The sequence below is a fragment of the Marinobacter sp. MBR-99 genome (assembly GCF_040547575.1).
In the GTDB taxonomy this organism is placed as follows: Bacteria; Pseudomonadota; Gammaproteobacteria; order Pseudomonadales; family Oleiphilaceae; genus Marinobacter.
This window is the reverse complement of record NZ_JBEPPY010000010.1, coordinates 114,508-170,901: the sequence shown is the minus strand read 5'-3', so window position 1 is coordinate 170,901 and position 56,394 is coordinate 114,508. Positions and strand designations below refer to the sequence as shown.

Annotated in this window: 53 protein-coding genes (2 of these 53 cut by a window edge); 37 read left to right on the top strand and 16 right to left on the bottom strand. The window is 56.0% G+C overall.

Annotation, left to right across the window (positions count from 1 at the left end; translation table 11 throughout):
- The 8 genes from rplO to rplQ form a co-directional block, all read left to right on the top strand.
- On the top strand, nucleotides 1-382 hold the 3' portion of the coding sequence (rplO, locus tag ABIE59_RS10870) for a 50S ribosomal protein L15 (protein WP_022989795.1). Its footprint begins 53 nt before the window's first position; 382 of the gene's 435 nt are visible here — the last part of the coding sequence; its start codon lies beyond the left edge, outside the window; the stop codon is at nucleotides 380-382.
- Nucleotides 383-399: 17 nt separating this feature from the next.
- Nucleotides 400-1,722 (top strand): preprotein translocase subunit SecY, encoded by a 1,323-nt coding sequence (gene secY / locus ABIE59_RS10865; RefSeq protein WP_058090006.1) that lies wholly within the window; start codon nucleotides 400-402, stop codon nucleotides 1,720-1,722.
- A gap of 33 nt (nucleotides 1,723-1,755) precedes the next feature.
- Nucleotides 1,756-1,869 (top strand): 50S ribosomal protein L36, encoded by a 114-nt coding sequence (gene rpmJ, locus ABIE59_RS10860; RefSeq protein ID WP_004580765.1) that lies wholly within the window; start codon nucleotides 1,756-1,758, stop codon nucleotides 1,867-1,869.
- A 141-nt stretch (nucleotides 1,870-2,010) separates the two neighbouring features.
- A complete protein-coding gene (gene rpsM / locus ABIE59_RS10855) occupies nucleotides 2,011-2,367 on the top strand; it encodes a 30S ribosomal protein S13 (RefSeq protein WP_029655315.1) in 357 nt (118 codons plus the stop codon).
- 13 nt (nucleotides 2,368-2,380) lie between these two features.
- Nucleotides 2,381-2,770, top strand: a complete 390-nt coding sequence (gene rpsK / locus ABIE59_RS10850) for a 30S ribosomal protein S11 (protein WP_007153992.1) — start codon at nucleotides 2,381-2,383, stop codon at nucleotides 2,768-2,770.
- 18 nt (nucleotides 2,771-2,788) lie between these two features.
- Nucleotides 2,789-3,409: a 30S ribosomal protein S4 gene (gene rpsD / locus ABIE59_RS10845; protein WP_058090007.1), complete on the top strand. Its 621-nt coding sequence runs from the start codon at nucleotides 2,789-2,791 to the stop codon at nucleotides 3,407-3,409.
- A 35-nt stretch (nucleotides 3,410-3,444) separates the two neighbouring features.
- Entirely contained in the window at nucleotides 3,445-4,449 is a 1,005-nt protein-coding gene (locus ABIE59_RS10840; RefSeq protein ID WP_008174911.1) for a DNA-directed RNA polymerase subunit alpha, read from the top strand.
- Nucleotides 4,450-4,482: 33 nt separating this feature from the next.
- Nucleotides 4,483-4,881, top strand: a complete 399-nt coding sequence (rplQ, locus tag ABIE59_RS10835; protein ID WP_058090008.1) for a 50S ribosomal protein L17 — start codon at nucleotides 4,483-4,485, stop codon at nucleotides 4,879-4,881.
- 65 nt (nucleotides 4,882-4,946) lie between these two features.
- On the opposite strand, the gene uvrA is transcribed toward rplQ, so the two are convergent.
- Nucleotides 4,947-7,766, bottom strand: a complete 2,820-nt coding sequence (uvrA, locus tag ABIE59_RS10830; RefSeq protein WP_354446806.1) for an excinuclease ABC subunit UvrA — start codon at nucleotides 7,764-7,766, stop codon at nucleotides 4,947-4,949.
- A 179-nt stretch (nucleotides 7,767-7,945) separates the two neighbouring features.
- On the opposite strand from uvrA, the gene ABIE59_RS10825 reads away from it, so the two are divergent.
- The 18 genes from ABIE59_RS10825 to ABIE59_RS10740 all read left to right on the top strand — a co-directional run bounded on the left by ABIE59_RS10825 (nucleotide 7,946) and on the right by ABIE59_RS10740 (nucleotide 26,556).
- Complete coding sequence (locus tag ABIE59_RS10825; RefSeq protein WP_354446804.1) at nucleotides 7,946-9,316, top strand: MFS transporter; 1,371 nt, start codon at nucleotides 7,946-7,948, stop codon at nucleotides 9,314-9,316.
- 56 nt (nucleotides 9,317-9,372) lie between these two features.
- Nucleotides 9,373-9,912, top strand: coding sequence for a single-stranded DNA-binding protein (gene ssb, locus ABIE59_RS10820; protein ID WP_354446802.1), 540 nt, complete (start codon nucleotides 9,373-9,375; stop codon nucleotides 9,910-9,912).
- Nucleotides 9,913-10,124: 212 nt separating this feature from the next.
- Nucleotides 10,125-11,048 (top strand): biogenesis protein MshI, encoded by a 924-nt coding sequence (locus ABIE59_RS10815; RefSeq protein ID WP_354446800.1) that lies wholly within the window; start codon nucleotides 10,125-10,127, stop codon nucleotides 11,046-11,048.
- On the top strand, nucleotides 11,045-11,665 hold the full coding sequence (locus ABIE59_RS10810; RefSeq protein WP_354446798.1) for a PilN domain-containing protein: 621 nt from the start codon (nucleotides 11,045-11,047) through the stop codon (nucleotides 11,663-11,665). The genes ABIE59_RS10815 and ABIE59_RS10810 overlap by 4 nt, the downstream gene beginning before the upstream one ends.
- Nucleotides 11,662-12,339 carry a type II secretion system protein GspM gene (locus ABIE59_RS10805; protein WP_354446796.1) on the top strand — a complete coding sequence of 226 codons (678 nt, stop codon included), beginning with the start codon at nucleotides 11,662-11,664 and terminating at the stop codon, nucleotides 12,337-12,339. Before ABIE59_RS10810 ends, ABIE59_RS10805 begins: the two co-directional genes overlap by 4 nt.
- A gap of 1 nt (nucleotide 12,340) precedes the next feature.
- A complete protein-coding gene (locus ABIE59_RS10800; RefSeq protein WP_354446794.1) occupies nucleotides 12,341-12,670 on the top strand; it encodes a hypothetical protein in 330 nt (109 codons plus the stop codon).
- Nucleotides 12,667-14,373 (top strand): pilus (MSHA type) biogenesis protein MshL, encoded by a 1,707-nt coding sequence (gene mshL / locus ABIE59_RS10795; protein WP_354446792.1) that lies wholly within the window; start codon nucleotides 12,667-12,669, stop codon nucleotides 14,371-14,373. Before ABIE59_RS10800 ends, mshL begins: the two co-directional genes overlap by 4 nt.
- Complete coding sequence (locus ABIE59_RS10790; RefSeq protein ID WP_354446790.1) at nucleotides 14,373-15,212, top strand: ExeA family protein; 840 nt, start codon at nucleotides 14,373-14,375, stop codon at nucleotides 15,210-15,212. Before mshL ends, ABIE59_RS10790 begins: the two co-directional genes overlap by 1 nt.
- Entirely contained in the window at nucleotides 15,209-16,303 is a 1,095-nt protein-coding gene (locus ABIE59_RS10785; RefSeq protein WP_354446788.1) for a tetratricopeptide repeat protein, read from the top strand. Before ABIE59_RS10790 ends, ABIE59_RS10785 begins: the two co-directional genes overlap by 4 nt.
- The gene (locus tag ABIE59_RS10780; protein WP_354446786.1) at nucleotides 16,300-18,066 is read left to right on the top strand and encodes a GspE/PulE family protein; all 1,767 of its coding nucleotides are present in this window, start codon (nucleotides 16,300-16,302) and stop codon (nucleotides 18,064-18,066) included. Before ABIE59_RS10785 ends, ABIE59_RS10780 begins: the two co-directional genes overlap by 4 nt.
- A complete protein-coding gene (locus ABIE59_RS10775; RefSeq protein ID WP_058090017.1) occupies nucleotides 18,066-19,295 on the top strand; it encodes a type II secretion system F family protein in 1,230 nt (409 codons plus the stop codon). The genes ABIE59_RS10780 and ABIE59_RS10775 overlap by 1 nt, the downstream gene beginning before the upstream one ends.
- Nucleotides 19,295-19,876 (top strand): hypothetical protein, encoded by a 582-nt coding sequence (locus tag ABIE59_RS10770; protein WP_354446783.1) that lies wholly within the window; start codon nucleotides 19,295-19,297, stop codon nucleotides 19,874-19,876. Before ABIE59_RS10775 ends, ABIE59_RS10770 begins: the two co-directional genes overlap by 1 nt.
- 38 nt (nucleotides 19,877-19,914) lie before the next feature.
- Entirely contained in the window at nucleotides 19,915-20,436 is a 522-nt protein-coding gene (locus tag ABIE59_RS10765; protein ID WP_354446781.1) for a prepilin-type N-terminal cleavage/methylation domain-containing protein, read from the top strand.
- Between the two features lie 38 nt (nucleotides 20,437-20,474).
- Nucleotides 20,475-20,954, top strand: coding sequence for a prepilin-type N-terminal cleavage/methylation domain-containing protein (locus ABIE59_RS10760; RefSeq protein ID WP_354446779.1), 480 nt, complete (start codon nucleotides 20,475-20,477; stop codon nucleotides 20,952-20,954).
- Nucleotides 20,955-21,053: 99 nt separating this feature from the next.
- The gene (locus ABIE59_RS10755) at nucleotides 21,054-21,536 is read left to right on the top strand and encodes a type IV pilin protein (RefSeq protein ID WP_502915349.1); all 483 of its coding nucleotides are present in this window, start codon (nucleotides 21,054-21,056) and stop codon (nucleotides 21,534-21,536) included.
- Nucleotides 21,533-22,051 (top strand): type IV pilus modification PilV family protein, encoded by a 519-nt coding sequence (locus tag ABIE59_RS10750; RefSeq protein WP_354446775.1) that lies wholly within the window; start codon nucleotides 21,533-21,535, stop codon nucleotides 22,049-22,051. The genes ABIE59_RS10755 and ABIE59_RS10750 overlap by 4 nt, the downstream gene beginning before the upstream one ends.
- Complete coding sequence (locus ABIE59_RS10745) at nucleotides 22,051-22,836, top strand: PulJ/GspJ family protein (protein ID WP_354446773.1); 786 nt, start codon at nucleotides 22,051-22,053, stop codon at nucleotides 22,834-22,836. Before ABIE59_RS10750 ends, ABIE59_RS10745 begins: the two co-directional genes overlap by 1 nt.
- Before the next feature lie 396 nt (nucleotides 22,837-23,232).
- The gene (locus ABIE59_RS10740; RefSeq protein WP_354446771.1) at nucleotides 23,233-26,556 is read left to right on the top strand and encodes a DUF6701 domain-containing protein; all 3,324 of its coding nucleotides are present in this window, start codon (nucleotides 23,233-23,235) and stop codon (nucleotides 26,554-26,556) included.
- 23 nt (nucleotides 26,557-26,579) lie between these two features.
- Here the strand turns inward: ABIE59_RS10740 and ntrC are convergent, their stop codons facing one another.
- The 4 genes from ntrC to glnA all read right to left on the bottom strand — a co-directional run bounded on the left by ntrC (nucleotide 26,580) and on the right by glnA (nucleotide 31,477).
- Nucleotides 26,580-28,013 carry a nitrogen regulation protein NR(I) gene (gene ntrC / locus ABIE59_RS10735; protein WP_354446769.1) on the bottom strand — a complete coding sequence of 478 codons (1,434 nt, stop codon included), beginning with the start codon at nucleotides 28,011-28,013 and terminating at the stop codon, nucleotides 26,580-26,582.
- Complete coding sequence (glnL, locus tag ABIE59_RS10730) at nucleotides 28,010-29,110, bottom strand: nitrogen regulation protein NR(II) (protein WP_354446767.1); 1,101 nt, start codon at nucleotides 29,108-29,110, stop codon at nucleotides 28,010-28,012. The genes ntrC and glnL overlap by 4 nt, the downstream gene beginning before the upstream one ends.
- Before the next feature lie 240 nt (nucleotides 29,111-29,350).
- Nucleotides 29,351-29,875 (bottom strand): DUF4124 domain-containing protein, encoded by a 525-nt coding sequence (locus ABIE59_RS10725; RefSeq protein ID WP_354446766.1) that lies wholly within the window; start codon nucleotides 29,873-29,875, stop codon nucleotides 29,351-29,353.
- Between the two features lie 198 nt (nucleotides 29,876-30,073).
- Nucleotides 30,074-31,477, bottom strand: a complete 1,404-nt coding sequence (gene glnA / locus ABIE59_RS10720) for a glutamate--ammonia ligase (RefSeq protein WP_354446764.1) — start codon at nucleotides 31,475-31,477, stop codon at nucleotides 30,074-30,076.
- 391 nt (nucleotides 31,478-31,868) lie between these two features.
- On the opposite strand from glnA, the gene typA reads away from it, so the two are divergent.
- The 5 genes from typA to ABIE59_RS10695 all read left to right on the top strand — a co-directional run bounded on the left by typA (nucleotide 31,869) and on the right by ABIE59_RS10695 (nucleotide 37,752).
- Nucleotides 31,869-33,680, top strand: coding sequence for a translational GTPase TypA (gene typA, locus ABIE59_RS10715; RefSeq protein WP_354446762.1), 1,812 nt, complete (start codon nucleotides 31,869-31,871; stop codon nucleotides 33,678-33,680).
- 87 nt (nucleotides 33,681-33,767) lie between these two features.
- Nucleotides 33,768-34,730, top strand: coding sequence for a prolyl aminopeptidase (gene pip / locus ABIE59_RS10710; RefSeq protein ID WP_354446760.1), 963 nt, complete (start codon nucleotides 33,768-33,770; stop codon nucleotides 34,728-34,730).
- Nucleotides 34,731-34,838: 108 nt separating this feature from the next.
- Nucleotides 34,839-35,294, top strand: coding sequence for a D-aminoacyl-tRNA deacylase (gene dtd / locus ABIE59_RS10705; protein ID WP_354446758.1), 456 nt, complete (start codon nucleotides 34,839-34,841; stop codon nucleotides 35,292-35,294).
- 489 nt (nucleotides 35,295-35,783) lie between these two features.
- Nucleotides 35,784-36,803: a porin gene (locus ABIE59_RS10700; protein ID WP_354446756.1), complete on the top strand. Its 1,020-nt coding sequence runs from the start codon at nucleotides 35,784-35,786 to the stop codon at nucleotides 36,801-36,803.
- 91 nt (nucleotides 36,804-36,894) lie between these two features.
- On the top strand, nucleotides 36,895-37,752 hold the full coding sequence (locus ABIE59_RS10695; protein WP_354446754.1) for a CYTH domain-containing protein: 858 nt from the start codon (nucleotides 36,895-36,897) through the stop codon (nucleotides 37,750-37,752).
- Between the two features lie 76 nt (nucleotides 37,753-37,828).
- On the opposite strand, the gene ABIE59_RS10690 is transcribed toward ABIE59_RS10695, so the two are convergent.
- Together ABIE59_RS10690 and mgtE are read right to left on the bottom strand one after the other, a co-directional pair.
- A complete protein-coding gene (locus ABIE59_RS10690) occupies nucleotides 37,829-38,557 on the bottom strand; it encodes a TorF family putative porin (protein ID WP_354446752.1) in 729 nt (242 codons plus the stop codon).
- A gap of 195 nt (nucleotides 38,558-38,752) precedes the next feature.
- Nucleotides 38,753-40,108, bottom strand: a complete 1,356-nt coding sequence (gene mgtE, locus ABIE59_RS10685; RefSeq protein ID WP_354446750.1) for a magnesium transporter — start codon at nucleotides 40,106-40,108, stop codon at nucleotides 38,753-38,755.
- Nucleotides 40,109-40,356: 248 nt separating this feature from the next.
- Here mgtE and glnE point away from each other — a divergent pair, with 248 nt between their 5' ends.
- The 4 genes from glnE (at nucleotide 40,357) to ABIE59_RS10665 (ending at nucleotide 46,352) form a co-directional block, all read left to right on the top strand.
- On the top strand, nucleotides 40,357-43,263 hold the full coding sequence (glnE, locus tag ABIE59_RS10680; protein ID WP_354446748.1) for a bifunctional [glutamate--ammonia ligase]-adenylyl-L-tyrosine phosphorylase/[glutamate--ammonia-ligase] adenylyltransferase: 2,907 nt from the start codon (nucleotides 40,357-40,359) through the stop codon (nucleotides 43,261-43,263).
- A gap of 77 nt (nucleotides 43,264-43,340) precedes the next feature.
- Nucleotides 43,341-44,264, top strand: coding sequence for a branched-chain amino acid transaminase (locus ABIE59_RS10675; protein WP_354446746.1), 924 nt, complete (start codon nucleotides 43,341-43,343; stop codon nucleotides 44,262-44,264).
- Nucleotides 44,265-44,367: 103 nt separating this feature from the next.
- The gene (locus tag ABIE59_RS10670; RefSeq protein ID WP_354446744.1) at nucleotides 44,368-45,093 is read left to right on the top strand and encodes a 3-deoxy-D-manno-octulosonic acid kinase; all 726 of its coding nucleotides are present in this window, start codon (nucleotides 44,368-44,370) and stop codon (nucleotides 45,091-45,093) included.
- A gap of 26 nt (nucleotides 45,094-45,119) precedes the next feature.
- Complete coding sequence (locus ABIE59_RS10665) at nucleotides 45,120-46,352, top strand: O-antigen ligase family protein (RefSeq protein ID WP_354446742.1); 1,233 nt, start codon at nucleotides 45,120-45,122, stop codon at nucleotides 46,350-46,352.
- Nucleotides 46,353-46,394: 42 nt separating this feature from the next.
- Here ABIE59_RS10665 and ABIE59_RS10660 read toward each other — a convergent pair whose 3' ends face one another.
- The 9 genes from ABIE59_RS10660 to ABIE59_RS10620 are packed head-to-tail and all read right to left on the bottom strand — an operon-like array spanning nucleotide 46,395 to nucleotide 54,851.
- Nucleotides 46,395-47,411: a WavE lipopolysaccharide synthesis family protein gene (locus ABIE59_RS10660; protein WP_354446740.1), complete on the bottom strand. Its 1,017-nt coding sequence runs from the start codon at nucleotides 47,409-47,411 to the stop codon at nucleotides 46,395-46,397.
- On the bottom strand, nucleotides 47,401-48,537 hold the full coding sequence (locus tag ABIE59_RS10655) for a glycosyltransferase (RefSeq protein ID WP_354446738.1): 1,137 nt from the start codon (nucleotides 48,535-48,537) through the stop codon (nucleotides 47,401-47,403). Before ABIE59_RS10655 ends, ABIE59_RS10660 begins: the two co-directional genes overlap by 11 nt.
- 18 nt (nucleotides 48,538-48,555) lie before the next feature.
- Nucleotides 48,556-49,275: a glycosyltransferase family 2 protein gene (locus tag ABIE59_RS10650; protein ID WP_354446736.1), complete on the bottom strand. Its 720-nt coding sequence runs from the start codon at nucleotides 49,273-49,275 to the stop codon at nucleotides 48,556-48,558.
- Entirely contained in the window at nucleotides 49,272-50,879 is a 1,608-nt protein-coding gene (locus ABIE59_RS10645) for a capsular biosynthesis protein (RefSeq protein ID WP_354446734.1), read from the bottom strand. Before ABIE59_RS10645 ends, ABIE59_RS10650 begins: the two co-directional genes overlap by 4 nt.
- Nucleotides 50,879-51,253 (bottom strand): HAD family hydrolase, encoded by a 375-nt coding sequence (locus ABIE59_RS10640; protein ID WP_354446732.1) that lies wholly within the window; start codon nucleotides 51,251-51,253, stop codon nucleotides 50,879-50,881. The genes ABIE59_RS10645 and ABIE59_RS10640 overlap by 1 nt, the downstream gene beginning before the upstream one ends.
- Nucleotides 51,254-51,255: 2 nt before the next feature.
- Entirely contained in the window at nucleotides 51,256-51,780 is a 525-nt protein-coding gene (gmhB, locus tag ABIE59_RS10635) for a D-glycero-beta-D-manno-heptose 1,7-bisphosphate 7-phosphatase (RefSeq protein WP_354446730.1), read from the bottom strand.
- The gene (locus tag ABIE59_RS10630) at nucleotides 51,777-52,820 is read right to left on the bottom strand and encodes a glycosyltransferase family 9 protein (RefSeq protein WP_354446728.1); all 1,044 of its coding nucleotides are present in this window, start codon (nucleotides 52,818-52,820) and stop codon (nucleotides 51,777-51,779) included. The genes gmhB and ABIE59_RS10630 overlap by 4 nt, the downstream gene beginning before the upstream one ends.
- A gap of 1 nt (nucleotide 52,821) precedes the next feature.
- Nucleotides 52,822-54,270, bottom strand: a complete 1,449-nt coding sequence (hldE, locus tag ABIE59_RS10625; protein WP_502915350.1) for a bifunctional D-glycero-beta-D-manno-heptose-7-phosphate kinase/D-glycero-beta-D-manno-heptose 1-phosphate adenylyltransferase HldE — start codon at nucleotides 54,268-54,270, stop codon at nucleotides 52,822-52,824.
- Nucleotides 54,267-54,851, bottom strand: coding sequence for a D-sedoheptulose-7-phosphate isomerase (locus ABIE59_RS10620; RefSeq protein ID WP_354446724.1), 585 nt, complete (start codon nucleotides 54,849-54,851; stop codon nucleotides 54,267-54,269). The genes hldE and ABIE59_RS10620 overlap by 4 nt, the downstream gene beginning before the upstream one ends.
- Before the next feature lie 264 nt (nucleotides 54,852-55,115).
- On the opposite strand from ABIE59_RS10620, the gene rfaD reads away from it, so the two are divergent.
- Together rfaD and waaF are read left to right on the top strand one after the other, a co-directional pair.
- A complete protein-coding gene (gene rfaD, locus ABIE59_RS10615) occupies nucleotides 55,116-56,057 on the top strand; it encodes an ADP-glyceromanno-heptose 6-epimerase (protein ID WP_354446722.1) in 942 nt (313 codons plus the stop codon).
- Nucleotides 56,054-56,394 carry the 5' portion of a lipopolysaccharide heptosyltransferase II gene (waaF, locus tag ABIE59_RS10610; protein ID WP_354446720.1) on the top strand. The gene runs 667 nt beyond the window's last position, so 341 of the gene's 1,008 nt are visible here — the first part of the coding sequence; it begins with the start codon at nucleotides 56,054-56,056; its stop codon lies off the right edge, out of view. The genes rfaD and waaF overlap by 4 nt, the downstream gene beginning before the upstream one ends.

Genomic DNA, 56,394 nt, shown 5'->3' with positions numbered 1-56,394 from the left:
TGTTGGTCGTGGTATCGGTAGCGGTCTGGGTAAAACTGGTGGTCGCGGTCATAAAGGTCTGAAATCCCGTTCCGGTGGCTCTGTAGCGCCTGGTTTCGAGGGTGGTCAGCAGCCTTTGGCCCGTCGTCTGCCCAAGTTTGGTTTCACTTCCCGCCAGCAGCGCTATGTTGCCGAAATTCGCCTGAACGAACTGGCGAAGGTTGAAGGCGACGTGGTCGATCTGGCTGCACTGAAGAAGGCTGACATCATTCGCGAAGAAATTCGCGAAGCCAAGGTTATGCTGTCCGGTGAGCTGGATCGCGCGGTAACCGTTAAAGGGCTACGTGTCACCAAAGGCGCACGCGAGGCAATCATTGCCGCGGGTGGGAAAGTCGAAGACTAAGACGAGTCGAGGACTAAATGGCCAAGACAGCATCATTGCCTGCGGGCGCCGGAAAAGGATTTGCAGAGCTGCGTTCGCGGCTCTGGTTCGTGTTTCTGGCATTGTTGGTGTACCGGATCGGTGCCCACATCCCGGTACCAGGCATCAACCCGGACCGGTTGGCGGCACTGTTTGACCAGAATCAGGGAACTATCCTGAGTCTGTTCAACATGTTTTCCGGTGGTGCGCTTGAGCGCATGAGTATCTTCGCACTCGGTATTATGCCGTATATTTCGGCTTCTATTATCATGCAGCTCATGACTGCGGTCAGTCCGCAGCTTGAGCAGCTGAAGAAGGAAGGCGAGGCGGGTCGTCGCAAGATCAGCCAGTATACGCGGTATGGTACGGTTGTCCTGGCCCTGGTTCAGGGCTTTGGTATTTCTGTAGGGTTGGCCTCACAGGGCGTCACCTTCAACGACAGCTTCAGCTTCCACTTTGTGGCGGTGGTGTCTTTCGTGTGTGGTGCCGTCTTCATGATGTGGCTCGGCGAGCAGATCACCGAGCGTGGCGTTGGCAACGGTATATCACTGCTGATTTTCGCAGGGATTGTCGCCGGCTTGCCGGGCGCCATTGGTCAGACTCTGGAGCAGGCCCGTAACGGTGAAATGAGCCTGCTGGTAGTGCTCGGTATTGGTGTGTTGGCGATCGCGGTGGTTGGCTTCGTGGTGTTCATGGAGCGGGGCCAGCGGCGGTTGACCATCAATTACGCAAAACGGCAGCAGGGCCGCCGGGTATTCGCCCAGCAGTCCAGTCATTTGCCGCTGAAGGTCAATATGGCCGGTGTTATTCCGCCGATCTTTGCCTCGTCGATCCTGTTGTTCCCGGCCTCGTTGGGCCAGTGGTTCGGTCAGGGCGAGGGCATGGAATGGTTGAGTGACATCTCTCAGGCATTGGCTCCGAGCCAGCCGTTGTATATCATCCTGTTCGCAGCAGCAGTGGTCTTCTTCTGCTTCTTCTATACAGCGCTGATGTACAACCCGAAGGAAGTTGCGGATAACCTCAAGCGTTCCGGCGCGTTCATCCCGGGCATTCGCCCAGGAGAGCAGACTGCCAAGTACATCGATGGTGTACTGACCCGTCTGACGTTGTTCGGGGCTATGTATATTGCAGCAGTGTCCTTGTTCCCTCAGTTCCTGATGGTGGCAGGTAATGTACCTTTCTATCTTGGTGGTACCTCACTGCTGATTGTTGTAGTCGTGGTGATGGATTTCATGGCTCAGGTTCAGTCGCACCTGATGTCCCATCAGTATGAATCGCTGATGAAGAAGTCCAATCTCAAGGGCTATGGTCGGAACGGCTGACACAGCCGTTCCCCTTGAAAACTGGAGTCGACAATGAAAGTACGCGCTTCGGTAAAGAAAATTTGCCGTAACTGCAAAGTAATTCGTCGCAATGGCTCAGTTCGAGTCATCTGCACGGAGCCTCGTCACAAGCAGCGCCAGGGCTGATTTCCAAGAAATCGCTCTGACATTGTAAAAGGGGTTCGGAATAGTAGCGCTTGACTCGCGAGCGGGTCAGGCGCTATTATTTCGCGCCCTTTTTGTGGCGGAAAATTCACACAGCAAAGCTTTGAACGCGGAGTAATTTGGATGGCACGTATAGCCGGTGTCAATATACCCGATCACAAACATGCTGTTATCTCGCTCACCTACATCTTTGGTGTTGGCAAGACAACAGCCCAGAAGCTTTGCGATGCAACCGGCGTTAAGCCGGACGTCAAGGTCAAAGACCTGAGCGACGAGCAGCTTGAAGCACTTCGTACCGAAGTGGGCAAGTTCACCGTCGAAGGCGATCTGCGTCGTGAAGTACAGATGAACATCAAGCGTTTGAAGGATCTCGGTTGCTTCCGTGGTCTGCGTCATCGTCATGGACTTCCGGTCCGTGGCCAGCGCACCAAGACCAACGCCCGCACCCGTAAAGGTCCTCGCAAACCTATTCGTAAGTAACAGGTAGGCAAACATGGCAAAGCCAGGTACACGTACCCGTAAAAAGGTGAAAAAGACGGTTGTTGATGGCGTCGCGCACATTCACGCGTCCTTCAACAACACCATCGTGACCATTTCGGACCGTCAGGGCAACGTCCTGTCCTGGGCCACCTCAGGTGGTTCCGGTTTCCGCGGCTCACGTAAGAGTACACCTTTTGCTGCGCAGGTAGCAGCTGAAAGAGCCGGTAATGCGGCTGCTGAATACGGCCTTAAAAACCTGGACGTAGAGGTTAAGGGTCCTGGGCCCGGACGTGAATCTGCAGTTCGCGCGCTGAACGCGTGTGGCTACAAGATCACCAACATCACTGATGTGACGCCGATTCCCCATAACGGCTGTCGTCCGCCCAAGAAGCGCCGCGTCTAACACAGGAGACAGTGAAATATGGCTCGTTATATAGGCCCGAAGTGCAAGCTGTCTCGTCGTGAAGGGACAGATCTTTTTCTGAAGAGCGGCGTACGCGCGCTCGATTCGAAGTGCAACATCGAGACTCCGCCGGGTATGCACGGCGCGCGTCGCGGTCGTCTGTCCGAGTACGGCGTACAGCTTCGTGAAAAACAGAAAGTCCGTCGTATCTACGGCGTACTCGAGAAGCAATTCCGCAACTACTACAAAGAGGCCGCTCGCCTGAAGGGTGCAACCGGTGAAAACCTGCTGCAACTTCTGGAAGGTCGTCTGGATAACGTTGTGTATCGCATGGGCTTTGGTTCTACCCGTGCAGAAGCCCGTCAGCTCGTCTCTCACAAGGCGATCCTGGTGAACGATAAGCCGGTCAACGTGCCGTCCTATCAAGTCAAGCCGGGCGACGTTGTGAGTGTGCGTGAGAAAGCCAAAAACCAGCTGCGCGTTAAAGGTGCATTGGATCTGGCTGGTAGCCGCGCACCGGTAAGCTGGGTAGAGGTTGACGCCAACAAGATGTCCGGCGTTTACAAGTCAGTACCTGAGCGTACTGAACTGCCGGCCGACATCAACGAGAACCTCATCGTCGAGCTTTACTCTAAGTAAAGCCCAGTTAGCAACGATAGCAGATAGGGGCGTCTATGCAGCGTTCAGTACATGAGTTATTGACACCTCGTACCATTGACGTGAAAGAATCCAGCGCCACGCGCGCCAAGGTGACACTGGAGCCGCTTGAGCGCGGTTTCGGCCATACCCTGGGTAGCGCACTGCGTCGCATTCTCTTGTCTTCGATGCCGGGCTGCGCCGTGACTGAAGCACAGATCGACGGTGTCCTGCACGAGTACAGCGCCATTGAGGGTGTCCAGGAGGACGTCATCGAGATTCTTCTGAATCTCAAGGGCGTCGCCGTAAAGATGAACGGCCGTGACGATGCTGAGCTGACGCTCAGCAAGAAGGGCCCGGGTGTAGTGACCGCCGGCGATATCAAGCTGGACCACGATGTGGAAATCGCTAACCCCGAGCACGTGATCTGTCACCTGAGCGAGAACGGCGAAGTCAACATGCGTTTGCGTGTTGCCCGCGGTCGCGGCTATGAGCCGGCTGATCAGCGTGGTCTGGACGAGGATGAAACTCGTGCCATCGGACGTTTGCAGCTTGATGCTACGTTCAGCCCGGTTCGCCGAGTGGCGTATGCCGTCGAAAGCGCACGGGTTGAGCAGCGTACAGATCTGGACAAGCTTGTTATTGATCTGGAGACAAATGGCACCATCGATCCGGAAGAAGCGATTCGCCGGGCGGCCACGATTCTCCAGCAGCAGCTGGCTGTGTTTGTAGATTTCGATCATGAGAAAGAGCCAGAGCGTGTAGAAGAAGAGGAAGAAATCGATCCGATTCTGCTGCGCCCGGTTGATGATCTGGAATTGACTGTGCGTTCAGCTAACTGCTTGAAGGCAGAAAACATTTACTATATCGGCGATCTTATCCAGCGCACCGAAGTGGAGCTGCTGAAGACGCCTAACCTTGGCAAAAAGTCGCTGACCGAGATCAAGGACGTTCTTGCGTCCCGTGGTTTGTCTCTGGGCATGCGTCTTGATAACTGGCCGCCGGCAAGCCTTCGTGGTGATGACCGGGTTCTGGGCGGTTGATCGCCGATTAGTTTAAGGTAAGGAATCAGAGCAATGCGTCATCGTAAGAGTGGTCGTAAGTTCAGCAGGACCAGTGCGCATCGCAAGGCCATGTTCCGTAACATGACTGCGTCACTGGTTGAACATGAGCTGATCAAGACAACGCTGCCGAAAGCCAAAGAGCTTCGTCGTGTAGCCGAGCCGTTGATCACGCTCGCAAAGAATGATTCGGTTGCAAATCGTCGTCTGGCGTTCTCACGCCTGCGTAGCGATGCTGCGGTAGCCAAGCTGTTCAATGAGCTGGGTCCCCGTTACAGCGAGCGTCCGGGTGGTTACCTTCGTATTCTGAAGTGCGGTTTCCGTGCTGGCGACAATGCCCCTATGGCATTTGTAGAGCTGGTCGGCCGTCCTCTGGACATCGAAGCTGAAGAAGTGGACGAAGGCGAAGAATAAAATCTACGCTTTAGTTCAAAAAAAACCGGGTTCCGAAAGGTTCCCGGTTTTTTTGTGGCGAAAACCTACTGGAGCATAGGCTTCAGATAACGCCCTGTATGGGATGCCGGATTGTCCGCTACTTCCTCCGGCGTTCCCTCGGCAATAATCTGCCCTCCGCCAGAGCCACCCTCTGGTCCCAGGTCGACAATCCAGTCGGCCGTTTTGATCACGTCCAGGTTGTGTTCGATGACCACGATGGTGTTGCCGTGATCCCTCAGGCGTTCAAGGACGTTCAGCAACTGCTGTATATCGTAGAAGTGCAAACCGGTGGTGGGCTCGTCGAGGATGTACAGGGTTTTGCCGGTGTCGCGCTTGGACAGTTCCTTGGCCAGTTTTACCCGCTGGGCTTCACCACCCGATAGGGTGACCGCACTCTGTCCAAGACGGATGTAGGACAGGCCCACGTCCATGAGGGTTTGCAGTTTTCTGGCGATAAAGGGGACGGCATCGAAGAATTCCCGCCCTTCCTCTACGGTCATCTCCAGCACTTCGTTGATGTTCTTGCCCTTGTAGCGGACTTCCAGGGTCTCACGGTTGTAGCGTTTGCCTTTGCAGATGTCGCAGGGCACGTAGACATCGGGCAGGAAGTGCATTTCCACCTTGATTACGCCGTCGCCCTGGCAGGCTTCGCAGCGACCGCCCTTGACGTTGAAGGAAAATCGGCCGGGCTTGTAGCCGCGGGACCTGGCTTCCTGGGTGCCCGCGAAGAGTTCACGGATGGGGGTGAACAGGCCGGTGTAGGTGGCCGGGTTTGAGCGCGGCGTGCGCCCGATGGGGCTCTGGTCTATGTCGATAACTTTGTCCAGGTGGTCCAGGCCTTTGATGGTTTTATAGGGGGCGTGATTCAGGCTGGTGGCCTTGTTCAGTTTGGCGGCTGCTACCGGGTACAGGGTGCTGTTGATCAGGGTGGACTTGCCGGAACCGGATACTCCGGTCACACAGGTCATAATCCCCAATGGTAGCGAGAGGGTGACATCCTGCAGGTTGTTGCCAGTGGCGCCTGAGAGCACCAGATGTTGGCCGTTACCCTTGTTGCGGGTGGGTGGCACGGCAATTTCTTTCTCGCCGCTGAGGTATTGGCCGGTCATCGAGGCCGGGTTGGCAATGATTTCTTCCGGGGTGCCACGGGCGACGATTTCGCCGCCATGTACGCCGGCACCAGGGCCAATATCGATAACATAATCTGCGGCACGGATGGCGTCTTCGTCGTGCTCCACCACAATCACGGTATTACCGAGGTCCCGCAGATGGGTCAGGGTTGCCAGCAGTCGATCGTTATCGCGCTGGTGCAGGCCGATGGAGGGCTCGTCGAGGATGTACATGACGCCTACCAGGCCGGCACCGATCTGGCTGGCCAGGCGAATGCGCTGCGCCTCGCCGCCGGAGAGGGTATCGGCACTGCGTTCCAGGGTCAGATACTCGAGGCCGACATTGACCAGAAACTGTAAGCGTTCCCGGACTTCTTTCAGGATTTTTTCGGCAATTTCACCTTTTCGGCCTGGCAGGGCCAGCTCGCTGAAGTAGCGGTGGGCGTCGCCGACGGGCAGGTGAGTGATTTCCGGTAGCGTTCTTTCTTCGATGAAGACGTTGCGGGCGCCGCGGCGAAGCCGGCTGCCGCCGCAGTCTTTGCAGGGTTGGGTGCTCAGATTGCGGGCCAGTTCCTCGCGCATGCTTTGGGAGTCTGTCTCCCTGTAGCGGCGCTCCAGGTTCGGGAGAATGCCTTCAAAAGGGTGCGCCTTCTCCATGATCTGGCCGCGGGAATTGACGTATCGGAAGCTGATATCTTCGTTGCCAGAACCATAGAGCAGGGCCCGCTGAAAAGTTTCCGGTAAGTCTTCCCATGGAGTCTCGAGGTCTATGCCGTAATGTTCAGCCACGCTGGTAAGCATCTGGAAATAATAGACCGCGCGCCGGTCCCAGCCTTTGATCGCTCCGGAGGCCAGGGTCGCTTCCGGGTTCTGGATCACTTTCTCGGCATCGAAGAACTGACGAACACCCAGGCCATCACAGGTTGGGCAGGCGCCGGCGGGATTGTTGAAGGAGAACAGTTTGGGCTCAAGCTCACTGAGTGAGTAGCCGCACTGGGTACAGGCATAGCGGGCCGAGAAGGTTTGTTCTTCGCCGTCGCCGGACATCGGGGCGACCAGAGCGATGCCGTCGGCCAGTTCCAGGGCGGTTTCAAAGCTCTCTGCCAACCGCTGTTCAAGGCCCTCTTTGACCTTGAAGCGGTCTACCACGACATCAATCTGGTGTTTCCGTTTCTTGTCCAATGCGGGAACATCATCAATGTCATAAACCGTGCCGTCGATCCGAAGGCGGATAAAGCCCTGGCTGCGCATGGTGTCGATTACCTGGAGGTGTTCGCCTTTGCGGTCACGGATCACCGGTGCCAGGATCATCAGCTTGCTGCCTTCGGGCATGGCCAGAACCTGGTCCACCATCTGGCTTACGGTTTGCGCCTCCAGTGGCTGGCCGTGGTCAGGGCAGCGGGGCTCGCCGGACCGGGCGAAAAGCAGGCGCAGGTAATCGTAGATCTCAGTGATGGTGCCAACAGTTGAGCGCGGATTATGGGATGTGGACTTCTGTTCAATGGAAATGGCGGGTGACAGGCCTTCGATGTGGTCAACATCGGGTTTTTCCATCATCGACAGGAATTGCCGCGCGTAGGTAGACAAAGACTCTACATACCGGCGCTGTCCTTCGGCGTAGAGGGTGTCGAAGGCCAGTGAGGATTTTCCTGAACCTGACAGCCCGGTGATGACAATGAGTTTGTCTCTTGGCATATCCAGGTCGATGTTCTTCAGGTTGTGCGTGCGTGCGCCTTTGATCTGGATATGGTCCATAACACCTCGCTTGAGTAAAACCACCATTATATCGTTTTCGGTAGCCCCCGGCGAAACTGGTGTTGTGCCGTCAGGGGGATGCTGCCCTGGGTAGTCCCTCACCCGGGGCGCATCTGGTACAATGCGCCGCTTGCAGTCAACGGCTGCCTTCCCAATTTTTCAATCCGGCACGGGTAAGCATGAACGCGCTTGAAAAACGCTCTGTTACGGCTTTGGCCTCGGTGTACGCAATGCGTATGCTTGGCCTGTTCATGGTCATGCCGGTGTTCGTGTTGCTCGGTAGTGATCTGCAGGGCGCAACGCCAGCACTCATTGGTTTGGCGATTGGGGCCTATGGTCTCAGTCAGGCCCTGTTGCAGATTCCGTTCGGCTTGCTGTCTGACCGGGTTGGCCGCAAGCGGATGATCTATATCGGGCTGGTGCTGTTCGCCGCTGGAAGCCTGCTGGCAGCCTCCACGGATTCCATATACGTTGTGATTGCCGGACGGATTCTTCAGGGGGCAGGCGCGATTGCCAGCGTGTTGATGGCCTTGCTGAGTGACCTGACCCGGGAAGAGGAGCGCACCAAGGCAATGGCCCTGGTAGGTATTTCCATTGGTCTTTCGTTTTCGGTGTCACTGGTGGTTGGGCCTCTGTTGGGGGCGGTCTGGGGATTGTCCGGCATTTTCTATGTAACGGCAGCTATGGCGTTGGTTGCTCTGGTTGTCGTGGCTAAAGTGGTGCCTACGCCTCATGCCCATAAAGTCAGCGCGGATACCCATCCCGCGAGGGAAATGGTCGGTCGGGTGCTGCGAGATGGTCGCCTGTTGCGCCTGGACTTCGGTATCTTCGTCCTCCATTTTGCCCTGACAGCGCTGTTTCTGGTGTTTCCCACCATGCTTCAGGATCAGTTGGGGCTGGCCAGCGCTTCCCATTGGTGGTTCTACCTGACGGTGATGGTGACATCCTTCTTCGCCATGGTGCCGTTTATCATCATTGGCGAGAAAAAGCGCGTGATGAAACCGGTGCTTTGCGGTGCCATCGCCCTGCTTTCGCTGGCAACGGCCGCACTGACCGGTGTGGAGCAGAGTCTCTGGCTGGCCTGGGGCGTATTGTTCTTCTTCTTCATGGCGTTTAACCTCCTGGAAGCGAGCTTGCCCTCGTTGATCAGCAAAGAAGCTCCGGCCGCCAGCAAGGGGACCGCGATGGGGGTTTACTCGACGTCGCAGTTTTTTGGTGCGTTTCTCGGCGGTGCCTTGGGCGGTTACTTGCTACAATCGGCCGGCCTGGAAGGCGTTCTCTGGTTAATGGCCGGTGGTTTGGCTACCTGGTTTCTGGTAGCGCTGACGATGCCAGCGCCGAATTACACCACGAGCTTTGTGGTTGAGCTGGAGCGGGTGGTGCCTGCCGGTTTTGATGAGATTGATGAGATATTGCGCCGCCTGCCCGGTGTACAGGACGTGGTGATTGTGGAAGACGCGGCAACCGCTTACCTCAAGGTGGACCGCCAGCAATTTCACGAAGATCAGCTTGCGCACTTTGAATTTGTGCGGCAGGGTAAGGGTTCTTAAACAAGGGGCGCGTGCAGGGAAGGCATGTGTTCAGGAAAAACGATCAGGAGCAGAAGATGGCACGAGGCATTAACAAGGTAATTCTCATTGGTAATCTGGGGCAGGATCCGGATACCCGCTACACCCCGAACGGCAACGCGGTTGTGAACCTTAACCTGGCTACCGATGAAAGCTACAAGGATCGACAGACCGGACAGCTGGTGCCAAGAACCGAGTGGCACCGCGTTGTTCTGTTTGGCAAGGTTGCGGAAGTGGCCGGCCAGTATCTGCGTAAAGGTTCCAAGGTGTATATCGAAGGCCGCCTGCAAACCCGCAAATGGCAGAATAAAGAAGGGCAGGACGTATACACTACCGAGATTGTGGTGGATATCAACGGCCAGATGCAGATGCTGGACAGCCGCGGGGGCGAAGGCGGCATGAACCAGGGCGCCCCTCAGGGTCGGCCACAGCAGCAACCGCAGGGTCAGTATAATGCACCGCCCCAGCAACAGGGTGGCCAGGCGCAGCAGCCGTCGGGGGGGTATAACCCTCAGGGGCAGCAGGCCGGTGGCATGCCTGAGCCGATTGATGATTTTGATGACGACATTCCGTTCTGAATGTGACCCAGGTCATCGCCAACGAAAAAGCCCGTGCTCAGCGCGGGCTTTTTTGTTAACGAGTTGCAAAATTTCCGTGAAATCAGCCGATGAAACGTAGAGTTACGTTCACTTTCTCAACTATCATGTAAGCCTGTGTAAAAAGTGCCGATAATTTAAACACCTTGTGCGGCCCGGCCGGCAGCAGAGCTGCGGTCACGACCTGGGAATCCATGATCCTGAACCTTGTAACGATTTTGCAAAAACTGATCCGCCGCAAGCCTTTGGGCCAGCCGGTGTGTCTTGAGGTGCGCCCAGACGGTATTGCTTGGGCCAGAGCTTCTGCTTCGTCCGGTCAGTCGGTGGGCTTTGTTGAGTGCGTGCCTGCCAAACGGCAGGAAACGCTCAACAAGCTGGTGGATGAGCAGGGCTGGACAGGTGTGGCTGCGGTGCTAGTTCTGCCCATTGATCAATATCAGGTGTTTCAGGTTGAGCGTCCGGAGGGTGTCGAGGACAGTGAGTTGGCCGACGCGCTCAAGTGGAAGCTCAAAGACTTCCTGGATTTCAGCCCGGGCGACGCCGTGTCGGATGTATTTGCTTTTCCGGAAGACGCGTCCCGCGGGCGTGGCCCGCTGGTAAACGTTGTTGCAGCCCGCAAGTCGCTGGTTCGTGAACTGATTGGTCTGGTTGCCGGTGCAGGCCTTGAACTGGATCGAATCGATATAGCCGAACTGGCGCTTCGAAACCTGGCGGCTCGCCTGGATCAGTCGAATCGGGGTGTGGCTCTGGTTCACCTCCGTGATCGCTATGGCCAGATGGTTATCTGCCAGGGCAACACCCTGTATCTCTCCCGGCGTCTTGAGTTGTCTTATGATGATCTGCGAGATGCCTCCAGTCAGGAGAATGCCGTGCAGTCTCTGGCACTGGAGATTCAGCGTTCCATGGACTATTTCGAAAGCCAGCTCGGCCAGGTGCCACCTTCAACCATCCAACTGGTCGCCCGGGATTCGGTACTGCCGCTGAATTCCATGCTGTCGTCCTACATGGCGGCGGGTATCGAGGTGCCCGAGTGGAGCCAGTTTGGTTTGTCTGACGCGCTTGATAGTCGATGCCTGCCCGCCTGGAGTGCGGCGCTTGGCCAGTGGAGTCGGGCATGATCAATCAACAGGTGAACCTGTATACCCCGGAACTTCGCCCCACCAGGCAGCGGCTGCACGCCGGTACTGCGGGTACGATGGTGGGGATCGTGCTGGTCATGCTTGTGGCCGCAATGGCTTTCGGCCGCTGGCACAATCAGGCCCTGGAGCAGCAGGTAGAGCGACTTGAACAACAGAATCGGAACCTGGAGTCGGCGGTTGCCAGCATGGCTGGTCAGGTTCAGGCCCGGCAGCCAGACGCTGACCTGGAAGCGTCGCTGGCGCGGATCACAGAGACCATTGCCCGCCGGCAGCGCCTGCTTGAGCGGGTGGAGGGGCTGGCAACCCACAACCATGGTGGTTTTTCCGGGAGGCTTTCGGCGCTGGCCCGCCAGGTGCCAGAGGATCTGTGGCTGACAGCTGTGCGCTTGCAGTCGCTTCCTTCCACCATGCGTCTTGAAGGCAGAACCCGGTCGGCCGAGCTGGTTCCCGGCTACCTTGCGCGTCTGGGCGAAGAGCCGGCGTTTACAGGTGAAACTTTTGGTGATTTTTGGTTGCAGCGGCCCGATGCCGAAGCCGATCGCCAATGGGTAGAGTTTCGTGTTGCAACAGAGCCGGGCGGGGAGTCGATGAGATGAGCAGGTTCACAGATTCATTGGCCACGACGGCCCAATGGTATAACGATCGCCCGGTTCGCGAGCGGGTTTTGATCGTTGTGACCGCCTGTGTGCTGGTTTTCGTGGCCGGCTGGGAACTGTTGGTGACCCCGGTGGAAACCCGGCAGCAGCAACTCAATAACCGTGTGCAGGCGCTAACGGCCACACAGAACAGTCTGCTCAGCCAGCAGGAAACCCTCAGTAATCAGTTGGCCAGCGACCCGTCTGAAGAATTGCGTCAGCGCCTGGCGACACGGCAAAACCGTCTGGAGCGGCTGGACCAGCAGATCACCGAAACCACCGGGCAGTTGATCGCACCCCGGGACATGGTCACGCTGTTGCGGGATATGCTCTCGGCTCAGCAGGGCTTGCAGTTGGAGTCCATGATATTGCGCAAGCCAACACCGGTTTATGATGGTGCCCAGCCAGAGGCCGGGGATCGACAGGCCGCAGAACCGTTGCTTTTTGCTCATGATGTGGAGCTGACCGTCCGTGGAGGTTATCTCGAGGTGCTGTCGTATCTGCAGCGGCTGGAAGCCATGGACGAGCGCCTGGGATGGATGCAGTTGGACTATCAGGCCGGTGCCTGGCCCAAGGGTGAAGCTACCATCCGGGTGCGTACCTTGAGCCTCGATGCCGCCTGGCTGGGAGTTTGAGATGGCACATCCTTTGTTCAGAGGTTTGACGATTATGCTGGTGTCGCTGGCCTCGCTCCAGGCCTATGCCTTGCAAGATCCGACCCGGCCTCCCGGTGCTGACTCGCAGTCGGTGGTGGCATCGCCGGAGCGGGAGATCCGGCTGGGCTCGATCCTGTTGGGCAAGGAACGGCGTATTGCCGTTATTGAGGGGGTGGCCCTGAAAGAGGGCGACAGCCACGACAACATCCGTGTGCGCCGTATCTTTAAGGATCGGGTGGAAGTAACAGATCGCGGCCAAGCCAGAACCCTGTATCCGGAACCGCTCCCCCAGGTGCGGAGAACGCCATGACAGACAGTCGGACCATGATGACAACATTCAGACCTCTCGCAGCCGCCATGATTTCATTGGCACTGGTTGCCTGTGCCAACAACCCGTTGATGCGCACTTCAGCGGCGACTTCAACAGACGTAGCCGACCAGATTGATCAAGCGCTGGCCGAGGCGCAGCGGCAGACCCCTGCCCCCGGCGGTGCATCCGGTGGGCCGGGCCAGGCATCGGCGGCGGATATCAGCAGTCAGCTGTTGCCGCCACTGTCCAGCGCCCGGGAGCAGGATGAACGCTTTGATGTGAACGCCCGGGGCATCCCCGCTGCCAGCTTCTTCGAAGCGCTGGTGGAGGGCACCCGATACAACGCTGTGGTCCATCCAGGCGTTACGGCTCTGGTTGATCTGCGCCTGAGCGATGTCACCGTGCCGGAGGTGATGGACATTGCCGCGGACTTGTACGGCCTGGATATCCAGCGCAATGGCCGGCTGTTCCGGGTGGCGGAAGACCAGGTACAGACGCGGTTGTTTCCGATCGATTATCTTCACTTCAAGCGCCGTGGTGGCTCTGAAACCCGTGTCAGTTCGGGCCAGGTCAGCAGCGCCCGGGCCAACGGCAATAGCAGCGCCAACGCCAATTCCAGCACCGGTAACGAAACACGAAACCTGGTAGGTACCACCATTTCGACCGATACCGAGTCTGACTTCTGGCGGGATATTCGCCAGACGGTGGCTATGATCGTGGGTAACGATGGTCAGGTGGTGGTGAACCCCGGTGCCGGCCTGGTGATGGTTCGGGCGGGCGCTGACGATTTGCGAATGGTGGAGGATTACCTTCACCGGACGGAGCTGATCATGCAACGCCAGGTTGTTCTCGAAGCGAAAATCCTGGAAGTTACCCTGAACGAGGGTTACCAGCAGGGCATTAACTGGGCCGACGTACAGAGCTCTGCCGGCCGTGCTGACTATTTCACCGCGCAGTCTTTGGGGGGGCAGCCGATCCGCACCCCGGATATTGGCGGGTTGTTCTCCGCCACAGTGAGCGCCGGCGATTTTACAGGCCTGATCCAACTGTTGGGCCAGCAGGGTAACGTTCAGATTCTGTCCAGCCCGAGAATCTCTACCATCAATAACCAGAAAGCCGTTATCAAAGTAGGTACTGACGAGTTCTTCGTGACCGATATTGATTTCAACGACAACAACTCGGCCGTGACCGCCACCGACAGAACCTCGACCTCGGTGGAGCTGACACCGTTCTTCTCCGGTATTTCTCTGGACGTTACTCCACAGATTTCCGACAGCGGCGCGATAACACTGCACGTACACCCGTCAGTCAGCGAAGTGAATGACCAGGAAAAGGTCATCACCATCGGCGAGCGGGATGTCACCTTGCCTCTGGCGCGCAGCACCGTGCGTGAGACAGACAGTGTTATTCGCGCAGAAAGCGGGCAGATCGTGGTGATCGGTGGTTTGATTCAGGACACCAGTGAAGACACCACCTCTGCCGTACCCTTCTTCAGCGACATTCCGCTGGTGGGTGAATTGTTCAAGCAGCGTCGCTTTGAATCCCGCAAGAGCGAGCTGGTCATCCTGATACGGCCAGTGGTGGCGAACGCCGGCCAGATGCAGGCGGATGTTCAGGCCAGCCGGGAGCGGATGAGCGTGCTGAGGGATCTGCTGAACTCGGCTGAGTCGGTCAAGCCCCAGGCGGAGACGGCCCCTCGCTGATGTACGAAAGCCACTTTGGACTGCAGGAAGCACCGTTCGCACTGACGCCAAACACCCGGTATTTCCTCCGGGCGCCCAGCCATGCCGACGCTCTGGAACTGCTATTGGTGGCGCTTCAGCAGCGGGAAGGCTTTATCAAGGTGACCGGTGAAGTGGGCACCGGCAAGACGCTGCTCTGCCGCTTGCTGCTCAACGAACTGGACAAGACCGCCTGCACCGCCTACATCCCCAATCCAAACTTGCCGCCCGAGACGCTCTATGAGGCAGTTGCAGAGGAGTTGGGTGTCGACGTAGCGGGTTGCAACAACGGCCACCAGATTCTCAAGGCACTGAACCAGCGATTGATTGCTCTGGCCATGGAACAAAGCCCGGCGGTACTGGTGATTGATGAAGCCCAGGCCATGCCGGAAGAAACCATTGAAGCGCTGCGGCTGCTGACCAACCTGGAAACCGAAAGCACCCGGCTGTTGCAGATTGTGCTGTTTGGCCAGCCGGAACTGGATACCTTGCTGGCGAAGGACAGCCTTCGCCAGTTGCGCCAGAGAATTACCTTCCAGACCCGGCTGCAGCCACTGGGCCAGGATTCCGTAGCCCAGTATCTTCGGCATCGTCTCGCCCAGGCCGGCTACAACGGAGCGGACATTTTTGCTCCGGCAGCATTAAAAGTCATCTGGCGCTCATCCGGCGGTATTCCCCGGCTGGTCAATGTCCTGGCCCATAAGTCCATGCTGGCGGCCTGGGGGCGGGGCGAGCGGCAAGTAGCCAGAAAGCACGCTCTGCAAGCGGTGAAAGACACAGAAAGTGCGCGCCCGGTTGGCTGGTTCCGGAGGTGGGTGTGAGTTTGCTGAACGATGCCCTGCGGGCTGCCGAGGAACGCCAGAATCAGAACCGTGTGGCCGGCGCCTATACTGGCCAGCCGATGGCTCAGAGTGCAGGGCGGTCCCGGGCGCCGGTGATCATTCTATTGATTCTGGCACTGGCGCTGATCAGTGGCGCGATCGCCTGGTGGTTGCTGTCGGGTGATTCGGAAGAGCCGGCTGTTGTCGCCACCGTCGAGCCGACGCCTGAACGGAAGGAAATGACTGAGACAACCGCTCAGCCGCAGGCAATTGTTGAACCTGTGCTTGCTGAGCCTGCAGCCAGAACCGAACCATCGACGCCTGCTGCTCCGCCTGTCGAGGTGGCGCTGGTAACCGAGACTGCGCCGGAGCCATTGAGGCCGACCGATAGGGAACCCGCAGCGGCCGAGAGTGAGCCCGACGTTATCCAGGCGGCGCAAACTCAGCCACAACCCTCTGCGCCTGAGGCGCACACCGAGAGCCGGGCCCCGGAAACATCGGTAAAACAGCAACGGGAAACACCGGAAGCGGTGGACCTGCGTACCAGTCGTGAATTGGCAAGTATGTTGGCATCGGGCCGTAATGGTGAGGCTGAACGGATCCTGGCGGAACTGACCGACCGTCAGCCAGCCCCACAAAGCCGGGAAACTTTTGCCCGGGAAATGCTGGTACTGGATATGCCCGGGCGAGCCCTGGAGTGGTTGCCGGATTCCGTGACCAAAGAGTATACCGGCTTGAGATTGCTGAAAGCCCGGGCCCAATTAGCGCAGGGTGACCTAACCCTGGCGCTGGCCACCCTGCAGGCCCGCGTGCCACCGGTGGCCGAGCAAGTTGAATATCGTATTACCCTGGCAACCCTCTTACAGCAGGCCGGAGAGGCAGACGAATCCGCTGGCCACTGGTCGGAGTTGATTGCCCACGATGACAGCCAGGGCGCCTGGTGGCTGGGCCTGGCCATTGCGCTGGAAACTGGCGGGCGCAACCGAAGTGCGCTTCAGGCCTATACCCAGGCTGCGGCCATGCCCGGATTATCCGCCTCGCTGGCGGACTACGCACGGCAACGCATCTCAGTCTTGCAGGCGGAATCATGAGTACGGAACCGAAAAAGAAAATCCGCATAGGCGACCTGCTGGTTCAGAATGACGTCATCACTGAACAACAGCTGATGACCGCCCTGCGTGAGCAGAAAAGTACCGGGCGAAAGCTGGGGCGTACCCTGATTGATCTGGGGTACGTGGACGAGGATAACCTGCTCAACATTCTGTCTCGCCAGTTAGACGTGCCCTTTGTTCAGCTGCGCCACTACCAGTTCAACAACGAACTGGTGAAAAAGCTGCCGGAAGCCATGGCCCGCCGATTCCGGGCCATTGTGCTGGCGGAGCAGGGCGGTGAGTTGCTGGTGGGCATGGCCGACCCGCTGGATATCTTCGCCTACGACGAACTGGTACGGGTGCTCAAGCAGCCCATCAAACAGGCGGTGGTCCGGGAAAGCGAACTGCTGAATACGCTCGACCTGGTCTACCGCCGCACTGATGAAATCGCCTCCCTGGCAGAAGAACTGGAAGACGAGCTGGGTGATGACGCATTCGACCTGGCAGACTTGTCAGCGGAGTCCGAGAGCGCCGACGCACCGGTGGTCAAACTGCTGCAGACCCTGTTCGAAGATGCTGTGCAGGCCAGAAGCTCGGATATCCATATCGAGCCCGACGAGACCGTCGTGCGCATTCGCCAGCGGATTGATGGCGTACTGCAAGAGCAGGTGATGAAAGAAAAGCGCGTGAATGCTGCGCTTGTTCTGCGCCTGAAGCTGATGGCCGGGCTCAATATCTCAGAGAAACGCCTGCCCCAGGATGGCCGCTTCAACGTGCGTGTGAAAGGCCGCAGCATTGATGTGCGGGTATCTACCATGCCGGTTCAGTACGGCGAATCGGTGGTAATGCGTTTGCTGGATCAGAGCCAGGGCACCCTCGACCTGGAAAGCACCGGCATGCCGCCGCACCTGCTGGAGCGATTCCGCAAGCTGATCAAAAAACCCCACGGCATGATTCTGGTCACCGGCCCCACCGGCAGTGGTAAAACCACTACCCTGTACGGTGCCCTGACAGAGTTGAACAAGGCGGAAGTGAAGATCATCACCGCCGAAGACCCGGTGGAATACCGATTGCCGCGCATCACGCAGGTGCAGGTAAACCCGAAAATCGGGCTGGAGTTCGCCACGGTGTTGCGCTCTGCCCTGCGACAAGACCCGGACATCATCCTCGTAGGCGAAATGCGGGACCATGAAACCGTGGAAATCGGCCTGCGTGCCGCCATGACCGGCCACCTGGTGTTGTCTACCCTGCACACCAACGATTCCATCAGCAGTGCCATGCGTTTGATCGATATGGGCGCCGAGCCGTTTCTGGTGGCCAGCTCCCTGCTGGGCGTGGTGGCCCAGCGGCTGGTGCGCCGGGTGTGTGACAACTGTAAGGAAACCTACCAGCCCACCGAGCAGGAACTGGTGTGGCTGCAGTCTTTCGACCTGGAGCCACTGGATATCGAGGCCGGCTTTGTGCACGGCCGCGGCTGCTACCAATGCAGCAACACCGGTTACAAGGGCCGGGTGGGCGTTTACGAAATGCTGGAAATGAACGAAGACATGCTGGATGCCCTGCGCAGAAAAGATGTGTCTGATTTTACCCGGGCTGCCCGCAGGAGCCCGTTGTTCCGACCGCTTGGCCAGTGCGCCATGGATTATGCCCTGCAGGGCGTGACCTCTTTACAAGAGGTTGCACGGGTGGCGGCAACCACCGAAGGAGTATTGCTGGAAGGTGACGACCTGTCTGCCGACAGCGCCATAGGGGTAGACGACTGATGCAGTTCAGCTACCGGGGTAAAGACAACCGTGGGGTTGTCCAGCAGGGTTCACTGACCGCCGCCAATGTGGATGCGGCAGCCAGCGAGCTGATGCGCCGTGGTATTACCCCTTTGGCCATTCAGGAACAGGTGCAAACCCAATCCGGCATGGACCGGGTAAATAACCTGGCCATCTTCCGGAAAAAAGTAACGCTGGATGAACTGATCGTATTCTGCCGGCAAATGCATGCGCTTACCAAAGCGGGCATCCCGCTGATCCGCACCATGCGTGGGTTGGCGGAAACCTCCCGTTCACCGGTTCTGGCCGAGGTGCTGGAAGACATCACCAATCGCCTGGAAGGTGGTAACACCATGGCTACGGCTATGCAGGCGCACCCGAAAGTATTCTCCGACCTGTTCATTGCCATGATTCATGTGGGCGAAAATACGGGCATGCTGGATGACGCGTTCAAGCGACTGTCGGAAATCCTGGAACTGGAACGGGACACCAAACGCCGGGTAAAACAGGCATTGCGATACCCCACCTTTGTGGTGGTGGCCCTGCTTGCTGCCCTGATGGTGGTGAACTTCCTCGTCATTCCCCGGTTTGCCTCGGTGTTCAGCCGCATGGGGGCCGACTTGCCCTTCCTGACCCAGGTCTTGGTGGGTACGTCTAACTTCCTGCTCAATTACTGGTATGTGATGTTGTTTGGTTTCGCCGCTGCCGGAGTGCTCGTGCGCCAGTGGAAGCAGACAGAACAGGGGCGGGAAATCTGGGACCGCTACAAACTGAAGCTCCCGATTATCGGCCCGCTTCTGGAACTGATTACCCTCAGCCGGTTTGCCCGTAACTTTGCCACCATGCTGAAAGCCGGTATGCCGGTGACTCACGCTTTGACCGTGGTCGCCGATGCCACAGACAACGCCTGGATAGCGCACCACATCAAGGATATGCGCCTCGGGATAGAGCGCGGCGAAAGCCTGCTGCGAACCGCCCGCGCCAGCGAAATGTTCACCCCGCTGATCCTGCAGATGATTGCCGTGGGGGAAGAAACCGGCTCGGTGGATGACATGCTCAACAACGTGGCGGATTTCTACGACGAGGACGTGGACTACGGCCTGAAACGGCTGGCGGAATCCATCGAACCCATCCTGATTGTGGCCATGGGCATCCTGGTACTGATATTGGCGCTGGGGGTGTTCCTGCCCATCTGGGATCTGGGAGCTGCCGCCATGGGGCGCGGCTAGTGCGCGAGCCCGCATGGTCTTCCGGCAATGGGCTGGCTAACGCCCGGCGCCTGCGGTTGTTTGTGGCCCTGCTGGTGTTGTTCACTCTCTGGTGGGTATTGCTGGGCAAACTGGAAGGCGAGCTGCAGCGGGCGGAACAACAGAGCGTGAACATGGTGTTGAGTCAGTTGCGCTCGGCACTGGTGGTGAAAGGGGCCGAAACCATGCTGAGCCGGCAGGGCAGTCTGGAAGAGCTGGAAGGGCGTAACCCCTTCGGCTGGCTGGACCACCAATGGCCCATGTACGCGGGCATATGTAGCGATGGGGGGGCGAAGCAAGGTGACTGGTGCTTTCGCCTCGGGCAACAAAAAGAAACAGGCGAAGTTGGCAAAGGTTGGTTAATTTATAACCCAAAGCAGCCGATAACCATTGAGGGGCAGCTTGCAGAACCTGGCCAACCCCTCGCCTGGACAGTGACAACCGAATTTGCAAACTGCAGCCGGAATAACCTGCGGGAGCAAGCACAGCGGCCCACCGGCCTGAAGCTGGCACCGGTGCCGTTGACAGAAACCACAGTGAGCGGGCAGGACGCCAGCCGCTGACGGGATAACACGACAGATCACAGGCAAGGGGCTGAGGAATGATGAAGTACAACAGCAAGCAAAAACAAAAGGGTTTTACCCTGATCGAGCTGGTGGTGGTGATTGCCATCCTGGCTATACTGGCTGCGTTTGCGCTGCCCAGGTTTGCGCAGCTTTCGGAGCAGGCGCATCAGGCGAGTATTAAGGGTACCGCCGGGGCGTTGAGTGCGGGTGTGGCTTTGGCTAAGGCTCAGTGGGTGGCGAATGGCCAGACTGGAGCGGTGAGTGCTGTTGATGGTTTTGGTGATGGCAATGTGGCCGTTAATGGAAATGGTTGGGCCACCTCAACTGACGGAACGACCACAGCGCCGGACCAGGCGCGCTGCGTACAGATCTGGCGGGGCCTGATGCAGTCCAACGCTCCGACCATCGACCAGCGCTCAGCCGCTAACGCCAACGCGGAGTATTGGGCCTCTGTGACCAACACCACCGCATGCGAATACGAGTACCAGCTTGATGGCCAGAACAGCACCATCACCTACGACACCGCTGACGGCTCCGTAGTGACCGTCATCAACTGATATCGAAAAACGATTTTGAGTAGACCCCAGAAGAGGTAATGACAATGATGAATGCAATTCAGACAAGAAAGCAGAAAGGTTTCACCCTGATCGAACTGGTTATGGTGATTGTAATTTTGGGTATTCTGGCGGCGTTTGCTCTGCCGCGGTTTGCGGATTTGGGTGGGGATGCCCGGGTCAGCACTGTACAGGGGGCAGCAGGCGCAATTCGTTCAGCTAACTCTATCGTCCGTTCTGCCTGTCTTGCTCGCCAAGCGTGTGATCCAGCTGCAGCCACGGGTACTGTCCAGCTTGATGGTGCTAGTGTTGATACCGTGTTCGGATACCCCGCAGCGACCCAGACCGGTATTCTAGACGCTGCCCAGATCAACGCCGATGACTATACGGTGGTCGCGGGGAATCCAATTATCGTTCGCGCAAATGGTGCGGCGACTCCCGCTAACTGTCAGGTTTCCTTTACCGCGGCAGCAGATGCTGACACTGCGCCGGTCATCACGGTAGACGTAACTGACTGTTAATCGGGCGGGGGATGGTTATTGAGGGCAAGCCGTTGCCCTCAGCTTTCATATCAAAAAGTGGTTAACTAACCCGACTTCAATCGGAGTTATGGAGGGGGCATGAGGACCGTGAGTGCTACTTGGGCCTCGGGATTTACCCTGGTTGAATTACTGATGGTCATTATCCTTATCGGCGTACTTTCCGCCCTGGGAGTCGGCCTGTTTACCAGAAACACCGCTTTCTCTCCCTTGTTGGCCACCCAACAACTAGCCTCCGCCACGTTGCTTGCCCAACAAGCAGCGCTGGCGGGCAATCCCTCCAATTCCGTAACCATCCGCCAAACCTCGAATGCTTTTGAGTTCGAGGCGGCGGATTCGCTGTTTTCCATCCGCCGTGAGGGCGCCAGTGTGGCGTATCAGGTAGCCGGTCAATCCGGGCTCACTCCGATTCCTGGCGGCGGGTTTACCATCAACTTTGACCGAATGGGGCGCCTGGCGGCACCGTTTAGCGGGCAAAGTCTCCAATTCCAGATCTCAGGCGACAGTGACTTTACCCTGTGCCTGAGCTCCCTTGGCGCCGTGTATCAGGGGCCTTGTTCATGAGGTTTTTCCGGCGACCCGGTGTTCGCCAGCAGGGCGCGACCCTGGTGGAGCTGGTAATGACCATTGTCATTATCAGCATTGCCATCGCCGGCGTCGTTGGTGCCTTTGCCTTGATCACGGGCCGAAGTGCTGATCCCTTGAATCAGACCCGTGCGGTAGCATTGTCGCAACTCTACATGGACGAAATCCTCGCTAAATCCTTTGCCCACGGTTCTCCCGTGGGCGGCGGAGCAGTGGATGCCGGCGACGCGGATTGCAACAACCTTGGGCCTGATGGCGAAACACGGCGCACGTTCAATGATGTGGACGATTATCACACTCTGAATAACGCGCCGCCCGAGAACAGCGAGGAGGAATCGTTATCGGGCTACAACAATTTTCAGGTGTCTATTTCGGTGGCCTGTGCCGGCACAGAAGTGGGCCTGAGCAATCATGAAGCCAAACGCATCGATATCATCGTTACCGACCCGTCCGGCAATGCCTACCTGTTCAGTGCCTACCGGGGGAATTTCTGATGCGCCGGCAACAGGGGTTCACCCTGGTTGAGCTGGTGATGGTCATCGTGCTGTTGGGCATTGTGGCCACCATCTCGGTACAGTTTGTCGCCCTGTCCACACGTGGAGCCCTTGATGTCAGTGAACGGCAACAGCGTGCGCTGCAAGGCGTGGTGATCAGTGAGCAAATCACCCGGGAGGTGCGCGAAGCGTTTCCCCTGTCCGTTCGCGAGAACGGCGAATGTCTGGAATGGCTGCCGGTGATCGCCGGCACCGGCTATGAATCCCTGACAACAGGCCCAGGCTTTGATGACGTGAGCATAGTACCCTTCGGCCGAGCTGTCCCCTCCGGCGCCCGGCTGGTGGTGTATGGCTACGGCTCGGCCCAGTTCGATCTCTACGGCACCTCCGATCCAGGGCCGGTTTCACCAGCTATTAATGCAGTGGCGGCTAGCGATACAACGGTCGAACTTTCTGCCAGCCATCGCTTTCGCGAACGCTCCCCGCAGAAACGCCTGTATGCCATTGCCTCGCCCGTCAGCATCTGCCAAATGGGGCCATGGCTTTACCGATTCAGTGGCTACACGCCAAGCGGTGCCCAGCCTTCGGCAGCCGCTCTGAGCGGAGGCAGTGGAACCCGGGAAGTGATGAGCGCGAATCTGGTCAACGGTTCATTCAATCTGCGAGTAACGCCACCATCACTGCGCCGGGCCGCCGTGGTGAACTTTGAATTTGAGCTGGTTAATCAGGGCGGCGGCGAAACCACCCGTGTGAGCCAGGAGGTGCAAATCCGCAATGTGCCCTAAACCCATACCTCGAAAACAAACCGGCGCGGGCCTGCCCATCGCCATTTTTATCATTACCGTTTTGGCCCTGCTGGTCATCGGCATGGCGCAGCTGCAGGAAAGTTCCGGCAAATCGGTCAGCTTGCAGATCCAGTCACAGCGAGCGTTTTTTGCGGCGGAGAGTGGGGCGCAGGTGGCTTTGTCGGAGCTGCTCTCTCAAGGTGACAGTTCACTTTTATCATGCGGAGCGGCGCCCGTCGGAACAGTAGATTATGAGGCCGGAGGTCTCTCATCCTGTTTCAGCGAAATTTCATGTTCCGAGATTGGAGGTGTTTCAGGCTCTCTTCTGATAACAAGCTCAGGCACTTGTGGAACGGGGACTGATGGGGCAGAGCGTGCCGTAGAGGTGAGGCTCAGATGACTTTTCTATCTCGCTTGCTGAGATCTCCAGTCAACTTGATTTTTGTTCTCCTGATCGCGCCGGGCCTGATATTGGCGCAAGAATCCGTTATTTATACCGAACCTGGTGCAGGTCAATTTGAAGTGCCATCGGGAGTCAGCAGAATCACGGTTGAAGTATGGGGTGCCGGTGGCAGTGGAGGTGGACCAGCCCGGGGCGGTGGTGGCGGCGGCGCTTACAACAAGGGAACTATCATAGTTGGCCCGGGTGACAGCGTGCCGTATTTTGTTGGTCGTGGTGCAGCTCCAGCGAGTGAATCTCCCGGAGAGGCTAGCTGGTTCTTGTCGCCCGGTGAGTTATCGGCCGGGGGCGGCTCTAGTGGTAGAAATGGGGGAACCCGCGCAGGTGCTGCTGGTAGTACCTTTGGTTTGTACACTGGTGGGGATGGCGCTGAGGGTACGACGGGTTTTTTTGGTATTGGTGCCCGCGGAGGCGGTGGCGGGTCATCTGCTGGCAGTCTGTCAAACGGACTCTCGGCTACAGCTGGTGCTGGAGCTATTGCACCGTTTGAGGGGGGGAGTGGTGGTTCGGAAGGAGGAACAGCGCTTCTGATCTTTGGCGGTGATGGTGAACCGGGAGAGTCTCCTGGAGGCGGCGGAGGGGCTGCTGGCGCTGGTCTGTTTGGTTCAGCTCCGGGCCGGGGCGGCCATGGACAAATTCGTGTTTCCTGGCAGCCTGTGGCGCTGTGCTCCGCTATTTATTCATCTGATACCGGGATCAACGCGAATCTTGATGTGGGGAATCGCTTGGACTTGGATCTTTTTGGCCCAAGAAATCGGACACCGTGGCCCGGAAATTTCGTCATAACTGCTGGTAACCACGTTTACCCACCTCGTGAGTTCGCGCAAAACCAAAATAACATTAACTTCTCAGTAGATGGTTCGGCCCGGGTAATTGTGGATGGAGACTTGATTATCAGCGGGAATAATTTCTCGATGAATGCTGGTGGAGACCCGAGTGACCTATTGCTGATTGTCGATGGAAATCTTGAGTTCAAGAATAATGCAAACCTCAACGCAATTGTGTATGTAACTGGTGATGTAGAGTTTAACCAGAACCCGGTTTTAGTTGGCGCCATAGCGTCAGAGGGAAGCATTTCGGGGCTCGTGAGTTCGGACGTCACTTTCGAAAGGCAGATGATCGCTCGAACGGACTTTGGAGGCGCCTGCATCAACGAAGATCCTGAAGTGTCCCTTGATCATTTCAGGATTTTCCACCCATCAACTGCCTTAACCTGCACCCCGGCTCAAGCGTTGAGGGTTCGTGCCTGCAGTAATCCGGGTTGTACTGAATTATTCAGTGAGCCGGTGACTGTTTCACTTTCTCCCGTTGGCGGTTGGTTGTCTGGAAGCAATGTAAGCTTTCTGGGTGAAACGGACGACCTTGCCTTTCGCTCTACAGAACCAGGCGCAGTTTCATTGGGGATTACGGCGTCGACGGTAAACCCAGCCGGCACGCCCCCAGTGAGATGTTTTGCGGATCGGTCTGCGATCGAAAGCAGTTGTGAGATTCTATTTTCGGATTCGGGCTTTATCGTTAACGTTCCGAACCATATATCTGCGGAAGAGGTTCAGGCTTCGATCTTTGCCGTAAAGGCGGGCGAAACCGATCCTGGGCAGTGCGTTCCTGCATTCACTGGGGAAAGGAGTGTTAGGTTCACTTCCACTTATCAGAATCCGCTCACAGGGGACATGTGGCCTGAAAGTTCAGGTGTGGAATTGTCTGGCAACACTCTGGAACTTGATTTTGATGAATCCGGAGCTTCAATCTTCCCGCTTCGTTATCGAGACGTTGGGGCGATGCGTTTGCAGGCAAGTTATAGCGGGGTGGGTGAAGAGGAGGGGCTTGTGATGGAGGGCGCTGGCAGTTTCATTGCCCGGCCTGACCGATTTGATGTAGCGGTACCCGGTAATCCCGAGAGCCCTGATGTAACAGACACCAATGTGTTTAGAGTCGCCGGCGATCCATTCCAAATCGAGGTTCAAGCATTGAACGCATTGGGAGAGCGCACACCCAATTTTGGCCGGGAAGTGCCCATCGAAGCGGTTGCTCTTTCCGTGGCACAAGCCGCTGGTTTTTCCCTCCCAAATCTTGCGGATTTGGAGGGTGAGCTGGGCGAGTTCGGTCAGTCTTGTTCGGATCCCCAGGGTGGAAAAGGTTGCGGGGAATTTTCCTGGCCGGAAGTCGGTACTTTTGCACTGGAGCCCTCTTTGAGCAGTGGTGCCTATTTGGGCACGGAGGATGTGCCTGGTGTTCCTGTTCCCTATGTAGGTCGTTTTATCCCCGCGTGGTTTGACATTGCCATAGATCCAGGGCGCTTTAGTAGCCAGCCTCTGGTTTCAGACAGAACCTCTTGCACAGCTGACCGGGGTTGGGTGTACACAGGCGAGCCTTTTGGATGGGACATGGCACCGGAGATCATTGTCAGTCCCAAAAACCGGACCGGGGGTGCGGTCCAGAACTACGCTGGCACGGTCTTCCAGCGCCTGGGCTCGAATGACTTTGTTTTTGCAGAGTTCCCTGCTGAGGATGACAGCGCGGTGGGCGTTGATGAGGCACCGCTGGAGGCCGAAGCTGTTTTTGCATTACCGACCCTGGCACCGGGCACCGATGGTGATCTGATTTACGGTTTCGCTCTTGATGATGAGTTTCGTTATCCCAAAACCAGGAATGCAAGAGTGGGTGCATACAACCCACAGCTTGTCTTTAGCCTTGAAAGCCTGATTGACGCTGATGGAGTGACAATACTCAACCCCGTCGAGGACTTACCGCGGGCGTTTACGCCCGAGGCGGACTTTGAAATCCGTTACGGGCGGGTGGTGTTGGATAACGCCTATGGGCCGGAGAACCTGGAGCTCCTGATACCCCTGCGTGCGGAAGTCTTTGATAACGGTGGCTTCAGGCTGCACGAGCAAGAAACCTGCTGGTTCTACGATTTACCGGAAAATGTCACGGTTGATTTCAGTGAATCCGCATTGGCTAGCGGCCAAACTGGCGTGGTTGGCGTGGCTGAAGCACAACTCAACCTTGAAAATGGCCAACCTCTGGTCACAAGCACGGAAGATTACAGGCTGAAGTTGTCCGCGCCGAGCCCGTCAGGCTCGGAGTCCCCTCAGGCAAGGGGGATTCTCGTAGAGCTGGATGTCGGCAACGACTGGTTGAAAGACTTCTGGGATGCAGATAACCCCGACAGCCTGGTGAACCCCTACGCCTGGGCCACCTTCGGCGTCTACCGAGGCAACGACCGTATCATCTACTGGCGGGAAGTGCCCGCCAACTGATAGCCAGCGGGCGGAGAGGAATGTTAATCCTCCTCCCCTTCCGGATGGTCCAGCCCGAGCTCATTAATCTTCCGGGTCAGCGTATTCCTGCCCCAGCCCAGCAGCACGGATGCATCCCGGCGGCGACCGCCGGTGTGCTTGAGGGCCACTTCGATCATGATTTTCTCGAATTCCGGTACGGCGGTGTCCAGGATGGATTTCTTTCCGCGCTTCAGCTCCTGCTCCGCCCAGTTTTTCAGGCCTTCCTGCCAGGTCTGGCCGATGGCGCTGTGCTCGCTTTCCGCCTGGTGTAATAGCTCAGGCGGCAAATCATCCACATGAATCTCTCGCCCACTGGCCATCACTGTCAGCCAGCGGCAGGTGTTCTCCAGCTGGCGGACGTTACCGGGCCAGGGCAGGGTGGTCAGGTACTCTTCGGCATCCGGGCGCAACAGCTTCGGCTCTACCGCCAGTTCCTTGGCGGCCCGCTTCAGGAAGTGCTGCATCAGGCGCGGAATGTCTTCCCGTCGCTCGGCCAGTTTCGGCAGGTGAACACGGATAACGTTCAGGCGGTGGAAAAGATCTTCACGGAAGCTACCAGCCTGCACCAGTTTTTCCAGGTCTTGATGAGTGGCGGCGATGATACGCACATCCACTTTAATCGGCGTGGTGCCGCCTACCCTGTAGAATTCACCATCGGCCAATACCCGCAACAGACGGGTCTGTGTGTCGGCGGGCATGTCGCCGATCTCGTCCAGAAACAGAGTGCCGCCGTTCGCCTGTTCGAACCGCCCCTGGCGGGCTGCGCCGGCACCGGTGAAGGCGCCCTTTTCATGGCCGAACAGTTCAGACTCGATCAAGTCCTTGGGGATGGCGGCCATGTTCAGGGCAATGAACGGGTTGCGGGCCCGGGGGCTGTGGTTGTGCAGGGCCTGGGCCACCAGCTCCTTACCGGTGCCGCTTTCACCGTTGATCAACACCGTAATGTTGGAGTGAGACAAGCGGCCGATGGCCCGGAAAACTTCCTGCATGGCCGGGGCTTCGCCGATGATCTCGGTGTTGCGCTGGGCACTGTCGGCCTGGGGTTCGCTGGCGGCGCGCTTTTCATGGCTGTGGGCCACCGCACGTTTCACAAGGGCTACTGCGTCATCGACATCAAAGGGCTTGGGCAGGTATTCAAAAGCGCCGGTCTGATAACTGGTAACCGCGCTTTCGAGATCTGAATGGGCGGTCATGATGATGACAGGTACATCGGGATGCTTGTCGACAATCTGCGAGAGCAGGGTGATGCCGTCTACACCGGGCATGCGGATATCGCTGACGATGGCATCGGGCTGCTCGTGCTCCAGCCGCATCATAATGCTTTCGCCGCTGTCGAATACCCTTGGATGCATACTGGCCTGGTTCAGGGCGCGCTCCAGCACCCAACGAATGCTCTTGTCGTCGTCGATGATCCAGACGTTTGCCGGTTGGCTCATAGGTTGTCCTCCAGAGGCAGGAAGATGATGAAGTCGGTTCTTCCAGGCTCGCTCTCACATTCCACCAGCCCTCGGTGCTGGCCAATGATGCTTTGGGTAATAGAAAGGCCGAGGCCGGTTCCCGAGGCCCGGCCACTGATCATGGGATAAAAGATGTTCTGCAACAGGTCCGCCGGGATACCCGGGCCGTTATCGATGATGTCTGCCCTGCAGACCAGGCGGTGATGGCGGTGGCCGATGGTGAACTGGCGAAGTGCCCGCGTGCGGAAAGTAATCGTTGGCGGTGCGTCTGCGGTGTGGGAACCCTCATTTTCGAAAGCAGCCTCCATCGCATTGCGGGCGATGTTCAGGAACGCCTGGATCAGTTGCTCCTTGTCGCCGGGGAACTCCGGAATGCTGGGGTCGTAGTCCCGCTTCAGCCGGACCCGGCCCTTGCTCTCGGCTTCAACCAGGGTGCGAACCCGCTCCAGAACTTCATGGATGTTGGTGGGCGCAATCTTGAGGGCCTTGTTGGGGCCGAGCATGCGATCGACCAGGCTACGCAGGCGGTCTGCCTCATCAATGATGACCCGGGTGTATTCGCGCTGGTCTTCGTCGTTCAGTTCCCGGTCAAGCAACTGCGCGGCGCCCCGGATGCCACCCAACGGGTTCTTGATTTCGTGGGCCATGCCACGAACCAGAATCCGGGTGGTCTCCTGTTGGGAGATGATGTCTTCCTCGCGACTGATGCGCATCAGCCGGTCACGTGGCTGAATTTCAATCAATAACTCCATGGGATCAAGGCTGATGGGAGTCACTGAATAGTCCACGGTTAGCCTTGACCCACTGAGCAGGGCAAATTCGGCCTCTCGCCGGGTGTACGATTGGCCATTGCCCGCGGCCGCATGCAGGGTTTTCAGGGCGTCTTCGGAATCGAGCAGTACGTCTTTAAGAGGCAGGCCCTGGCTGCGGGTCATGCTGGTTTCAAACAGGCTTTCAGCGGCTGGGTTCAGGTAACGGATAGCCAAGTCGTTTCCCAGCACCAGAACAGCTGTGGTAAGGCTGTCCAGGATGCTCTTATAACCGCTTCCCAGCGAATTGGATGGTTGGAACGACATGCGTGATTTCCGTTTTAATGCCATGGTTGTTATTCCGGTTTTGCAAAAAGCGAACCAGCTTTGCCAGCTGCCGTAAGACGATGGTCTAAGTGCGGGCACAGCGGGGCCCTGAGGGCATCCGGGTGCTGTAGGTTGGTGCAGATGGGGAGCCTGGAGCTACAGGCAGCCGGGTTTTTGCCCCTTCGCTGCCCAGAGTATGGCTTTATAGTGGTGCGGTTGCACTAAAGTGGTGCAAAAAAATCAGTTGAGGCGAGAGGGGCGGTGAATGGTAAAGGTGATGGGCTGGCCACTTTTCACCTGTATGCCGTCGTTATCCACGATGTGGACACCCGCCTGATGGGTGCCCCGGTCAATATTGCGGACGGTGATGGAGCGTGATGTGCTCTGGCCAACCGGTTGGCCGTCCAGAGTTACTTCGTAGCGATGACCGCGCCGCAGGCTGGGGCTGCTGCGCACTTCAAACGTCACGTCGCCATTACCGCTGTGGAAGGCCTGGTCGTTCTCTGGGTAGACCAGAGAAAGGGTTTCGTAGACAGCCCCTTCGCGTTCGACTTCCTCGCGCAGTTGTTCGGTTTGCATCACCGCTTCGGGCTTTGGCAGGGTGATGGTGGTTACTGGTTTAACCTCAATCTCTTCGCCACCCTGCATGGGCTCGTCCGAGAAGGTTACATTGCCCTGAGCATCCACATGGCGGTAAACCTCGGCATGGGCGGATGCGGTGGCCAGCAGTAACAGGCCGGTTACGAGCGTGAGCGGTGCTTTCATGACAATAACCTGCGGTAGTGAACTGCCTCGATTATCGGCGGCGGGTGCGGGCATTTCAACGCCGGAGGGCAATCCCTTGGTTACATATCGTTAAGGGCGCGGGGTGTTTAATCGGTTTTGCGAGAAGCGGCACAAAAAAGCCCCGCACGGGGCGGGGCTTTAAGGCTCGAATGCTTTGCACCTTATTGGTGCATTGCATTAGCAGGAGTAGTAAAGCTGGAACTCAACCGGGTGAGTGGTCATGTTCAGCTTCTCGACTTCACCGCGCTTCAGGTCGATGTAGCCTGCGATCATGTCCTCAGTAAACACGCCGCCACGGGTCAGGAACTCGTGATCTGCTTCCAGGCAATCCAGCGCTTCAGACAGAGTTTCCGCAACCTTCGGAATGTTCAGTGCCTCTTCCTTCGGCAGATCGTAAAGATCCTTGTCCATGGCATCGCCAGGGTGGATCTTGTTCTGTATGCCGTCAAGTCCGGCCATCATCAGAGCAGCGAATGCCAGGTAAGGGTTGGCAGACGGATCAGGGAAGCGGACCTCGATACGACGCGCTTTCGGGCTGTTTACATACGGGATCCGGATTGAGGCTGAGCGGTTGCGGGCAGAGTAAGCCAGCATAACCGGCGCTTCGAAGCCAGGAACCAGACGCTTGTAAGAGTTGGTAGAGCTGTTGGTGAAAGCGTTAATGGCCTTGGCGTGCTTGATCACACCGCCAATGTAGTACAGGGCCGCTTCGCTCAGACCAGCGTAGCTGTCACCGGCAAACAGGTTCTTGCCGTCTTTGCTCAGGGACATGTGTACGTGCATGCCAGAACCGTTGTCACCGACAACCGGCTTGGGCATGAAGGTGGCGGTCTTGCCGTAGGCGTGGGCTACGTTGTGTACACAGTACTTCAGAATCTGTACTTCGTCTGCCTTGCGGGTCAGGGTGTTGGCGCCAACACCGATTTCGCACTGGCCGGCGGTGCCCACTTCGTGGTGGTGTACTTCAATTTCCAGGCCCATGGATTCCATGGCGGCACACATGGCGCCACGCAGATCGTGCAGGCTGTCTACCGGCGGAACCGGGAAGTAGCCGCCTTTCACGCCAGGGCGGTGGCCGATGTTGTTGCGATCAAAGTCTTCGCCGGAAACCCAGGCGGCTTCTTCAGAGTGGATGTGGTACATCGCACCCTGCATGTCCACATTCCATTTAACAGAATCGAATACGAAGAACTCGGGCTCAGGGCCGAACAGGGCGCCATCGGCGATGCCGGTAGACTTCAGGTACTCTTCGGCGCGACGGGCAACAGAGCGTGGGTCACGCTCATAACCCTGCATGGTAGAGGGCTCTACAATGTTGCAGGTGATGTTCACGGTAGTTTCTTCGGTGAACGGGTCCAGCACGGCAGTTTCGTCATCTGGCATCAGGATCATGTCGGATTCGTTGATGCCTTTCCAGCCAGCAATGGAGGAGCCGTCAAACATCTTGCCGTCAGCAAAGAAGTCTTCATCCACCTCGGTGGCAGGCAGGGTCACGTGCTGCTCTTTACCACGGCTGTCGGTGAAGCGCAGGTCAATCCATTTCACTTCGTGTTCTTTGATCAAATCAATCGTCTTGGACATTGTGCATGCTCCGTAGTGATGTCGTATTCGTAGTGCCGGATCGTTCAGCGGGCTGAAGCCCGATCTTTTTCGGGTCAGGGCAGCTTAACAGAAGCTGTTGAACCTTACCTTTAAATTACGGCTGCTCAGGGATAAGCAAGGGCCTTGCCAGTTTTCCGGTTTTGCGCCAGAACGGCGCAGTCACAAGGCTTCGGGGCGATTCTGGCGCACCGGGGTACCGCTGGCAGGTGTTGGTTGCACTGATTGGGTGCACTTTATTGGTGCATTGGATCTTGTTATGCCTGATAGTGGTGCATTCGCTGATTGGTTACATATTAGGCACTATTCTTCATATTATCGACATGGACTTTTCTATATACTGCTCGCCGCTAAATTCTGCAGGATACCCGTTGTGATTGATAAGCTTAGAAACGTTGCCATTATTGCCCACGTTGACCACGGTAAAACCACCCTGGTTGACCAATTGTTGCGCCAGTCCGGAACCCTGGACCGTAAAGAGCTCGAAAACGAGCGCGTTATGGACTCCAACGACCAGGAAAAAGAGCGTGGCATCACCATTCTGGCGAAGAATACCGCGCTGAAATGGAAAGACTACGACATCAACATCGTGGACACCCCGGGGCACGCGGATTTTGGTGGCGAAGTTGAGCGAGTCATGAGCATGGTAGACAGTGTGCTGTTGGTGGTGGATTCCATCGATGGCCCAATGCCGCAGACCCGCTTTGTAACCCAGAAGGCGTTCGCTGCTGGCCTGCGCCCGATTGTGGTAGTAAATAAGATAGACCGCCCCGGTGCGCGCCCGGATTGGGTGGTAGACCAGGTGTTTGACCTGTTCGACAACCTCGGTGCCACCGATGAGCAGCTGGACTTCCCGATTGTTTACGCCAGCGCCCTGAACGGCATTGCCGGTATGGAACACGAAAATCTGGACGACAACATGGACGCCGTATTCCAGGCGATTGTCGACCACGTGCCAGCCCCCTCGGTGGATCTGGATGGCCCGTTCCAGATGCAGATCTCCCAGTTGGACTACAACAGTTTCCTGGGTGTGATTGGTATCGGCCGGATCATGCGCGGCAAAGTTAAAACCAACACTCCGGTGGTGGCTGTCGGTGCTGATGGCAAGAAGCGCAACGGCCGCATCCTGAAAATCATGGGCCACTCCGGCCTGCAGCGTGTGGAAGTTGAAGAAGCTCAGGCGGGCGATATCGTCTGCGTGAGTGGCCTGGACCAACTGTTCATTTCAGACACCCTTTGCGATCCCTCCAACGTCGAAGCACTGCCGGCGCTGACCGTAGACGAGCCCACCGTATCCATGACTTTCCAGGTCAACGATTCGCCGTTTGCTGGTAAAGAAGGCAAGTACGTGACCAGCCGTAACATCAAGGAGCGCCTGGAAAAAGAACTGCTTCATAACGTGGCGCTGCGGGTAGAAGAAGGCGATTCAGCTGACAAGTTCAAGGTCTCTGGCCGGGGTGAGCTGCACCTCTCGGTTCTGATCGAGAACATGCGCCGCGAGAACTTCGAGCTGGCTGTCGGCCGCCCCGAAGTGGTGATCAAAGAGATCGACGGTGTTAAGCAGGAGCCGTACGAGAACGTGATCATCGATATTGAAGAGCAGCACCAGGGATCCATTATGGAACAGATGGGCCTGCGTAAGGGTGACATGACCAACATGATCCCGGATGGCAAGGGCCGTATCCGCCTGGAATACACCATTCCGGCTCGTGGCCTGATTGGATTCCGGAATACCTTCCTGACCATGACCTCTGGTACCGGTATCCTGACATCCACCTTCAGCCACTACGGCCCGATCAAACTGGGTGATGTTACCAGTCGCCAGAACGGTGTAATTGTCTCCATGGCCACCGGCACAGCGCTGACCTACTCGCTGGAAACCCTGCAGAGCCGTGGCAAGCTGTTCCTTGACCCGGGCCAGGAGATCTATGAAGGCCAGCTGTGTGGTATTCACAGCCGCGACAACGACCTGGTGGTTAACCCCACCAAGGGCAAGAAGCTGGACAACATGCGAGCCTCCGGTAAAGACGAAGTGATCGGCCTGGTGCCGCCCATCAAGTTCACGCTGGAGCAGGCGCTCGAGTTTATTGACGACGACGAGCTGGTGGAAGTTACTCCCAAGTCGATCCGTCTGCGCAAGAAGCTGCTGACCGAGAACGAGCGTAAGCGCGCCGGTAAGAAGTAAGGATTGAATTGAATGGCCATGGACGGCCATTGCCTTCTCCCCTCAAATCTCAGCTAGACTACCGTTATCCCTGAAACGGAGTTCGTCATGCTGAGCCTGTATCCTGAAATCCAGCCATACGCTCGTCACCACCTCGCGGTGGAGGAGCCCCATGAGCTTTACCTGGAAGAGTCTGGCAACCCGGAGGGTATTCCGGTGTTGGTGGTGCATGGTGGCCCCGGTGGCGGCTGTGAGGATAATCACCGTCGATATTTTGATGCCGAACGCTTCCGTATCATTCTGATGGACCAGCGTGGGGCGGGGCGTTCCACTCCGTTGGCGGAATTGGAGGGTAACAGCACAGACAAGCTGGTGGAGGATATGGAAACCGTTCGCCAGTTTCTGGGCGTTGATCGTTGGCTGCTGTTCGGTGGCAGTTGGGGGTCAACCTTAAGCCTGGTGTATGCGCAGACATACCCGGAGCGGGTCTCCGGGCTGGTCCTCAGGGGGATTTTTCTGTGCCGCCCTAAAGATATCCACTGGTTCTACCAGGAAGGCGCAAACCGGGTGTTCCCGGATTACTGGCAGGATTTCGTGGCCCCAATCCCGGAAGCTGAGCGCGATGATCTGGTATCGGCTTATTATCGCAGGCTGACCAGCCCCAACGAGCTGGAGCAGATTCAGGCAGCCAAGGCCTGGTCAATCTGGGAAGGGCGTTGCGCAACTCTGCATCCTAATCCCCGGGTGGTCGAGCGCTTCTCCCACCCCCATGTGGCCATCGCACTGGCAAGAATTGAATGTCATTACTTTATGAATCAGGCTTTTTTGAAGGTTGACCAGATTGTACGCAACGCATCGCGGTTGTCAGGGATTCCTGGGGTAATCGTGCACGGTCGCTATGACATGGTGTGCCCTCTCGATAACGCCCTGGCGCTGAGCCAGGCGTGGCCCGAAGCCGATCTCCGCATTATTCGCGATGCCGGGCACTCCGCCTCCGAGCCCGCGATCATCGACACCCTCATTCGCAGTGTGGAAGATGTGGTGGCCAGCACAAATTCTCCGGCTGGGTGACGGGGTTGTCTTTTCTTGCCCTGAAGGGGTTGCGGCCCGTGTTAACCGCCGATACACTCTCGAACGTTTCTGACTTTTAACCCTCGAAGTTGCTGCTCAAGGGATTGAATGAAAGGACTTATCCAGCGAGTATCGGAAGCCAGTGTGACGGTTGATGGCCGCAAAATTGCCAGCATTGGCAGAGGGCTTCTGTTGTTGCTGGGCGTTGAAAGGGACGACACACCGAGTGAGGCAAAGGAACTGTGCCGAAAAATTCTCTCCTACCGGGTTTTTCCGGACGAGCAGGGCCGCATGAACGTTAATGTTCAAGACGCCGGCGGCTCCATCCTTGTGGTTCCCCAGTTTACGCTTGCTGCCGATACCCGTTCAGGTACCCGGCCGGGTTTTTCCCTGGCCGCTGCACCTGAGCTGGCGGATGCGTTGTATCGTGATGTCGTGATTCTGTGTCGTGACCAGTTGGGTAATGACCGGGTCGGTGAAGGCGAGTTTGGAGCGGATATGAAGGTGGCTTTAGTGAATGATGGGCCGGTAACCTTCATGTTGGATGTGGTTGGCAAAGCTTGATGCCCCGAAATGTGGCGCTCGGGTTTTCGGTGCGCGTTTCTGGTGCTGTTGATGAGGCTGAGGGGGTTGGTGAAAACCGGGAAGGTGTCGATATTTCTTTGTAATATGTTGTTTTAAAAGTTTATTATTGTTTATGGCCCTTAACTTGATTGGTGAGAACGATGGACGATTCCGCGGTTTTTGGGCATAAAAGGTTGATCTTCTGGTGCCAAAAAGGCTAAAAAACGAACTTTAAAAATTTGCAAAAATACATTCATTGTATTAAAACAGGTTCATCACTAAGAGCTTTAAGAAAAGCTGTTAAGTGGTTGAGATTTAAGGTCTGGCTTGGCGCCAAGACCTCATAAAAAGAAAAAATGTCGTATCCCGGAGGATATAAACGGGAGACGATCAGGAGTCCGGCAAGCGCAGCTCAGGCTGTTTTGCCAGCAAAAATCGGGAGTTAGAACCCGTCGAAAACCTGAGTTAACTCAATAAGGAAGACGCAACATGAAAAAAACTATCCTTGCTTCTGCTATCGCAGCTGCAACTTTCTCTGGCGCTGCTTTTGCACAGAACCCGACTCTGACGGCTTCTGACCTGGCGGCCAAAATGGATTCCATGCCGACCGTGTACGGCAACATCCAGTACGTTCTGTACCATGACAATGTTGATGGCGGTGGTTCCTCCGTTGAGCACGCCGATAACGGCTCTACCCTTGGTGTCGTCCATGATCATGAGATCGCCCCGGGCCTGACTGGTTTCTTCAAGATCGAAATCGACCGTCTTGGGGCAGATGACATTGACTCCCGCGACAGCTTCCGCATCGACGAAGCCTACATCGGTGTTAAAGGTGATAATTTCGGCCAGCTGTGGGTGGGTACCGATGACAGCATCTATGAGCGTGCTGTAACTGAAATCTCAGAATTCTACGAAGTCGCCACCCTGTCACGTGGCATTGACTACGACACTGGCGAAGGTGACATGGTTCAGTACCTGTCTCCGAGCTTCGGTGGCCTGACCATCGGTGCAGCTGTCCAGATCAACGGCGACGCCGATCCGGAAGTTTCCAAGAAGTCTTACCCTTGGCAGTTGTCTGCCGCCTACGAAGTCGATGCACTGGAGCTGGCCTTCGCGGTTGATTCCAACGACGGCGGTCGTGGTGGTGAGAACAACGAAAACACCTACGGCCTGCGCGCCAGCTACAACCTGGATAACCTGCGTCTGACCGGTGAATTCCACACTCGCAAGGACGTTTCTGACACCTTCGGTGTAATGGGTATCTATACTCTGGGCAAAAACCAGTTCGCCCTGTCCTACGAGCTGACCCAGTATGACAACAACTTCAGCGATGCTCAGTTCGCTGACAAAGATATCGACACTGTAACTCTGCAGGCTCTGCACAACCTGTCTGATCACATGTATGTGTACTTCGAAGGCTACCTCGGTGGCGGCGATGACGGCGTTTACGGTGTTGCGGACAAGAGCGAGCGTTCAATCGCGTCTGTTGGTGCTGTTTACTACTTCTGATCAGCTAACCAGCTAATCAAGTAGTCTCAAAAACCGGTGACTAAGGTCACCGGTTTTTGTATTTTTAGGGGCCCGTTTTTTGGAGTATGCCATGGCCGTCGAACTTGAGATCAAACTGACGCTATCGGAACCGGCGCAGGCAAAAGCCCTCGAGTGGTTGCTGGCGCAGCCTGAGGCCAGTCCCGGTGGTCGAAAGGATCTGATGAATCGCTACTACGATACGCCAGACGCAACGCTTAACAGGGCCAGGTCGGCGCTTCGGGTGAGACAATCTGGAGATCGCTTCATCCAGACCCTGAAAACTCAGGGCGAGTTTGTCGATGGTGCCCATCGCCGTCAGGAGTGGGAATGGCCGCTGCCGGGGCCTGAGCTTGACCTGTCGTTGCTTGAAGACACGCCATTAAAGCAAAAGCTGGATCTGCAGAAACTCCAAGTGGCCTTCGAAACCAACTTCTCCAGGCAGGTGGTGATGCTTGAAACTGCGGACGCACTTGTTGAAGTTGCCGTCGATTGTGGCGAGGTTGTCGGGGGTGGGAGGTCTCGTCCCCTGTGTGAGGTGGAGTTTGAGCTGAAGTCCGGAAACTCGTCACTGCTGTTGAGCTGGGCCAAGGCACTTGCTGTCGAGGTGCCGGTTTTACTGAACCTGATCAGTAAGGCGGAGCAGGGCTATTATCTTGCGGGTATTACCGGCAGAGAAACACGGGTGGCAGAAGATGGGGAGTGTGTGCGCGGGTTCCTGCGGGCGTTGAGTGACTCCTGGCTCACAGGGGCTGCGCTGGCATTGCCGGAAGACTGTTTCAGACAATTAACTCAGAAATCCACGGAGTCAGGATGTCATGCTACATGGCGCGAGGTAGAGGGCTTTCTGAAGTCGGGATGCAACACCCGAGATCTGCTTGATCATGTGCCGCGCCTGGGTTGCCTCCAGTTGGCCTTGGCGGCAGGCTGACGGTGCACAGAAAAAAGGGGCCGGATAACCGACCCCTCTCTGCACTACTGCCTGTGTTATCCGGGCAGATAACGTGTCAGAACGATTTGGTCCAGCCTACCCAAACCTGCGGTTTGTCAGCGCGTGGGCTGCCGAAGGGAGAGTCGCTTTTGCTGATGTCCGCGTAATCGACGTTAAGGCTGAACTCGCCGAATTCGCTCGCATCCTTTGCAAGGCTGGCTGAGTAGTGTACGTAACTGGCATCTTCAAAGCCGGCCTTACCATCAACATCGAAATCGTAGTAGCCAACGGTGAAAGACGCTGCGAAATCGTTCGCCAGTGGGAGCGAGGCCGAACCGTAGTAGTAGATGTCGCCCTCATCGAAAACGTCGTCCTGGTTTTCACTATGAGCAGTGTATGCTATACCGACGGCAAAGTTACCCAGCCCGATCTCGCCATAAATTTCACCGAAATCGATGTTGTCCGGGGCATCGGTGTAGGCGTAGTAGATGTAGCCGACATCATACGCGATGCCCTCCACTTCTCCCGCGAAACCCAGGTAGAGATCCAGTTCGTGCGTGGCCTCGTCGCCAAAGTCTATCGTGGAAACCCATGTTCCGGCGTAAAGCCCGCTTGCGTCCTCGTAGTCAACGCCGCCCTGAATGGCGGAGGCACCTTCTGTCTGGGTGAGGCCCCGGAACATGTAGTTGCTCACGGCACCAATATTTGCAGACAATTCTGCGTGGGCGATACTTGGCACGGCCAGCGTCCCGAGCAGGGAAGCAGTGAGTACCGAAGCAGTCAGGTTGTATGCATTGCGTTTCATCGGATACCTCTTGGATCGATTGTTTAACTCACGGTTGACGAAGCACAGTCGATGCCAATAAATGAAACTTTATATAAATCAGAAGCGTGCGTGAAACCTCCGTTGTTGCGGTTGCTGAGTTATCCCAATGCGCACTAACTCGGGGCGTCAGTTTTTTGCGGCTGCACCAGATTGCACCACGGAGTGGTGCGTCAGCTATGGCAGGCTCAGAAGCGCTGTTGCCACGCTGAAGTAAATCAGCACACCGCTGACGTCGGCAATGGTGGTAATCAGCGGGGTGCTGGCCGTAGCCGGGTCAAACTTAAGTTTATCCAGCAGGAAAGGCAGTAACATGCCAATTAGACTGCCCACCATCACCACGGCGATCATGGTAACGGCAACCACAAAAGCGATTTCCGGCCCGGCGCGCATAATGCCCACCACCATCACGGCAACAGCCATGGTAATCCCCAGAGCACTCGCTACCAGGGTTTCTTTACCCAGCAGTTTGCCCCAGTCAGCCACTGTTACATCACCGGTGGCCATCCCCCGCACCATCAGCGTGGCGGACTGCGCCCCGGCGTTACCGGCGCTGGCGACCAGAAGTGGCATGAAGAACAACAAGGCGAGGTGCTCGGATATGATGTCTTCAAAATAGGCGATACCGGCGCCGGTGAAGATGTTGGCGAATACCAGAATGACCAGCCATTGCACCCTTGAACGGTAGAGTGAGAACGGTGTTGCGTCTCTCAGGCCGGTTTCCAGTTTGCCTACCGTGGCGCCTTTGTGAATGTCTTCAGTGGCCTCTTCTTCCGCTACGTCCATGGCGTCATCGTAGGTGACGATCCCCACCAGCCGTTCGTCTTGGTCCAGAATCGGCAGTGCCAGCAAGTCGTAGCGTGAGATCAGCCGGGCCACTTCTTCCTGGGGGGTGTCGGTGCTGGCGGTTACCAGACCGGTGGCGACCAGGTCGTCCACGGGCGTACCTGGCATAGCGGTAATCAGGTTCCGAAGGGAGACGGCGCCCACGAGCTTGTGCTGGTTGTCGATCACGTAGGCCTGGTAGATGGTCTCTTTGTCTGGCGCGGTGTTTCTGAGGAGGTTAATCGCTGCGCTGGCGGACATGCCGGTGCTGATCACCGCGTATTCCGAGCTCATCAGGGCGCCGGCAGTGCCTTCCTCAAAGCTTGCCAGGCGCCGAAGGTCTTCTCGTTCTTTGCTGGCCAGGGACTGGAACAGGGTGTGCTGGCGGTTCTCATCCAGCAGGTTGAAGAAGTCGGCCCGTTCGTCTGAGGGCATGGCGGTTACCAGCTCAGCCAGGTCTCGTGTGGGCAAGAGCTCTGCAATCAACGTCTGGGTGTTCGGGCCGATGTAACCGAACACCTTGGCGCTTTGATCAGTTGCCAGGGCCCGGAGCAACCGAATACCTTCTTCGTTATCCGGATTCTCCTCAACGAACTCCGCCAGGTCGGCGGCATTGAACGTAGCGGCCGCGTAACGTATCTGCGCCTGGTCACCCGTGGTAATGGCCTCGTACAGTGGTTGGTAAAATTCGGAATCGAGATAAGACATCGGTTACCTTGTTTTTCCGGGGCAGCGCCGCAGCGTTCTGCTCGTTGAGTCAGTGTATTTATTGCCGTTGTATATCCGGTATCCGGATTCGGTCATGGGGCTGGAGCCAGCGCTCAGCATTGTCGACGATGAACGATGTGACCTATCCGGATTACTGGCAACTAACTGAAAATCCGTATGCCTGTTCAGTCCTTGTTGAGTTAGGTATACAGTACCGAAAATATATCAGAGAGACAGGGGTTTGCGTTATGTCTGAGCCTTGGGGTTCATTGCCGGCGGATTTGGCAAGCGATGTGTCGGGTTGTTGGGCATCGATATTTCCGGACGGTGTTCCAGGATGGTTGGCCAATGAGGCAGGCCTCTCTGAGGCCGATATTGCCGAAGCCTTTGCCCGGAGCCTCTTCTTAAGGCAAACCCTGGAGCGGCACCCGGAGCAGGTTCGCTCGGCGGTTAAGGCCCGGCCATTGCAAGAGCCCACCACCGAAGCCTGGCTGGCGGAACGTTGGGCCTCTTTTCTGGACTCTGTGGATTCTGAGCCAGCGTTGCACGCTGCGCTCAGGCAATTCCGGCGTGAAGTCCAGTTTCGGATTATCTGGCGGGATCTGCTGAAGTGGGCTGACCTTCAGGAAACCATCGCGGCCACCAGTGCCTTTGCCGACACCTGTATTGATGGTGCGCTGGACTGGCTGTACGAGCAGGCCTGCGAGGAATCCGGTACGCCCTGGGGTAGGGATCCTGGAACTGGCGAGGAGGCTCCCCAGAAAATGGTGGTTCTGGGGATGGGGAAACTCGGTGGCCGTGAACTGAATGTCTCTTCCGATATTGATCTTATCTTTGCCTTCCCGGGTAAGGGCGAAACCCGCGGTGGCCGGCGGGCCCTGGACAACCAGCAGTTTTTCATCCGCCTTGGCCAGAAGTTGATCCAGGCGCTGGACCAGATCACCGCAGACGGCTTCGTGTTCCGAGTGGATATGCGCCTGCGCCCTTATGGCCAGAGCGGTGCCCTGGCCCTGAGCTTTGCAGCGCTGGAGACCTATTACCAGGACCAGGGCCGGGATTGGGAACGCTACGCGATGGTGAAAGCCCGGGTAGTGGCGGGCGACCAGCGGGCAGGGGAGATGTTGATGAGTAGCCTGCGGCCCTTCGTTTACCGGAAGTACATTGATTTCAGTGCCTTTGAATCGCTGCGCAATATGAAGGCGATGATCAGCCGGGAGGTGCGCCGCAAAGGACTGGAGAACAACATCAAGCTGGGCAGCGGTGGCATCCGTGAAATTGAGTTTGTGGTGCAGGCGTTCCAGTTGATTCGAGGTGGTCGCGACCGGGAACTCCAGCAGCGGGAATTGCAGGCAATCCTGAAAGAGCTGGAAGAACTGGAGTTACTGCCTTCTGCAGTGGTCCGGGAACTTCGTGATGCCTATGTGTTCCTGAGAAACCTCGAGCACGCCCTGCAGGGCATGGAAGACAAACAAACTCAGGAATTGCCGGACGATGCCCTGTCTCAGGCGCGGGTAGCCCGGATAATGGGATATGCAGACTGGTCGGACTGTCTGCAGGCTTTGAGCGATCATCGCGAGCGGGTGGCCACGCATTTTTCCAACATTATTGCGTCGGATGAAGACGAGCAGGAGGGTGATGTAGGTATTGAGGATGGCTGGTTTGAGCTTTGGCTGGCAGAAATGGAGGCGCCCGCGGCTGTGGAGTGGCTGGCTGAGCAGGGGTTTGAGCGCCCCGAAGACAGCTGCCAGAAACTGACCGACCTGCGCGACAGCCGCACGGTGCAAACCCTGCAAACCCAGGGGCGCCGGCGCCTGAATGAATTCATGCCACTGCTGCTACGCGCCCTGACCGGGGTTGAGAACCCCTCCGAAACACTTGAGCGGGTGCTTCAGCTTGTCGAAGCCATCCTTCGCCGCACGGCTTACATGGTGCTCTTGTTGGAAAACCCCGGCGCCCTGACCCAGTTAGTGCGCCTGTGCAGCGACAGCCCCTGGGTCGCCAGTCTGCTGGCGGAAACACCGCTGTTGCTGGATGAGCTGCTGAATGCCGAAAGCCTGTATACCCCACCGGCCAAAGAGGAACTGCAGGACGACCTGCGCCAGCAGATGCTGCGGATTCCCTTTGAAGACCTGGAAGAGCAGATGGAATCGCTACGGTACTTCAAGAAAGCCCATGTGCTTCGGGTGGCCGCGTCTGAAATCAAAGGCACATTGCCGTTGATGAAAGTGAGTGATTACCTCACCTGGATTGCTGAGGTGGTGCTGGACCACGTGGTGGATGTGGCCTTTGCAAACCTCGTGAGCCGGCACGGCTACCCCCGCCGTGCTGATGGCTCCGCCTGTGACACCGACTTTGCCATTATCGGCTATGGCAAACTCGGCGGAATCGAACTGGGCTACACCTCGGATCTGGACCTCGTATTTGTGCACCAGGCGGATCCGGAGTTGGCTACGGACGGTGATAAGCCCATCGACAACGCCGTGTTCTACACCCGCCTGGGCCAACGCATTGTCCATATCCTCAGCACCCAGACCCCGTCCGGCCAGTTGTACGAAGTGGATATGCGGCTGCGCCCCTCGGGCAATTCCGGGTTGCTGGTCAGCACGCTTCAGGCCTTTGAAAAGTATCAGCAGAACGATGCCTGGACCTGGGAGCACCAGGCCCTGGCCCGGGCCCGCGGCGTGGCCGGCTGCCCGGATACCCTAAAAGCCTTTGAGTCCATTCGCCATAACATTCTTTGCCAGCCACGAGACAAACAGGCACTGCGCAAGGAAGTCGTGGATATGCGGGAAAAAATGCGCGCCAACCTCGGCACCCCGGAAGCAAAACAGCCTGATGTATTCCACATCAAACATGACTGCGGCGGCATTGTCGATATCGAATTCCTGGTGCAATACCTGATGCTGGCCTGGAGTGCTGAGCATCCTGAGCTGACCCAATGGACGGACAACATCCGGCAGATGGAAGAGCTGGGCCGCGCCGGGGTAATGGCGGTAGAAGATACCGAAAATCTCAGGGAGGTGTTCATAACCCTGAGGTCGACTATCCATCGGCGAGCGCTGCAGAACCTGAATAGCCAGGTGGAGGGCGATGCATTTCCAGACGAGCGGGGATACATACGATCCATGTGGGAAAAAGTGATGCTGGCTGGTTAAGCGACATTCAATTTCAACAGAGAATCCTGCTAGAATGCCGATTCCCCGTAAAACCGCTTTTTTAGGAGCAGAACAGAATGTCGATGGCTGATCGCGATGGCGTTATCTGGCTGGACGGAGAAATGGTTCCCTGGCGTGACGCCAAAACCCACGTCCTCACTCACACCCTGCATTACGGCCTTGGCTGTTTTGAAGGCGTGCGTGCGTACAACACCGCGAACGGCCCGGCGATTTTCCGCCTGAAAGAGCACACCGACCGCCTGTTCCGCTCCGCTCACATCCTGAATATGAAAATGCCGTTCAGCAAGGATGAGATCAACGAAGCCCAGCGTGCAGCGGTACGTGAAAACAACCTGGACGAAGCCTACCTGCGCCCCATGGCGTTCCTGGGCTCCGAGGGCATGGGCCTGCGTGCCGATAACCTGAAAGTGCATGTGATGGTTGCCGCCTGGAGCTGGCCGTCCTACATGTCGCCGGAAGCCAAAGAGCTGGGCATCAAGGTGCGCACCTCGTCCTATACCCGCCACCACGTGAACATCACCATGTGTAAGGCAAAGGCCAACGGCAACTACATCAACTCCATGCTGGCCCTGAACGAAGCCATCTCCGGCGGTGCCGAAGAAGCTCTGCTGCTGGATAACGAAGGCTACGTGGCTGAAGGCTCCGGCGAGAACATCTTTATCGTGCGTGACGGCGTGCTGCACACGCCGGAGCTGACCTCCTGCCTGGAAGGCATCACTCGCGCCACCATCATCGACTTCGCCAAAGACCTGGGCCTGCAGGTGAAAGAGCGCCGCATCACCCGTGACGAAGTCTACGTGGCCGAAGAAGCCTTCTTCACCGGCACCGCCGCCGAAGTACTGCCCATCCGCGAGCTGGATGGTCGTCAGATTGGTGAAGGCAAGCGTGGGCCGATTACCGAGAAGCTGCAGAGCATGTATTTTGATGCGGTTAAGGGGAAGTTGTCGGCTCACCAGGAGTGGCTGACCTTGGTTAAATAAGATGCACTATTCGGCTTGAAGGGTCGAGAGGCCGCTCTTTTGGTACCAGAAGAGCGGCTTTTTTATTAGTGTTATCAACGTGCAGTCATAAAAGGTGAAGTCCGTGAGCCCTAATAACGAGGTGAGCATAGTATCCAACGAGATTTCTGCTCTTGTTGCACCTGAGCAGGCAGATACCTTTGACTTTCGTTGGTTTGATATTGCTTTCTGGCAGAACAATGCCATACCAGTTTCGGCTGGAGGTCGAGGCAGTGCGTGGTTTATTGACAGCGGGAAGCAAGCTTGGGTTTTACGACTTTATAAAAGAGGTGGGGTTGTTTCTCAATTAGTGTCTTCAAGCTACCTATATCTCGGGACAGGAAAAAGTCGGCCTTTCCGAGAGTTTCGCATTTTGAGCGAACTATACTCCTCAGGCTTTCCGGTGCCTGAGCCAATTGCTGCAATGGTGAAACGGGCAGGATTGGTTTATACCGGTGCAATTATTGTGGGGCGTATTCTCAATGCTCGTCCAATGGGTGATTGCTTGCAGGATCTCGACACTGAAGCTTGGCGAGCAGTAGGCAAAACGGTTCGCCGCTTTCATGATGCTGGCGTTTATCATGCTGACCTTAACTGTTTTAATATTCTACTTAGGGGCCGTGAGGTCTTTCTAATTGACTTCGACAAGGCACGCTTCTTTTCAGAAGCGAGAAATAGTTCTGATGAGAAGTGGAAAGCCAAAAATCTGAAGAGGTTAAAGCGTTCTATTGATAAGCTCTATTCGAGCGATACGCACACTGATGTTGCACCTGGTTGGGCTGCGCTACTTACTGCCTATAATCCCTCCTGATCTCAGACGATAGTCTCGGAAATTTAATGTTAAACATGTTTTTTTCCCGTCATGCGCCACTGACTGTACGTTGGTTGGTGTTGGCGCCCGTTGTATACGTTTTTACTCTCATGTGGTGGATTCCGCAAGGTGCCAAATATGTCCCCGGCATTGTGATTGTTTCTTTGCTCATATTGGCGGCGGGCAGGCGTTTTATGATTACCATGACCAACCATAGCTCTCCACTGGACTCATTCGTCAAAGTGCTTTGGTTGTACGTGGGCTACGTTGCTCTTGTTTATGTAGTCCATGGTGGAAGTTGGAGTGAATTGAGAGCGCTCCTTTGTCTTGCGCTTTATTTGCAGTTTGTTCGGCGCATAAGGCTACCTGATTCGTGGCGTATTGGCCTTTTGATGGCATCGTCGTTGGCATTGACAGTATTAGTTTTCAGCGAGTATTTGCAGTATGGCGGTCGTGTCGGAGGACATATAAATCCCATTCCTTTTGCAACGGTGATCGGAGTTCTTTTTTTGGCTTTGTACGCATGGGTCTTGTTTGCATGCAAGAAGCTACGGATAAAAATAATAGCCTCATTTTTGATTCTCGCGCTTTTAGTTTCTTTGATGATGACTCAAACCCGAGGAGTTCTCATACCAGTCCTGGTGGCGGTTGTAGCACTGCCTTTGCTGTATGGGTTAAAGCAACCCGGAGTAAGATCCCGGAAAATTATTCTGGCACTGTTGGTTGTTCTACTGACTGCCGGATCGGGTTTAGCGATCATTAACTCGGATCGAATTGTACAGACTATTGACGAAGTAGAGGCAGTGAGCAGCGGAGATCTCTCCACCTCGGTTGGTATTCGCCTGCAACTTTGGCGTTCAGCGATTCCTTTGATTGCTGATGCTCCTCTCATGGGCCACGGAGACGGTTATCGAGACGCACTGGAGGAACTGCACCATGAGGGAGAGCTGAGCGCAGAGCTCTATCACTTCAATGCAGCGCACTTTCACAATCAGTTTTTGGATACTTGGGTAAAGAAAGGTGCTCTAGGACTCGGTATTTTTGTAGCGACTCTGCTGGCGGCGATCAAAGCATTCTGGTCCGCGGGAATGGTGCTTTGGAGACGGGTGGCAGGCGTATCAATTGTACTTCTTCTAAGTGTTTCAGCTTTGACCGATGTCCCCTTGCTGCATGTGCCAGTCATTTTCTATGCTGGTTTCTTGCTTAGCATACTGGCTGCAGATAGAACTCAGCATTCTGATTGGAGAGTGGTGAATTAACACGCTTGAAGCACGCTCTTTTCAGTAGTTGGGATCGAAGCCTCAGTTGGTTTTTTTTAGTTGCTGACAGTGTTTCTTCCGTTTAAGGATTTTGAAAACGGTCTCAATTTTTGTTGGGTGAACGTAAATGAGCCGTTGCAAGGTGATTCTTAGTGCCGCGACTTTACTACCCGTACCTATGGGGGGCGACGGGTTGCAGAACCGGTTGTATTGATTTTGCCACTCGAAATGTTGCCATTGCGCACACCGACCCCGAGGTCGGGAAATTCTTGCAGTGCCGAGAAACTTCTGACAAAGGCCGAGCCCGAGTTCCTCGGGCGATGCGATTACGAGGTTGTTTGCATAGATGTGATCAGATTCTTCGAGTTTCTCCGATGGGTTATCCAGTAAGCCTCGCAGGAAAATGTCGGGGTCGAACTTTGATAACGCTCTAAGCCAAAGCATCTGAGTGCAATCGATCGGAAAGGTTGAGAGGTAAGATACTTCATTCTCTTCAATAATGTCCGTCGCGTTCTCGAGTAAGTCGAGGTCCCACAATGAAATCAGGTCCTCTGTGCGTCCAAAGTAGAAAAAGTCGCTCAGATGATGTGCCACTGGAAAGCCCTTGGCATATTTTCTTGTGAAGACGTTGCTGACGACCACCCGTTCTTGGAGAAAGCGGAAATTTTCACTCCGTGCTGGGTAACGGCTCTGCAGCTCAACAAAGTTGGTGCTGGTTAGGAAATTGTCGCTGCGAAGCTTGATGGCATAAGGGGTTCTGACGCGTTTTAGCCCTTCCTTAGTCGACACTATTTGGCGGTTGTTGTTGAATAGCTGAGGCTCCCCATTTGCTTTGAAGTAGCGGATGTTCGGGCCAGGATCTGGACTGATCACCAGTTCGTCATAGTCTAGGCCCTCAAGGTCTTGCTCTGGCCATGTAGAGAGAACTATATGGGCGCCGGGTAGATGCCGGCGGACGGACTCTAGACACTTTTGGGTAATGCCCTCTTCCTGCTCTCGGTCCCGAAAGGTCTGCACTGGCCCCTGAACAACGACGGTGATGTCAGCGTTACTTACCACTTGAACGCTCCAAACTCTTGTTGACAACGTCTGCGTATTTGTCGGCTACAACACGATAATCAAGAAAATCGATATCTTTCTCGCTCACTTCGGGTGGATCTAACAGGATGTCGTCAATGGCTTTTGCCAGCCCATCGGCATCACCTCGGCGAACAATCCATTTTGCAAGCTTGCCTGCAAGTAGTTCATTACTGCCTCCAGCGTCAGTTGCAACAACAGGTGTCTCGGACACCAGACTCTCAACGATCACAGTGGGCAGCCCCTCGACATCGGAGCTAGATACATAAAGTACAGCGTTTCGATATGCTCCAAGCAAATCGCTACAGAACCCTGGGAAGATTACATCGTTCGATAACCCAAGTTTAGCTGCCTGCTCTTTCAATTCACCTAGTTTTTTACCATCACCGAATATCACCAAAGGGTAGGCTCTTCTGGTTTTTGCATAAGCTTCAAGTAAGATGTCGAATCGCTTTGTTCGATCAGGCCTGCCGGCGGACATAATGTAGGCATCTGGAAGCGTCACTGAGCAGGGATTCTGCATCGCAGTTTTGAGACGTGCGAAATTGAAGCCGTTGTAGATTTCGCCAATAGTTTTGGGCGAAGCACCAATGCCATTAAGCATATCTGTTGACACATCCTTCGACACTGACAGTAAATTTTTATCGCTGTAGATTTTTTGATATATCTTTCGATAAAACTTACGTTTGATCCCAGATAATTTGCCCAGTAAATTCTGAGCCTTACAGCTATGTACAATGATAAATTCGTTTTTTATACCCTGATGCATCGGAATACAGCTCATTCCGTGGAAGAAAAGTGCATCATAATTTTCTGATCTTATTCGTCTATAAAGCTGAGCCGCAAAAAAGCGACTGAATAGGAAGTAGTAAAAGTGCCGACCGAGAAGGGATGAAAGTAACTTCAGAAACCACTTGCTTACCCTTGTTTCCTTGGACAAGCCAAAAATAGGGATGTACTGATCATTTCCTTGCAAGGTGCCTGGGTATTCCCAGAATATATAGTTTACTTCGATACCTTTTTCGCGCAATGCTGACGCTGTGTCGATAGTTGCACGATAGAGTGCCAGCTTATAGTTTGCTGCACCGAGAATGAATGCGATCTTCATCTTCTGAACCTTTTGCTATTACGCGAGAAACTCGATGTATTCATCCGGCGTTCCGCAGAAAATTACTTCACTTGTAGAGATTAAGTGGTAGTACACTGAATCGCCGCGCTCTATCAGCAGGTTGTAGAGTGGTGCTACGTAGATCTCGCCTTTAGGCCATTCAGACTCGGGGGTTAGACAATATTGTTCAAAGGCTTCCATGAAATACTCCGCGCGTCTGAAATAGTACAAGCCAGTACTACACAGGTCCGAGATGCGGTTTTTCTCGGCAGTTTTTTTCACCAGGTTTGAGTCTGGTGATGTTGGTTCCGCAAATGACCAATGTTCGCCTGGCCCCCGGAAAACCTCGAGGTAACCTACACCCCTGCGGCTCTCATCGGGGTACGTGAAGCCCGGTCGGAAGGTATCAATGTTGAAAATAGTCAGTGGCTCTTCATCTGATTTAACCTGCTGAAGTGCCAAATAAACCGTTTCCGCCTGACCCCGTGTTTCCTGATCAAGAACGATGACATCGTATTTCTTGATTCCCAGTGCCTCAGCTCCTTCGGCTACAAAACCGGGAGTGTCGAATACATTTCGCACAACGAAGACGAAATGCTCGCTGCTGAAGTATTGTTCGAAACTCAAAACTGAGTGTTCGAAAAGCGTCCGGCCATGAGCTTCCAGCATATACTTTGGTTTGTCGTACCCAGCCTCGAAAAAGCGGGAGCTCAGACCTGCCATCGGGATAACAATCATTGCTGGTGTCGCTCCATCATGTCGTACATGCGAAATGCGTTTGCAAGAAGGGCTTGCTGCCGACCCTTGTCGTCGCTGTGCAAAGGCAGCATAGAAAGGAATAATTGAGTCTGCATTGCATATAATTCAGTTGGAGTGATCGAAAACTGTGATTCCACCATTTCGATAAAGAGCTGCTGTATATCATGGAGTTTAGGTGTCTCCGGGAGGGTGATAGATATATCCCGGCTGTTGAGAAGAGTGTTGTGGTAGCCAGCAACGATCCAGTCGTACATACCCAAAACCGAATGACTTAGCTTTGCAAGGTCGTATCGAAGATCACCGTAGATGCTCTGCTTCCCGTCCGGGCTCAGTCCTCTAGGATCTATCACCTTGATTCTATTAGTGCGGAACTCGTAGAGCACGTTACTAAAACAGAAATCACCATGGATGAGTGTACTAGCGGCTTCTTGGGAAGGGAGCCGTATTTCACTGCCCTGCACGAGATCTTCTATTGAAAGCTCAAGTTTCCTTTTCTCCCCTCCCCTTGCGTAATATCGAAAAACAGTGTCAACTCGAATGCCGCTTTCACGAGAAAAGTCTTGAAGTCTCGAGGTGGTTTTTTCTGTAAAAAGTGCGTTCAGGCGGGCGGACGACTGTTTCGTTCTCTGATTGTGGTGCTCTGCACATGCTTCCAGAAATGACAGGCATTCCTTGAATATTTTCTTCCATAACAACGGTGGAATATCCGCGAAAACATATAATTCGTTTAGTGGAGTATGATGTAGGTATTCTAGCCTGTATGCGCTTTTTTCTGAGCATTCAGGACGTCCCAAATATTGCGGTGTGAAGCGCCGCAGCATTGGGGGTAGGCTTTCAAACCAGTTTGCTTCTGCTTCGATCTTAACGCTGTGAGTGCCTGATTTTTCGATCCAGTTTGGTGTGATCTTCAGATCATTGAAGACCCTTTGCGTTGTATGTGCTGACTTTGATCTGAAATAGGTATTTGCGTGCCCGAAATCCAACCAGTTGGTGACTTTTACCGTGCTGAGTCCAACGGTTTTACGGTACCGTCCCAGTCCTTCGAGGAACTGCCAATTACATTGTGTTATACAGCGTATTAATTGTCTTGGACTGCTGAACTTGAAGTACCCTGTTACCACTGAGTGCTCGTTTCCATTCAGCGTATCTTGACTGCTAACCAGCCAGTTATCATCATTTTCTGTGATGATGGCCCAGTCATAGTTATCTTCCACGGTCGCAACGGCAACCAAGTCGTCACCGTTAGGTAGTGGGTCAATTAGTGTGTCGCCGAAAAGTACGTGCAACGGTGCCTCAAAACCCTGCTCCACTAAGTTAAGGGCTGTAACCAGTGAGGCGCCCAAACTCAGGCCGTCTGGTAGTTTGACGACGTTGACATGATGTTTTTTAAGCCACTCTTGGTCAAATTTCGAGACTTTAAAGGATTCTGGGAGTGTCAAAAAAATCTCGGAGTTTTTTGGTGCCAGTCTTACTTGGTGTTGAAAAAGACGGCGATTACCCAGTGGCAGAAAGCTGGGGGGGAGTGCGCCAAACTCGGATCGTAACTCCTGTGTTATGTAGGCTGCAGACATAATCAGGAACATTACTGGTGTTCTCCAGCTATTAGCTCTTCAATTTCTTCGGGGCTCATCTGTGTGAACTCAGATGGGCGAACAGCCCGGTCGTCTACATAGAAGCCTTCGAAACCACACCAGGGCTTGCCTACGTGAATCTCATCATAGGGGACCTCGTGCTGGTCAAGCCACTCGGTGATAATCGGCAGAGTGTGTATATTGATCTTTCCTACGTTTCCTTCGTAGGTCCGCATGTTGCGAGCAGTTTGGATAATAATCTCGTAACCCAGATTCTTGTAAAAACGTAACCTGTCGATCACATCCAGATTCGGAGATACGTTCCGGTAATCCGAGGTGTCGCCTTTTGTAATGGTCCCATCGAGGTCAACAACAAGCTTTTTCATGATTACAGCTCTGTCAGAGATTTTATGTACGAAATATCGAGGTCACTCACTGTATGGGGTGGTTCTCCTCCGAGCAGCATTCCCTGCGAAAGGTTGGCTAAGTTTGCAGCCTCCATATCACTTACCTTATCCCCGATCATAATGCACGCCGCCGGGTCCAGCTCAAACTCCTCAATCCCCCTCAAAATCATTCCCGGCTTCGGCTTCCTGCAATCGCAGTCCCGTTCATCTGCCGGCCCAAAATCCGGATGATGCGGACAATGATAAACCTTGGAGATGGTCACGCCCTGTTCCTTGAAGCGTTCTACCATCCAGTCTGTCAGTTCCTGGAATTGTGCTTCGGTGTACATGCCTCGGGCGATGCCGGATTGATTGGTGACCACAATCAACAGGTAGCCCTGCTCCTGAAAGTGTCGGCAGGCTTCGAAAATCCCGTCTACAAACTCGAAATCTTCTTTGCGATACGCGTAGCCGTGATCCACGTTGATCACGCCATCCCGGTCCAGAAATACGGCTTTGTTGGTCATAGGTTCTGTTCCTGAATACAGCGGTCCAACATGTCGATAACGTGTTCTGTCGTGATGTTTTCCATCAACTCTTCGCCCTTGAGTCTCTGGCCCCAGCGGCTTTGTTCTGGGGTCTCGCCTCGCCTCTGCTTCAGTGCGGGGGTGTAGGCGTCTACCACGTAGTTTTGCCAAAGGTAGGGGCCGGTGCGTTTCGGGTTGCTGTGAGCATAGAGGCCAATAACGGGTGTGCCGGCAGCAACGGCCATGTGGGCCGGGCCGGTGTCTGGTGCGAGCACAAGGCTGGCCTCACCAATCAGGGCGAACAATTGCTTCAGGCTCGACTGGCCAACCAGGTTATTTAGGGAATGTTTTGCATGGGCCTGAATGTCGGCGGCCAATTTCTTTTCATGATCGGACGGCCCGCCACACAGATACACGGAAAAACCCTGACTGGCGGCGTAGTCGGCTACCGCGGCGTATCGGTCTGGCAGCCAGTTCCGCTCGGCGTTGGAGGCGGCGGCGGTGATGATCAGGTGTTTGCTGGTGTTCGGGTCGAGCTGGGCTTTGGCCCAGCCCCGGTCTTCCGCATTAACCGGAATGTTCCAGTCGGGCGCTTCAAGTGGGATACCCAGCGCTTTCTGGAACTGTCGGAAATTGTCCAGCACATGGACCTTGTCCGTTGGCTCGATCCGTTCGTTGATAAACAGACTGTGCAGTTCCTTGCTCTTGGCTTTGTCGTAGCCAATTCGCCGCTTGGCGGAAACGCACAAGCTGGCGAGATTCGCTCTCAGGGCGACTTGCATCAGCAGCAGGGCGTCAAATCGTTTGCCCTGGAGCTGGCGCCGAAGGTTGCGGTACGCGGCCATGCCCTGCTTCTTGTCAAACACGACAAGATTGACGCCGTCCATGCCTGCCATCAGCGCGGCTTCGGCCTTGCCAATCACCCAGGTGATCTCAGCTTTCGGGTAATGTTGCCGGATGGCGTGCACCACTGCAGCGGCGTTGCAGGTGTCGCCGATGGCCGACAGGCGCAGCAGGCAGATGGAGCGTGGCGCAGACAAATCAGCCTCGAACTTTCTTGATCAGCCCGGTGGTGGAACGGCCTTCAACCGTGGGCAGGATGGCAACCTCACCGCCGTTTTCCTGAACAAAGTCCGCGCCGACGATGGTGTCGATGGAGTAGTCGCCGCCTTTGGCGAGCACCTGCGGATTCACCCGTTTGATGAGTTGCTCGGGGGTGTCGTTCTCCTCAATGTTGTCACCGAAGGGGATGACCCAGTCCACACAAGCCAGGGCGGATAGCACTTCCATCCGGTCTTCCAGCGAGTTTACCGGGCGTTCTTCGCCCTTCAGGCGACGCACAGAGGCGTCGGAGTTCAGCCCGACAACCAGTCGGTCACCGAGCGCCCGGGCCTGGGCCAGGTAGCGTACATGGCCGGCGTGCAGGATGTCGAAGCAGCCGTTGGTAAAGACAATCCGCTCGCCCTGTTGGCGGGCGTAATCAATGTGCAGCAGGCTCTGCTCGACGCTGGGGTGGTAGCCGCTGGTCTTGGCCGACCACTGATGGCTGGCGCGGGCCGCCAGTTCCTCCGGGGAAACGGTTGCGGCGCCTAGTTTGGCCACCACAATGCCGGCCGCAAGGTTGGACAGCCAGGCCGCGTCTTTCAGATCAAACCCGGCGCTCAGCAGGGTGCCCAGGGTGGCGATCACGGTGTCACCGGCACCGGTGACGTCACTCACTTCCAGGACTTCCGCCGGGAAATGGTGGTGCTCCGTCGGGGTGATCAGGCTCATGCCTTGCTCGCTGCGGGTCAGCAGCATGGTATCGATGCCCGCGTCGGTCAGCATGGCGCGGGCCGAGCTCAGCATGGCGTCATCTGAGGAGGCATCTCCGCCGGCGGCCTTGAATTCACTCAGATTCGGGGTAATGACGGTTGCGCCACGATACAGGGAAAAGTCTTTGCTTTTCGGGTCAACCAGCACTTGCTTGCCGGCGTTTCGCGCAGCCTGGATCAAGTCGCCAACACGGGCGAGGGTGCCTTTGGCATAGTCGCTGATGATGACGGTATTGTATTGCTCAACCAGTTCGCCGTAACGCTGCCTGACGCTTTCGGCCTGGGCGATGGGGAAGGTGTCTTCCATGTCGAGCCGAACCATCTGTTGATGGCGGGAGATAATGCGGGTTTTGGAGATGGTGCGTGCGTCGTCCAGTTCCAGAAGCTCGGAATGAACCTTTTCCTTGACCAGTAGGTCTTTCAGCAAACGACCGTCTGTGTCGTTGCCGATGATGCCAAGAATGGCGGCCTGGCCGTCAAGGTGGGCAATGTTTCTGGCAACGTTGGCGGCACCTCCGGCCCGGTCTTCTGTGTGCGCGACACGCACCACGGGTACCGGTGCTTCGGGCGAAATACGGTTGGTGTCACCAATGAAATAGCGGTCGAGCATGACATCGCCAATCACCAGCACAGAGGCGTTCTGAAGCTGGTCCAGCCGGGCCAGATCAAGCATCAGTCAAGGCCTCCGGACAGTACCACTTCATCCATTGCTTCACACAGCCAGTGGCCAATGAACATGTGAGCCTCCTGGATGCGGGCGGTTTCGTCGCTGCGAATAATGATAGACAGCTTTGCGATGTCTTTGACTTTGCCGCCGTCCCGGCCGGTCAGTGCCACGGTGGCCGCACCCATGTCGTTGGCGGCTTTCAGGGCACGGTTGATGTTCTCGCTCTGGCCGGAGGTGGTCAGGCCGATCACCAGGTCTTCCGGCTTGCCCAGCCCCAGAACTTGCCGCTCGAATACGGTCTCGAATTCGTAGTCGTTCGGGTGTGCCGTCAGAATGGAGGTGTCTGTGGTCAGGGCGATGGAGGCCAGGGGGCCGCGCTCTTTTTTATAGCGGACCATGAACTCGGCCGCCAAATGCTGCGAATCTGCGGCACTGCCACCGTTGCCCAGGAAGATGATCTTGCCGCCCCGTTTCAGGCTTTGGCGAGTCAGTTCCAACAGTTGCTCGACGGATTCCTGGTGTTCTTCCATCACGGCAAAGGTTTTGCGGTGCCGTTCCAGGGTGGCGAGGTAACTGCTTTGCTGGGACATATGAGCCTCCGGTATGAACAATCCCAAAGTCGACCCGGTGCGGCGCAGCACCAGTTCCAAGCGCGAAGTGTACCATGGCCGCAACAGGCGTCCCATATGCTTTTTCACCGACTAACCGCCCGTTAATCCAGTGTTCATCATGCTTCTGGCCGATGGCTGCTCGGTCTCTGGTTGTTTTAGGCAGGTACAAAAGAGGTTAGTATTACGGCTGAACCCAGCGGCCATTATCTGGCCTGTCTGCACAGAAATTTCAGGAGCCTTACCATGATTGTCGTCACTGGCGGTGCCGGTTTCATTGGAGCCAACATTATTCACGCCCTTAACCTGCGTGGCGAAACCGATATTCTGGTGGTGGACGATCTGACCGATGGCACCCGTTTCCGGAACCTGGCGGAGCTGGATGTTACGGATTACATGGACAAGGGTGAGTTTCTGGAGCGGGTGAAAGCCAATGATTTGCCCATGGGTATCCGTGCGGTGTTTCACGAAGGTGCCTGTTCAGACACCACAGAGTGGGACGGCAAGTTCATGATGGAGAACAACTACACCTACTCCAAGGTGTTGTTGCACTGGTGCCTTGATCGCAAGGTGCCCTTCCTCTACGCGTCCAGCGCGGCGGTCTACGGTGCCAGTGACGAATTCCGCGAAGAGCGGGAGTGCGAACGGCCGCTGAACGTTTACGGTTATTCCAAGTGGCAGTTTGACCAGTATGTACGCAAGATTCTGCCCTCCGCCCGCAGCCAGATTGTTGGTTTCCGCTACTTCAACGTGTACGGCCCCAGGGAGCAGCACAAGGGCAAGATGGCTTCGGTTGCCTATCACCTGCACGAGCAGATCAAGGCCGGCCAGAACCCCAAGCTGTTCGAGGGGTGGGATGGCTACTCTGATGGTGGTCAGCAGCGGGATTTCGTGTACGTGGATGATGTCTGCAAGGTCAACCTCTGGTTTTATGACAACCCGGAACAGTCCGGAATCTTCAACTTGGGTACGGGGCGAGCCCAGTCGTTTCTTGACGTTGCAGAGGCCGTTATCCGCTACCACGGCAAGGGCAGCGTCGAGTTTATCCCCTTCCCGGATGAGCTGAAAGGTCGCTACCAGAGCTTTACCCAGGCCGATATTACCGCTCTGCGTGATGTTGGCTACACCGCTGAGTTTGCTGATGTGGCCAGTGGTGTTGAGAGCTATCTGGCCTGGCTGAACCGATGAAATACCTGGTAGTAGGGCCGTCCTGGGTGGGGGACATGGTCATGGCCCAGGCGCTGTTCAAATCTCTGAAGCAGCAGGACCCGGAAGCAGACATTGATGTGCTGGCTCCGGGCTGGTCGTTACCAATCATTGATCGCATGCCTGAGGTGAGCAAAGGCATTGCCGCCCCCTGGAAAAGCGGCGAGCTGGCCTTGAAGGCACAGTGGCAGTTGGCCAGGTCGCTCAAGGGCTATGGCAAAGCGATCATCCTTCCGCGTTCCTTTAAATCCGCTTTGATCCCCTTCTTTGCGGGGATACCGGAAAGAGTCGGGTTCAGCGGTGAAGGGCGCTCCATTTT

What these genes read in the sequence shown, in the direction of transcription:
- secY (WP_058090006.1), top strand. Translation starts at nt 400, where the DNA reads ATGGCCAAGACAGCATCATTGCCTGCGGGCGCCGGAAAAGGATTTGCA.
- rpmJ (WP_004580765.1), top strand. Translation starts at nt 1,756, where the DNA reads ATGAAAGTACGCGCTTCGGTAAAGAAAATTTGCCGTAACTGCAAAGTA.
- rpsM (WP_029655315.1), top strand. Translation starts at nt 2,011, where the DNA reads ATGGCACGTATAGCCGGTGTCAATATACCCGATCACAAACATGCTGTT.
- rpsK (WP_007153992.1), top strand. Translation starts at nt 2,381, where the DNA reads ATGGCAAAGCCAGGTACACGTACCCGTAAAAAGGTGAAAAAGACGGTT.
- rpsD (WP_058090007.1), top strand. Translation starts at nt 2,789, where the DNA reads ATGGCTCGTTATATAGGCCCGAAGTGCAAGCTGTCTCGTCGTGAAGGG.
- ABIE59_RS10840 (WP_008174911.1), top strand. Translation starts at nt 3,445, where the DNA reads ATGCAGCGTTCAGTACATGAGTTATTGACACCTCGTACCATTGACGTG.
- rplQ (WP_058090008.1), top strand. Translation starts at nt 4,483, where the DNA reads ATGCGTCATCGTAAGAGTGGTCGTAAGTTCAGCAGGACCAGTGCGCAT.
- uvrA (WP_354446806.1), bottom strand. Translation starts at nt 7,766, where the DNA reads ATGGACCATATCCAGATCAAAGGCGCACGCACGCACAACCTGAAGAAC.
- ABIE59_RS10825 (WP_354446804.1), top strand. Translation starts at nt 7,946, where the DNA reads ATGAACGCGCTTGAAAAACGCTCTGTTACGGCTTTGGCCTCGGTGTAC.
- ssb (WP_354446802.1), top strand. Translation starts at nt 9,373, where the DNA reads ATGGCACGAGGCATTAACAAGGTAATTCTCATTGGTAATCTGGGGCAG.
- ABIE59_RS10815 (WP_354446800.1), top strand. Translation starts at nt 10,125, where the DNA reads ATGATCCTGAACCTTGTAACGATTTTGCAAAAACTGATCCGCCGCAAG.
- ABIE59_RS10810 (WP_354446798.1), top strand. Translation starts at nt 11,045, where the DNA reads ATGATCAATCAACAGGTGAACCTGTATACCCCGGAACTTCGCCCCACC.
- ABIE59_RS10805 (WP_354446796.1), top strand. Translation starts at nt 11,662, where the DNA reads ATGAGCAGGTTCACAGATTCATTGGCCACGACGGCCCAATGGTATAAC.
- ABIE59_RS10800 (WP_354446794.1), top strand. Translation starts at nt 12,341, where the DNA reads ATGGCACATCCTTTGTTCAGAGGTTTGACGATTATGCTGGTGTCGCTG.
- mshL (WP_354446792.1), top strand. Translation starts at nt 12,667, where the DNA reads ATGACAGACAGTCGGACCATGATGACAACATTCAGACCTCTCGCAGCC.
- ABIE59_RS10790 (WP_354446790.1), top strand. Translation starts at nt 14,373, where the DNA reads ATGTACGAAAGCCACTTTGGACTGCAGGAAGCACCGTTCGCACTGACG.
- ABIE59_RS10780 (WP_354446786.1), top strand. Translation starts at nt 16,300, where the DNA reads ATGAGTACGGAACCGAAAAAGAAAATCCGCATAGGCGACCTGCTGGTT.
- ABIE59_RS10775 (WP_058090017.1), top strand. Translation starts at nt 18,066, where the DNA reads ATGCAGTTCAGCTACCGGGGTAAAGACAACCGTGGGGTTGTCCAGCAG.
- ABIE59_RS10765 (WP_354446781.1), top strand. Translation starts at nt 19,915, where the DNA reads ATGATGAAGTACAACAGCAAGCAAAAACAAAAGGGTTTTACCCTGATC.
- ABIE59_RS10760 (WP_354446779.1), top strand. Translation starts at nt 20,475, where the DNA reads ATGACAATGATGAATGCAATTCAGACAAGAAAGCAGAAAGGTTTCACC.
- ABIE59_RS10755 (WP_502915349.1), top strand. Translation starts at nt 21,054, where the DNA reads ATGAGGACCGTGAGTGCTACTTGGGCCTCGGGATTTACCCTGGTTGAA.
- ABIE59_RS10750 (WP_354446775.1), top strand. Translation starts at nt 21,533, where the DNA reads ATGAGGTTTTTCCGGCGACCCGGTGTTCGCCAGCAGGGCGCGACCCTG.
- ABIE59_RS10745 (WP_354446773.1), top strand. Translation starts at nt 22,051, where the DNA reads ATGCGCCGGCAACAGGGGTTCACCCTGGTTGAGCTGGTGATGGTCATC.
- ABIE59_RS10740 (WP_354446771.1), top strand. Translation starts at nt 23,233, where the DNA reads ATGACTTTTCTATCTCGCTTGCTGAGATCTCCAGTCAACTTGATTTTT.
- ntrC (WP_354446769.1), bottom strand. Translation starts at nt 28,013, where the DNA reads ATGAGCCAACCGGCAAACGTCTGGATCATCGACGACGACAAGAGCATT.
- glnL (WP_354446767.1), bottom strand. Translation starts at nt 29,110, where the DNA reads ATGTCGTTCCAACCATCCAATTCGCTGGGAAGCGGTTATAAGAGCATC.
- ABIE59_RS10725 (WP_354446766.1), bottom strand. Translation starts at nt 29,875, where the DNA reads ATGAAAGCACCGCTCACGCTCGTAACCGGCCTGTTACTGCTGGCCACC.
- glnA (WP_354446764.1), bottom strand. Translation starts at nt 31,477, where the DNA reads ATGTCCAAGACGATTGATTTGATCAAAGAACACGAAGTGAAATGGATT.
- pip (WP_354446760.1), top strand. Translation starts at nt 33,768, where the DNA reads ATGCTGAGCCTGTATCCTGAAATCCAGCCATACGCTCGTCACCACCTC.
- dtd (WP_354446758.1), top strand. Translation starts at nt 34,839, where the DNA reads ATGAAAGGACTTATCCAGCGAGTATCGGAAGCCAGTGTGACGGTTGAT.
- ABIE59_RS10700 (WP_354446756.1), top strand. Translation starts at nt 35,784, where the DNA reads ATGAAAAAAACTATCCTTGCTTCTGCTATCGCAGCTGCAACTTTCTCT.
- ABIE59_RS10695 (WP_354446754.1), top strand. Translation starts at nt 36,895, where the DNA reads ATGGCCGTCGAACTTGAGATCAAACTGACGCTATCGGAACCGGCGCAG.
- ABIE59_RS10690 (WP_354446752.1), bottom strand. Translation starts at nt 38,557, where the DNA reads ATGAAACGCAATGCATACAACCTGACTGCTTCGGTACTCACTGCTTCC.
- mgtE (WP_354446750.1), bottom strand. Translation starts at nt 40,108, where the DNA reads ATGTCTTATCTCGATTCCGAATTTTACCAACCACTGTACGAGGCCATT.
- glnE (WP_354446748.1), top strand. Translation starts at nt 40,357, where the DNA reads ATGTCTGAGCCTTGGGGTTCATTGCCGGCGGATTTGGCAAGCGATGTG.
- ABIE59_RS10675 (WP_354446746.1), top strand. Translation starts at nt 43,341, where the DNA reads ATGTCGATGGCTGATCGCGATGGCGTTATCTGGCTGGACGGAGAAATG.
- ABIE59_RS10665 (WP_354446742.1), top strand. Translation starts at nt 45,120, where the DNA reads ATGTTAAACATGTTTTTTTCCCGTCATGCGCCACTGACTGTACGTTGG.
- ABIE59_RS10655 (WP_354446738.1), bottom strand. Translation starts at nt 48,537, where the DNA reads ATGAAGATCGCATTCATTCTCGGTGCAGCAAACTATAAGCTGGCACTC.
- ABIE59_RS10650 (WP_354446736.1), bottom strand. Translation starts at nt 49,275, where the DNA reads ATGATTGTTATCCCGATGGCAGGTCTGAGCTCCCGCTTTTTCGAGGCT.
- ABIE59_RS10645 (WP_354446734.1), bottom strand. Translation starts at nt 50,879, where the DNA reads ATGTTCCTGATTATGTCTGCAGCCTACATAACACAGGAGTTACGATCC.
- ABIE59_RS10640 (WP_354446732.1), bottom strand. Translation starts at nt 51,253, where the DNA reads ATGAAAAAGCTTGTTGTTGACCTCGATGGGACCATTACAAAAGGCGAC.
- gmhB (WP_354446730.1), bottom strand. Translation starts at nt 51,780, where the DNA reads ATGACCAACAAAGCCGTATTTCTGGACCGGGATGGCGTGATCAACGTG.
- ABIE59_RS10620 (WP_354446724.1), bottom strand. Translation starts at nt 54,851, where the DNA reads ATGTCCCAGCAAAGCAGTTACCTCGCCACCCTGGAACGGCACCGCAAA.
- rfaD (WP_354446722.1), top strand. Translation starts at nt 55,116, where the DNA reads ATGATTGTCGTCACTGGCGGTGCCGGTTTCATTGGAGCCAACATTATT.